We start from the raw sequence: 54,542 nt of genomic DNA on the forward strand, positions 1-54,542 counted from the left end.
CGCCTGCTGGAGGCGCTGTCCGGCTGACACGACCGGGCCGGGGCCTCCCGTCCCACACGAGGAGGCCCCGGCCCGTGCTCGGGGGGTTACTTCACCGGGGTGAAGTCGCGCGCGCCGATGAACTCCGGCCGGCGCACCGGTGCCGCGAACGGCTCCACCGCCTTGTTCTCCACGCTGTTGAACACGATGAAGACGTTGCTGCGCGGGAACGGCGTGATGTTGTCGCCGGAGCCGTGCATGCAGTTGCAGTCGAACCAGGTCGCCGAGCCGGCCCTGCCGGTGAACAGCTTGATGCCGTACTCGCTCGCCAGCTTGGTCAGCGCCTCGTCGGACGGGGTTCCCGCGTCCTGCATCTGCAGCGACCTCTTGTAGTTGTCCTCGGGCGTGGCACCGGCGCAGCCCAGGAACGTCCGGTGCGAGCCCGGCATGATCATCAGGCCGCCGTTGGTGTCGTGGTTCTCGGTCAGCGCGATCGAGACGGACACCGTACGCATGTTCGGCAGGCCGTCCTCGGCGTGCCAGGTCTCGAAGTCCGAGTGCCAGTAGAAGCCGCTCGCGCCGAAGCCCGGCTTGACGTTGATCCGCGACTGGTGCACGTACACGTCCGAGCCGAGGATCTGCCGGGCGCGGCCGACCACCCGCTCGTCGCGGACCAGCTTCGCGAACACCTCGCTGATCCGGTGCACCTCGAAGACCGAGCGGATCTCCTTCGACTTCGGCTCGACGATCGAGCGCTCGTCGGCCCGGATCGCCGGGTCGGCGACCAGCCGGTCCAGTTCCTGCCGGTAGACCTCGACCTCGTCGGGGGTGATCAGCTGGTCGACGGCGAGGAAGCCGTCACGCTCGAACGCGTGCAGGTCGGCCGTCGAGACCGGGCCGGGCGCGTCCGGGGAGCCCCAGACGACCGGGTCCTGACGCGGGACGGTCACCTCGCCGGCGCCGCGGCTGGGATACAGGTCGGTGACAGCGGTCATGGGTGTCACACCTCCTCGGGCTCGGTGAGCAGCGGGTAGACGCCGTTCTCGTCGTGGTCCTCCCGTCCGGTCACGGGCGGGTTGAACACGCAGATGCAGTGGAAGTCCTCCTTGACGCGCAGCGTGTGCCGCTCGTGCCCGTCGAGGAGGTACATGGTGCCGGGAGTGATGGTGTACGTCTTCCCGGCCTCGTGGTCGGTGAGCTCGGCCTCACCCTTGGTGCAGACGACGGCCTCGATGTGGTTGGCGTACCACATCGACGTCTCGGTCCCGGCGTACAGGATGGTCTCGTGCACGGAGAAGCCGACCCGCTCCTTGGCGAGGACGATCCGCTTGCTCTCCCAGGTGCCGGACTTGGCCTTGATGTGCCGGTCGGTGCCTTCGATGTCCTTGAACGATCGGACGATCACGGTGCTGTGCTTCCTCCTCGGTGGATGGTGTCAGGCGGTTTCGCGGACGGCCCGGGCCAGGACGCTGAGGCCCTCGTCCAGCTCGTCGGCCGTCACGGTGAGGGCGGGCAGCAGCTTGACCACCTCGCCCTCCGGGCCGGAGGTCTCGATGAGCAGTCCGAGTTCGAAGGCGCGCCGTGCGACCCGCGAGGCCCGCGCCTTCTCGTGGAACTCCAGGCCCCACACCAGGCCCCGGCCGCGGTACTCCTTCACGTCGGCGAGGTTCTCCTCGGTGATCGAGATCAGCGCCTGCTCGACCTGCTCGCCGCGGGTGCGGGTCTGCTTCTCCATGGCGGAGCCGTCGGTCCAGTACGTCTCCAGGGCCGCGGTGGCGGTGACGAACGCGGGGTTGTTGCCGCGGAAGGTGCCGTTGTGCTCGCCCGGCTCCCAGACGTCGTGTTCGGGCTTGAACAGGCACAGCGACATCGGCAGGCCGTACCCGCTGATCGACTTCGAGACGGTGACGATGTCGGGCGTGATGCCCGCCTCCTCGAAGGAGAAGAAGGCGCCCGTGCGGCCGCAGCCCATCTGGATGTCGTCGACGATCAGCAGCATGTCCTGCCGCTCGCACAGGTCGGCGAGCGCGCGCAGCCACTCCGGGCGTGCCACGTTGATGCCGCCCTCGCCCTGGACGGTCTCCACGATCACGGCGGCGGGCTTGTTGAGCCCGGAGCCCTGGTCCTCCAGCAGCCGCTCGAACCACAGGAAGTCCTCGACCGTGCCGTCGAAGTAGTTGTCGAACGGCATCGGGGTCCCGTGGACCAGCGGTATGCCGGCGCCTGCGCGTTTGAAGGCGTTGCCGGTGACGGCGAGGGAGCCCAGCGACATGCCGTGGAAGGCGTTGGTGAAGGAGACGATCGCCTCCCGCCCCTTCACCTTGCGGGCGAGCTTCAGCGCGGACTCCACCGCGTTGGTGCCGGTCGGGCCCGGGAACATGACCTTGTACGGCAGGTCGCGCGGGCGCAGCACCAGGTCCTGGAAGGTCTGCAGGAAGGACCGCTTGGCCGTGGTCGACATGTCCAGGCCGTGGGTGACGCCGTCCCGGGACAGATAGTCGATCAGCGCCCGTTTCAGGACCGGGTTGTTGTGACCGTAGTTGAGTGAGCCGGCCCCGGCGAAGAAGTCGAGGTACGCGTGGCCGTCCTCGTCGTACATCCGGCTGCCCTGCGCCCGGTCGAACACGGTGGGCCAGCCGCGGCAGTAGCTGCGCACCTCGGACTCGAGGGTCTCGAAGACGCTGAGGTCGGGCTGGGTGATCGTCACGGTGAATCGCTCCTCAGTGCGAGGTGGTGGGGGTCAACGGGCCGATGCGGTAGAGGACTTCGGGGTCGTGCGTGCCGTCCGGGAAGAACTCGACGGGGAACAGCACCTCGCGGGCGAGGTCCGCGCCGTGGCGGGCGGCGAACGAGGTGAACAGGCGCTCGGAGGCGGTGTTCCCGGGGGTGATGGTGGTCTCGACGGCGGTGATCCCGCGCTCGGCGGCGAGCCGGGCGACCAGTCCGTCGAGCAGTGCTGCGGCGATGCCGTGGCCCCGGTGGGCGGAGTCGACGGCGACCTGCCAGACGAGCAGGGTGGTGGGGTTGTCGGGCCGCACGTACCCGGTGACGAAACCGACGGGCTCGCCGTCCGCGCCGCGCGCCACCGCCGAGGTGCCGGCGAAGTCCCGGCACCACAGCAGATAGCTGTACGAGGAGTTCAGGTCGAGGGTTTTCGATTCCTTGGCGAGCCGCCAGAGCGTGGCTCCGTCGGTCACCGCCGGTCGGTCGATGAGCAGGTCTGCTGGTGCGGCAGTCATGCGGCACGAATTTAGCGAGGCAAATTCAAGAATGCACGGCTGATGTTGACGCGACCGGCGCCGACGTCGACAGGATGACCGATTTGACCCAGGTCAAAGTGGGGCAAATAGGTTCGGCTGTGGAGTGTGTCACAGAATGGAAATCGGTGGAAAACGCCCCGGAAAACTGCCCCGTTTAGCCTCGCAAAAAGCGGGCAGAAGAAGACGGGAAGCTATCGTCCGGTGAATTGGCGGGAATTGTGGAGCTTATTTGAATTCAAGCCCCTGTGGTTCCGTCGATATGTTCACGCAGGATGTCGGCATGCCCGTTGTGCCGGGCGTACTCCTCGATGAGGTGAATGAGCACCCACCGCACACTCACCTCGGCGCCGGCCATCGGCCCGTCGGTGATTCGCCCCGCGTCGTCCAGCGACCGCCCGGCGCCCAGCTCCCGTCCCCGCGCGATCTCCCCGCGCCACACCGAGAACGCCTCGTCGAGCCCCCGCTCCGGGGCGAGGGCGTACCCCGTCTCCTCCTCGAACACCGGTGGCACCTCGAGCCCCGCCACCACCCGCTGCCACCAGTTCCGCTCGACCTCCGCGAGATGCTGCACCAGTCCGAGCGGCGTCAGCGCCGACGGCTCGGCCGGGGCGAGCCGCGCCTGGGTGTCGTCCAGCCCCCGGAACTTCAGCTCCAGCGTGGCCCGGTGGAAGTCCAGCCAGCTCTCCAGCATGGGGCGTTCGGGGCCGGTCAGCAGGGGGACGGGGCGGCCGTCGGGCAGGGTCACGGGAGTCTCGTCGGTCATGAAGGCAGCCTGGCACGCGCCACGGACAACGGCCCGCACACGTCCGCGCGGGCCGTCCCGTTCATCCGGCTGTGGCTAGCGCCAGGCCTCGTCCGCCGCGCGGCGGGCTCCTTCCGGGTCCACCGGCAGGCCCTGCTCGGCGAGAGCCGTGCCGAGCGCCGACAGGCAGGCGTGCACCGCGCCCGGGTTCGCGTCGGGGCCGTAGTGGTTGACCCGGATCATCTCCTTGGCCAGGGCGCCGCCCCCGGCGGCCAGCGGCAGCGCGGGGTCGCTCGCCAGGGCCCGGGCCACCAGCTCCGAGGCCACGAGTGCGGAGGGGACCCGCAGGGTCGTGGCGACCGGCGCCGCGTCCCGCGCCTCGTACACGTACGGCTCCAGGCCCCCGCCCAGAGCCGCCGCGCCCGCCCGGGTCGCCGCGGCCGCGGCCGCGTGCCGGGCCATCACCGACTCCGCGCCCGCCGACTCGATCCGCTCCAGGCACGCCTCGAGAGCCAGCATCTCCAGCTGGGCGGGAGCGTGCAGCAGCGCCTTGCGGCCGCCGTCGATCCAGCGCTCCTTCCAGTCGAGGAGGGAGAGGTAGGAGCGGCGCGGGGCGTTCGGATTGGCCGCCATCCGGGCCCACGCCCGCTCGCTCACCGAGATCGCCGACACACCCGCCGGTCCGCCCATCGCCTTCTGGGCCCCGATCACGCACAGGTCCACACCCCACGCGTCCGGCAGCACCGGCTCGGCGCCGACGGAGGCGACCGCGTCCAGGTAGAACAGGGCACCCTGCGCCCGTACCGCCTCGCCGATCTCAGCGACCGGATTGGTGTTGCCGGTCGCCGCCTCCGCGTGCACCAGGGACACGAAGTCGATCTCCGGGTGCTCGGCGAACGCCTCCCGGATCCGCGCGGCCGTCACCGCCGTGTGGAAGGGCACCGTCAGGTCGTGCACGGTCGCGCCGGCGTCCCGGAGCCAGTTGCCGAAGGTCTGCCCGTACGGGCCCGTGATCACGTTGAGGGCCACCGTGCCGGGGCCGGCCGCCGCGCGGATCGCCCCCTCCAGCGGCAGCAGCGCCTCGCCCTGCGTGATCACGACGTCCTGCCGGGTGTCCAGCAGCCGGGCCACCCGGTCCTCGATGGCGGCGAACCGCCCGGCGCTCAGCTGGGGCAGATCGAGGAGGGGGTGGGTCATGACGGTGCTCTCTTCACTCTCGGGGGCAACTCCATCGATCTTAGGTCGAACGACCCCGTGACCATCGGTTTGGTTTGAGAGACTCAAACTCTTCCTTATAATCGGAACCCACAGTTCCCGCACAGAGAAGATCCCCCCATGAAAACGCTCCTCGGACGCCGGACCCGTCTCCTGGCCGCCACCACCGCGACCGCCGGGCTGGTCCTCGTCGTGGCCGGCTGCTCCTCGAACGGCAACGGGGGGAGCGGCGGTGCCACCGTCAAGGGGGTCCACCTCGTCAAGGCCGGTCAGCTGACCACCTGCACCCACCTGCCCTACCCGCCGTTCCAGTCGGAGATCAACGGCAAGGTGCAGGGCTTCGACGTCTCCCTCATCGACCTCGTCGCCAAGAACCTCGGCGTCAAGCAGCAGATCGTCGACACGCCGTTCGAGAACTTCAAGACCGGCGCCTTCCTGAACTCCGGCCAGTGCGACCTGGCCGCCGCCGGCATGACGATCACGCCCGAGCGCAAGAAGAACGTCGACTTCTCCGACCCCTACTTCGAGGCCACCCAGGCCGTCCTCGTCGACAAGAACAGCGGCATCAAGTCCCTTGCCGACGTCAAGGCCAAGGGCAAGAAGCTCGGAGCCCAGGCGCAGACCACCGGCGAGGACTACGTCAAGAGCAAGGGCTACGACCCGATCTCCTTCGAGTCCTCCGACGCGGTCCTCAACGGCCTGCGCACCGGTCAGGTCCAGGCGGTCGTCATCGACTACCCGGTCGTCCAGGGCTGGCTGAAGGACAAGGCCAACGCCGGCAAGTTCGAAGTCGTCGACAACCTCAAGACCGGCGAGCAGTACGGCTTCACGGTGAAGAAGGGCAACACGGCGCTGCGCGAGGCCATCGACAAGGCTCTCAAGGACGCCAAGGCCGACGGCACCTACAAGAAGATCTACGAGCAGTGGATCGGCCCGTACAACACCTCCGTGGCCTCTCCCGCCGCCTCATGACCGACACGGACGTACGACTCCAGCCGCGGAAGAAGGGGCTGACGCGACGTCAGAAGCGCCGGCTGTCGCGCGGCATCCAGTACGTCGTCTTCGTCGCCGCCGTGATCGCCATCGCGGTCTCGGCGGACTGGGGCCGACTGCAGAACCAGTTCGCGCAGGGCGGCATCGCCGGACAGATGTGGCCGGACGTCATCACGCTGGCGCTGAAGAACACCGTCCTGTTCACGGTGTCCGGCTTCGTCCTCGGCCTGGTGCTCGGCCTGGTCATCGCGCTGATGCGGCTGTCCTCCGTGGGGCCGTACCGCTGGGTGGCCGGCATCTACATCGAGATCTTCCGTGGCCTGCCCGCCCTGCTGATCTTCGTCTTCATCGCGGTGGCCGTCCCGCTGGCCTTCCCGGGCACGGAGATCCCCGGCGGCACCTACGGCAAGGGCGCTCTCGGCCTCGGGCTCATCGGTGCCGCCTACATGGCGGAGACGTTCCGTGCCGGCATCCAGGCGGTGCCCAAGGGGCAGACGGAGGCGGCGCGTTCGCTGGGCTTCTCGCCCGCCCGCGCGATGATCTCCATCATCATCCCGCAGGCGTTCCGGATCATTCTCCCGCCGCTCACCAACGAGCTGATCATGCTCTTCAAGGACTCCTCCCTGGTGCTGCTGCTCGGCGTGACGCTGGAGGAGCGCGAACTGTCCAAGTTCGGCCGGGACCTGGCCAGTACGACCGCCAACTCCACGCCGATCCTGGTCGCGGGCCTGTGCTATCTGCTGGTCACCGTTCCGCTCGGCTTCGTCGCCCGCCGTCTGGAGGCCAGGGCCCAGGAGGAGATCAAGTGACCCGCCCCGAGATCCACGTCCGGGACCTGCACAAGTCCTTCGGCGACAACCACGTCCTGCGCGGCATCGACCTGGAGATCGGCCAGGGCGAGGTCGTCTGTGTCATCGGCCCCTCCGGCTCCGGCAAGTCGACCCTGCTGCGCTGCGTCAACCTGCTGGAGGAGCCCACCGAGGGCCAGGTCTTCGTCGGCGGCACCGAGATCACCGACCCGGACGTCGACATCGACGCCGTACGCCGCCGTATCGGCATGGTCTTCCAGCAGTTCAACCTCTTCCCGCACCTGAACGTCACCGAGAACCTCACGCTCCCGCAGCGCCGGGTCCTGCGGCGTGACAAGGCCACCGCCGCGAGGATCGCCGCCGAGAACCTGGACCGGGTCGGCCTGTCCGAGAAGGCGGACGCCTACCCGGCCTCCCTCTCCGGCGGCCAGCAGCAGCGCGTGGCCATCGCCCGCGCGCTCGCCATGGGCCCCGAGGTGATGCTCTTCGACGAGCCGACCTCCGCGCTCGACCCGGAGCTCGTCGGGGACGTCCTCGCCGTGATGCGCAGGCTCGCCGAGGAGGGCATGACCATGATGGTCGTCACACACGAGATGACCTTCGCCCGCGAGGTCGCCGACCGGGTCGTCTTCATGGACGGCGGCGTGATCGTCGAGGACGGCAGCCCCGACCAGGTCATCGGCAGTCCGCGCCACGACCGCACCCGCCACTTCCTCTCCCGTCTGCTCGACCCGGCGATGGCCGAGGTGGAGGAGGAGACCTCGGACCAGGTGGGGAAGTCCGGGCAGTAGCTCACTAAGGTGCGGTGCATGAGCGATCAGGCGGTGCTGCACGTGAAGGGCCGGGTCCTGACCGGGCCCGAGGACGTCCGCGACGAGCTGTGGGTGGTCGGGGGCCGTGTCTGCTACGACCGCCCCGCCGGCGCCCGGGACGTCCGGACCGTCGAGGGCTGGGCGCTGCCCGGCCTGGTCGACGCGCACTGCCACGTCGGCCTCGGCGCGGAGGGCCCGGTCGACGCGGAGACCGCCGAGAAGCAGGCGCTCACCGACCGGGAGACCGGCACCCTGCTGATCCGTGACGCCGGTTCGCCCTCCGACACCCGCTGGATCGACGACCGCGACGACCTCCCGAAGATCATCCGGGCCGGCCGGCACATCGCCCGCACCCGCCGCTACATCCGCAACTACGCACACGAGGCCGAGCCGGACGAACTCGTCGCGTACGTCGCCCGGGAGGCCCGGCGCGGCGACGGCTGGGTCAAGCTGGTCGGCGACTGGATCGACCGCGACCTCGGGGACCTGTCCGCCTGCTGGCCCCGCGAGGCGGTCGAGTCGGCCATCGCCGAGGCCCACCGGCTGGGCGCCCGCGTCACCGCGCACTGTTTCGCCGAGAGCTCGCTGCGCGACCTGGTCGAGGCGGGCATCGACTGCATCGAACACGCCACGGGCCTGACGGAGGACCTGATCCCGCTGTTCGCCGAGCGCGGCGTCGCGATCGTCCCGACCCTCGTCAACATCGCCACCTTCCCGCGGCTCGCGTCCGGCGGCGAGAGCAAGTACCCGCGCTGGTCGGCCCACATGCGCCGGCTGCACGAGCGCCGCTACGACACCGTGCGCGGCGCGTACGACGCCGGCATCCCGGTGTACGTCGGCACGGACGCGGGCGGCTCGCTGGCCCACGGCCTGGTGGCGGACGAGGTCGCGGAGCTGGTCATCGCGGGCATCCCGCCGGTCGAGGCGCTGTCGGCTACGAGCTGGGGCGCCCGCGCCTGGCTGGGCCGTCCCGGCCTGGAGGAGGGGGCACCGGCCGACCTCGTGGTGTACGAGGCCGACCCACGGGCCGACGTACGGGTGCTGGCGGCCCCGCGCCGGGTGGTGCTGAACGGGGCCGTCGTCGAGTAAGGGAACGCGTGTGCCCGGTGATTCGAAGAGGTGTGCGGAATATCCACGTTTGAGTGAAGTAACGCAGGATCGCTGACCGTTCACCCACAGTGCGTAAAGGTTGACGGGTCCCAAGCAAGTTCCGTCTGGGGGTCCCACCGCCTTGAACAGCAAAAACTTCCGCATGCCCGCACGCCGTCTCACCACGGTGGCGACGGTCACCGCCCTGGCCGCGGCTCCCGCGGCCCTGAGCGCGAGCGCCGCGCACGCGACCGCGGACCACGGTCGCGCCTCCGCCGTCGTGCTCCGCACCGGGCTCGACGTGTCCCTGCTCGACAAGACCGTGAACGTCCCGCTCGCGGTCACCCTCAACGAGGTCCAGGCACCGCGGAGCGCCGACCGGACCGCGCTCACGGCCCGGCTCGACGGCGTCGACGGCGGCAGACCGTTCACGGTCCTCGGCGCCGAGGTCGCGGCGGCCAAGGCCACGGTGAACGGGAAGCTCGCCGAGGGCTCGGTCCGCGTCGTCCACGCCAAACTGCACGTCCCGGGCCTGCCCCTGCTCTCCCTCGTCGAGGTGGGCACGGTCACCGCCAAGGCGACCTGCGAGGCCGGGAAGACACCCGTCGCCTCCGCGAACGTCCTCGGCGCCGTCACGGTCCTGGGCAAGCGGGTCACGCTCACCGCCGGCGGCCCGACCCAGGTGAAGGTGCCGGGGGTCGGCGAGGTCCGCCTCGACGTCTCCCAGCGCCGGACCACGTCCCGCACCGCGGCCGCGACGGCCCTCGAACTCAAGGTCTCCGTCAACCCGTTGAAGCTCAACGTGGCCGAGGTGGAAGGAACGGTCACCCTCGCCAGGGCGACCTGCGAGACCCCCGCACCCGCCGAGCACCCGGTGCCGAGCCACGACCCGGCCGCCGAGGTGAAGCCCCAGGGGGCACGGGCCGACCTGGCGGAGACGGGCGGCAGCTCGGCGACCCCGTACATCGCGGGCGGCGCACTGGCGTTGCTGCTGGTGGGCGGGGGAGCGGTGACGGTGGCACGCAGGCGCAGGGGCTGAGACCACCGACGGACCAAAGGCGCCGCCACCGGACGGATCCCGACCGAGACGGCGCCTTACCGCCCGTTCGGAACGGCTGTGGGGATCGGCTGCGGTACGCCTTTCCGACCGCCCGAGAGACTGTGGGGATCGGCTGCGGGGTGCCCTTCCAGCCGACCGGGACGGGTGGGTGGGAAAGGCTCTTACGGCAGGAAAGCAGACAGCGCCCGCAAGAACCCGCTCATCGTCCCCCGGTCCCGCACAGCGACCCGCACCCACTCCTCGTCCAGCCCCGGAAACGTGTCCCCACGCCGCACCGCGTAGCCCAGCTCGCGCAGCCGCCGCCGTACAGCGGCAGCACCCGGCATACGGACCAGCACGAACGGCCCCTCCGCAGGCTCCACCACCCGCACACCGCGGGACGCCAACCGGGACAACCCCGCCACCAGATGCGCCCGGTCCGCCGCGATCCGATGCGCCGCGTGCGCCGCCTCCGCCAGCGCCCGGGGCGCCACACACGCCTCGGCCGCGGCCAGCGCCGGCGTGGACACCGGCCACAGCGGCTGGACCCGCTCCAACTCGCCGATGATCTCCGCGGGAGCCAGCACGTACCCGATCCGCAGCCCGGCCAGCCCCCACGTCTTGGTCAGGCTGCGCAGCACCACGAGTCCGGGCACGTCGGTCCGCCCCGCCAGCGCCTCCCGTTCGCCCGGCACCGCGTCCATGAAGGCCTCGTCGACCACCAACGTCCGCCCCGGCCGGGCCAGTCGGACGATCGTGTCCGCGGGATGCAGCACCGACGTGGGATTCGTCGGGTTCCCGATCACCACCAGGTCGGCGTCCTCGGGAACCGCCGCCGGATCCAGCCGGAAGCCGTCCGCCTCCCGCAGCAGCACCCGGTCCACGGTGTGCCCCGCATCCCGCAACGCCGCCTCCGGCTCCGTGAACTGCGGGTGCACCACGACCGGCCGGCGCACCTTCAGCGCCCGCGCCAGCAGCACGAACGCCTCCGCAGCGCCCGCCGTCAGCAGCACCCGCTCCACCGGCAGCCCGTGCCGCGCCGCCACCGCCGCTCGCGCGGCCCGCCCGTCCGGGTAGGCCGCCAGCGACGACAGCGATCCGGCGATCTCCTCCCGCAGCCAGACCGGAGGCGTGTCCGCGCGGACGTTGACGGCGAGATCGACCAGTGCGGCCCCGTCGTCCCGTACCTCGGCGTCCCCGTGATGCCGCAGATCGTGCCCGGTGTACCCGGTGTCCCCGGTGCCCTCAGTGCGCATGGCTGTGCGAGTGCCCCCCGTGATGGTGATGCCCGTGACCGTCCCCGTGGTGGTGCCCGTCGTCGTCCGGGTGGAAGTGCGGCTGCTGCGGAAGCCCCACCTTGTCCTCGAAGCCCGGCAGCGCGATCCGGTACACGCACGAGTCGCAGTTCATGCGCAGATCGCCCTTGACGGCCTCCGCGTACCGCTCCATCACCAGGTCCAGGAGCTCCGGCTCGGGCCCGATGACGTCCGCCGAGCGCACCTCCACCTCCGGATGCGCGGCCGCCCACCCCTCGGTCTGCTGCCGCACCCGGTCCGGCAGGATGCCGGTGAACAGGAAGTAGGGCAGGACGACGATCCGCCTCGCCCCCAGCTTCGCGCAGCGGTCGAACCCGCTCGGCACGTCCGGCGCCGCCAGCGACACGAACGCCGTCTCCACACCGGCGTACCCGCGCCCCTCCCACAGCAGCCGGGCCGCCTTGTGCACCTCGGCGTTGGCGTCCGGGTCGGTGGACCCGCGGCCCACCAGCAGCACGGTCACGTCGGCCCGGTCCTCGGGCGTACGGGCCGTACCCCCGAGGGCCTCGTCCAGCCGCCGCTCCAGCACGTTCAGCAGCGCCGGGTGCGGACCGAGCGGACGGCCGTAGGTGTACGAGATCCCCGGGTGCCGTTCCTTCTCCCGGGCCAGCGCGGCCGGGATGTCACCCTTGGCGTGTCCCGCGGACACCAGCATCAGCGGCACGGCCGCGAACCGCCGCACCCCCCGCTCGACCAGTTCGGCGACGGCCTCGCCCAGCGGCGGCGGGGACAGCTCGATGAAACCGCCCGCGACGGGCAGGTCGGGGTGGCGGCGGCCCAGTTCCCGTACGAAGTCGCGGAACGCCTCGGCTCCGGCCTCGTCCCGGGTGCCGTGGCCGGCGATGAGCAGAGCGGGCGGCGGGGTGGTCACGGGTTCTCCTCGGTGGAAATCGGGTGGTACAGCAGGGCGTTGAGCGCGGCGGCGGCGACCGCCGAGCCGCCCTTCTCGGACACGTTGCTCACGGCGGGCAGACCGCTCGCGCGCAACGCCTCCTTGGACTCGGCCGCGCCGACGAAACCGACGGGCAGGCCGATGACGAGCGCGGGGGAGGCGTCCAGGGTCAGCAGCTCCTCCAGGGCGGTCGGCGCGCAGCCGATCACCCACAGGGCGCCGGGACCCACCTCCTCGTACGCGAGCCGGATCGCGTGGGCCGAACGGGTCAGCCCCGGACCGGCCTTGGCGTCCTTCAGCCGGCAGACGGTCTCCCGCCGGGTGATGCCGGCCGCGACCATCTCCACGTCCACGACGACCGGCGCCCCGGCGTGCAGCGCCGCATGCGCCTTCACCAGGTCGTCCTCGGCCGTGACGAGGTCGCTCGCGTACTCCAGGTCGGCGGCGGAGTGGATGACCCGCTCCACCACCGCCCGGGTCAGCGGTGGGAAGTGCGAGGTGTCCAGGCGGGCGCGCAGCCGCCGGAAGGACTCCTGCTCGATGGGATGGACCACACGGTTCACCGGGCACCCTCCTGCCAGCGGTAGCCGCGCGGGGTCACCATGCGCCCGGCGATGTTCCGGGTCGCGGTGTTGCCCACGGTGACCACCGTCATCATGTCGACCGTCGCCGGGTCCAGCGCGGCGAGCGTGGTCAGCCGGCTGGACTCGTCCGGCCGCGAGGCGTTGCGCACGACACCGACGGGCGTCGCGGGCTCCCGGTGCCCGGCGAGGATCGCGAGCGCCTTGGGCAGCTGCCAGTCGCGGCCCCGGGAACGTGGGTTGTAGAAGGTGACCACGAGGTCCGCCTCGGCCGCCGCCCGCACCCGCCGCTCGATGACCTCCCACGGCGTGTGCAGGTCCGACAGGCTGATCGACACATGGTCGTGGCCCAGCGGCGCGCCCAGGATCGCCCCGGCGGCCAGCGCGGCCGTCACGCCCGGCACACCGACCACGTCGATGTCGTCGGAGGCCTCGGCGAGCGCCGGGGAGGCCATGGCGTACACGCCCGCGTCCCCGCTGCCGATCAGCGCCACCGCATGCCCCTTGCGGGCCTCGGCGACCGCCGTGCGGGCCCGCTCCTCCTCCGCGCCGAGACCCGACTCCAGCACCCGGGTGCCGGGGCGCAGCAGGTCGCGGATCTGGTCGACGTACTGGTCGAGCCCGACCAGCACGGAGGCCCGCCGCAGCTCCGCCGCCGCGCGCGGGGTGAGCAGGTCCCGGGCGCCCGGCCCGAGCCCGACCACCGCGAGCCGGCCGCGCCCCGGGCGCCGTACGACGGCACAGGTCGCCATGGCCGGCTGCCCGTCGGCACGCTCCGACTTCCGCTTGGGCACGAGGAGTTCACCGCCGCGCACCAGCGCGGACGCCTCCGCCACGGACGGGGTGCCGACGGCCGCCAGCGGCGCGTCCGACGGGTTGGGCACCGCCACGGCCGCCAGGTCGTCCGCCGAGTACGTCACCAGGGGCACCCCCAGCCGCTCGGCGGCGGCCACGATCCCGGGCTCCTCCGCCTTGGCGTCCACGGTGGCGAGTTCGGCCACGGACCTCGGGGAGAGCCCCGCCTCCCGCAGCGCGTCCTCGACCAGCCCCAGCACCTCCTGAACCGGCGCACCCTTGGAGGCGCCGACGCCGACCACCAGGGACGGCGGCCTGAGCAGCACCTCCCGCTCGCCCGGTTCGACGGCCCGGTCGGTGAGCCGGACGGTGTACGGTCCCTGCGGCGCGGTCGGCAGCGGGGGCAGCGGCCACGCCAACTCGGTCTCCAGAGCGACCGGTTCGCCGTCCAGCAGAGCCCGCGAGACGGCCGCGACCGCCCCCTCGAACGGGAACCCGAGGGTGTCCAGACCCGGCAGCCCCACGGCGTCCGTGGCGGTCGTCACCACCGGCTCGGCCCCTAGCAACGCACCCACCTCACGGGCGAGTTCGTTGGCGCCGCCGCCGTGGCCGCCGACCAGCGACACGGCGAACCGTGCGCCCTCGTCCACGCACACCACACCCGGGTCCGCCGCCTTGTCGCCGAGCAGCGGCGCGAGCAGTCGCACCACCGCGCCCGTCGCCAGGAAGCACACCAGCTGGTCGCACTGCGCGAACGCGGCCCGTACGGCCTCCCCGACCGGACCGTCGTACACCCGCGTACGGTCCGGCCAGGCCGCGGCCAGCCGGTCCCGCGCCGCCGCTCCCGCCGCGGTGGCGGAAATGAGGCCGATCACTGGGCAACTCCTTCACTCGTAGCCGGGGTTCTGACGCCCCACAGCAGGAAAACCGGATTCGTCGCCGCCAGCCGGGTCACGTCACCCGGCAGCGGTGCCAGCCGGGACGACTGCAACAGCACCCCGTTACAGGCGAACCCCGCACGCGTCAGCGCCTCGCGCGCCGCCGGCACCCGGTCCAGGGCGGCCATGGCTACGACGACGGTCCGCCGCGCCCGCCGCGCGCACGCCTCGACGACCGCGGGCAGCTCGCGCCCCCCGCCGCCGACGAACACCGCGTCGGGATCGTCGTCCAGACCGGACAGCGCATCCGGTGCCACGCCGTGCACCACCCGCACGTCGACACCGTGGGCGGCCGCGTTGGCGCGGATCCGCCCGACCCCGTCCGGGGCCTTCTCGACGGCGACGACGGCCGCGCCGAACCGCGCGCACTCCACGGCCACCGAGCCGGACCCCGCGCCGACGTCCCACACCAGGTCGCCCAGGCGCGGTCCGAGCCGGGCAAGCGCCAGCGCCCGCACCTCGAACTTGGTGATCATCGAGTCCCGGTGCGCGTACTCGCTCTCGTCCAGCGCCCACCGGTCCGGCCGCGCGGGCACCCCGGCGACCGTGCGCACGGCGCCGAGCGCCCGCGCCTCGTCCAGGCACAGCACCACGCTCACCGCCGCACCCCAGTCCCGGGCCGCGGCCTCGGCCGGCGTCACCCGCTCCACGCGCTCGCGCCGCGGGTCGCCGAGCGCGCTCGCCACCACCAGGACACGGTCGTCGCCGAGCGCGGCTCCCAGCTCGGCGGGCCCGGCCCCGGGGCCGGTCAGCACCGCCACCTTGGGACGCGCCCGGCACACGTTGACCGCCGTGCGCAGGTCACGCCCGTGCGCACTCACCACCACCGCGTCGTCCCACGGCAGCCCGACCCGCGCGAACGCGGTCGCCACCGACGACACCCCGGGCCGCACGTCCAGCCGCCCGGCCCCGAACCGCTCGGCGAGCGCCCGCACGATCCCGAAGAAGCCGGGATCCCCGGAGGCCACCACGACCACCGGCAGCTCCTTGCCGACGTACTCCCCGATCGTCTCGAGGGCGGGCGCCAGCGGCCCGAGCACGACACGCTCGGCGCCCTCGGGCAGCCGTGCGGCGTCCAGGTGACGCCGCCCGCCGACCACCAGCGAGGCCCCGGCGAGAACGTCCTCGGGGACCGGCGTGCCCGTCCCCGCACCGACGACCGTGATCAACTCTTCGCCCTCTGTTCGCGCAGTGCCCGCCGGGCCTCGGGGTCGGCCTTGCGGTACCCGTGGAAGTGACCGGGGTGGTACAGGTGCGACCGGGTTCCGTGGGCGTCCAGCGCCGGGCCGACCAGGAAGAGGGTGTGCTTCCAGAGCCTGTGCTCCTTGACCGTCTCCTCCAGCGTGCCGATCGTGCACCTCACGACCAGTTCCTCCGGCCAGGTCGCCTGGTACGCGACGACGACCGGTGTGTCGGTCGGGTAGCCGCCCTCCAGCAGCTCCCGCACCAGCTGGCCGCTGCGCGCCGCCGACAGGAAGACCGCCATGGTGGTCCCGTGCCGGGCGAACTCGCGTACCTCCTCGCCCGGCGGCATCGGCGTCTTGCCGCCGCCGAGCCGGGTCAGCACCACGGACTGGGCGACCTCGGGGATGGTCAGCTCGCGCTGCGCGAGCGCGGCGACTGCGGAGAAGGACGAGACGCCCGGCACGATCTCCGTCGCGATCCCGAGCTCGGCGCACCGGTCCAGCTGCTCCTGCGTACCGCCCCACAGCGCCGGATCGCCGGAGTGGATCCGCGCGACCCGCAGCCCCTCGGCGAGGGCCCGCCGGTAGACGGCCACGACGTCCTCCAGGGACATGGTGGCCGAGTCCAGGATCTCCGCGTCCTCGCGCGCGTGCTCGAGAACCTCGGCCTGGACCAGGCTCGCCGCCCAGATCACCACGTCGGCCTCGGCGATCGCGCGGGCCGCGCGGAACGTCAGCAGGTCGGCGGCGCCGGGGCCGGCACCGACGAACGTCACCTTGCCGGTGGGGGCATCGGCCATGGGAAGGGGTCCTCTCGTACGGAAAAACGCAAGTCGGAATCGGTGAAATGTCAGGGTCTGGGGGAGTGCGGGCGACGCCGGATGTGCGCGAAGGCGCCTCCATCGGATAGCAAGGGCCCATGGCGGTCTTCGTCGCGCTCGGCGCGTTCCTGATGACGCTGGCCGGCGGCTGGACGGCACAGCGTGTGACCGACCGTCGGCACCTGGTCCTGGGACTGGCCGGCGGCCTGATGCTGGGCGTGGTCGGCCTGGACCTGCTCCCGGAGGCGCTGCACGCGGCCGACCGCGAGATCTTCGGCGTGCCCGCGGCTCTGCTGCTGTTCGTGGCCGGATTCCTGCTGGCTCATCTGGTGGAACGCACGCTGGCCGCCCGCCAGGCCGCCCACGGCGGCGACGAGCACCAGCACCGGGCGCCCGAGGTGGGCCTGACGGCGGCCGCCGCGATGGTCGGCCACAGCGCCATGGACGGTGTGGCGATCGGCGCGGCCTTCCAGGTGGGCGGCGGCATGGGCACCTCCGTCGCGCTCGCCGTGATCGCGCACGACTTCGCCGACGGCTTCAACACCTTCACCATCACGAGCCTGTACGGCAACGCGCGGCGACGGGCGATAGGCATGCTCCTCGCCGACGCCTGCGCACCCCTGGCGGGCGCGCTGTCGACCGTGTTCTTCCGCATCCCCGAACCGGTGCTCGGCGGCTATCTCGGCCTTTTCGGCGGCGTGCTGCTGTATCTCGCCGCCGCCGAGATCCTCCCCGAGGCCCACCACGAGCACCCCGCCCGCTCCACCCTGCTGTGCACGGTGGCGGGCGCCGCCTTCATCTGGCTCGTGGTCGGCTTCTCCGGCGGCTGACCGTACCGGCCGACTCACAGCTTCCCGCCCCGCCCGCCGTCGCGCCGCGGCGGCGCGATCAGCGTGGAGAGGTACGGCAGCGGCGCCCCGTCCAGTTCGGCGGCCGGCCGCACCGACTCCTCCGGCAGCCCGAGCGCCGAGCCCCACACGGCGTCCCCGATCCGCCCGGTCTCCCGCAGCGCCTCGGCGACCTCGGCGGCCTGCCGCCCGAACTTGTACGCCACGACGGTCCCCGGCCCGGCCAGTGCCTCCTTGAGCACGGCGGAGCCCGCCGTCACCGGCACCAGCGTCAGCGGCTCGGTCCCCTCCGTCAGCACGGCGCCCGACCGCGCGGCCAGGTCCTGCATGGCGGTGATCCCCGGCACGGTCTCCACGGCGACGCCCGGCACCAGCTCGGCGATCGTCTGCGCGAGATAGGTGAACGTCGAGTACACGTTCGGATCCCCGATGGTGGCGAAGGCGACGGACCCGTGCCTGCGCAGCAGCCCGGCGACCCGCTCACCGGCCGCGTCCCAGGCCGCCTCGCGCCGCGCCCGGTCGATCCGCTCGTTCAGCGCGAACACCACTCGGACGACCTTGTCCTCGGGCACGTAGTGCAACACGGTGGCCTCGGCCCGACCCCGCTCGAGGGTGTCCATCACGGGTACGACGACGACGTCGGCCGCGCGCAGCGCGTTGACCCCCTTGACCGTCACCAGCTCCGGGTCACCGGGACCGACCCCGACACCGATCAGCCTGCTGCTCATGACGTCCGGCACCTCTCCACGAACCGACGGGCCACACCGGGCTCGGACGCCCAGTGCGTGTGCAGATAACTCGCGTGCACGCCCTGCTGTACAAAACCTTCGACCCGCCGCACGGGCGCCGGCACGCCCCAGGCGGGAGCGGCCCCCGCCCCCGGCTCGACGACGGTGCGGTGGAACTCGTGCCCGCGCATCCGCGTGCCGGCGGCGGCCAGCACACTGTCGCCGACGGCCACGGCGTCCCGATAGCCCAGCGTCAGCCGATCGCTCATGCGCGCGGTCGCGTCCAGGACCCCGCACATCGGCTGCCCGTCCAGCTCCCGGCACAGATAGAGCAGCCCGGCACATTCGGCGGCCACGGGAGCACCGCTCAGCGCCAGGCCAGCGACGGCCCTGCGCAGCGGTTCGTTGGCGGACAGCTCGCCGGCGTAGACCTCGGGGAAACCGCCGCCGATGACCAGCCCGGCCGTGCCCTCGGGCAGTTGCTCGTCCCGCAGGGGATCGAAGGTGACGACTTCGGCACCGGCGGCGGTGAGCAGTTCGGTGTGCTCGGCGTAGGAGAAGGTGAACGCGGGACCACCGGCGACGGCGACCACCGGCGCCCGCCTCTCCGCCGGCCGAGTCGGGTGGTGGGTGGGCGAGGCGGGGGTCCAAGGGGCGGAGCCCCCTGGCAGGGGACCCGCGGCACGGGCCAGTGCTTCCAGCGCGTCCAGGTCGCACCCACCCGACACCTGCTCAGCCATCGCGGCAACGGCCTCCACCGCCGCCGATTGCCGTTCGGCAACCGGCACCAACCCCAGATGCCGCGACGGCGTCTCCACGGGCGCCGCCCGCCGCAGCACGCCGAGCACCGGCACCCCCGCCGAGTCCAACGCCTCCCGCAGAAGCGACTCGTGCCGGTCGGAGCCCACCTTGTTGAGGATCACGCCCCCGACCCGCACCTCCGGATCCCAGGAGGCGAACCCGTGCACCAGCGCCGCCACCGACCGCGACTGCGACGACGCGTCCACGACCAGCACCACCGGCGCCCGCAGCAGCTTGGCGACATGGGCGGTGGACGCGAGTTCCCCCTCGCCGGCCGCCCCGTCGTACAACCCCATCACACCCTCGACGACCGCCAGATCACAGCCCCGCGCCCCGTGCAGGAACAGCGGAGCGACCAGCTCGGGCCCGCACAGATACGCGTCGAGGTTGCGCCCCACGCGCCCGGTGGCGAGCGCGTGGTACCCGGGGTCGATGTAGTCGGGCCCGACCTTGTGCGGGGACACGGCGAGCCCCCGCGCGGCGAACGCGGCCATCAACCCCGTGGCGACGGTGGTCTTGCCGCTGCCGGACGAGGGCGCGGCAATGACCAGCCGGGGCACGGAAATCACCACTCGATGCCCCTCTGACCCTTCTGACCCACGTCCATCGGGTGCTTGACCTTGGACATGTCGGTGACGAGGTCGGCGAGGTCGACGAGCTTCTCCGGCGCGTTGCGGCCGGTGATCACCACGTGCTGGGTCCCCGGCCGGTTCCGCAGGACGTCCACGACCTCGTCCGTGTCCACCCACCCCCAGTGCATCGGGTACGCGAACTCGTCGAGCACGTACAGCCGGTAGGTCTCGGCCGCCAGGTCGCGCTTGACCTGCTCCCAGCCCTCCCGGGCCTTCTCCTCGTTGTCCATCTGCGCGTCCCGCTGGACCCAGGACCAGCCCTCGCCCATCTTGTGCCAGTCGACGGTCCCGCCCTGCCCGGACGCGCCGAGCACCCGCAGCGCGTTCTCCTCGCCGACCTTCCACTTCGCGGACTTGACGAACTGGAACACCCCGATCGGCCAGCCCTGGTTCCAGGCGCGCAGCGCCAGCCCGAACGCGGCGGTCGACTTGCCCTTGCCGATGCCCGTGTGGACGACGAGCAGCGGCCGGTTGCGCCGCTGCCGGGTCGTCAGCCCGTCCTCCGGGATCACACTCGGCTGCCCCTGAGGCATTACGCGGCCCTCCTCGAAGTCCCCTGCACGTCCCTGACCAGCCCGGCGATCGAGTCGGCCCGCAGCTCGTCCAGCGTGACGGCGGTACCGCCCAGTTCACCCGCGAGCTGCCCGGCGAGCCCGAGCCGCACCGGCCCCGACTCGCAGTCCACGACCACCGATGCGACACCCTCGGCCGCGAACAGCCGCGCCGCCCGCCCCGCCGACACGACCGGCTCCGGGCCGCCGGTGGCCCGCCCGTCGGTCACCACCACGACCAGCGCCCGTCGCGCTGGATCGCGCAGCCGCTCCACGCGCAGCACCTCGTGCGCCCTGAGCAGCCCGGCCGCGAGCGGGGTACGCCCGCCGGTCGGCAGCGACTCCAGCCGGGCCGCCGCCGCGTCCACGGAGGAGGTCGGCGGCAGGGCCACATCGGCGGAGGCGCCCCGGAAGGTCACCAGGCCCACCTTGTCCCGCCGCTGGTAGGCGTCCAGCAGCAGGGACAGCACGGCACCCTTCACGGCGCCCATCCGCTGCCGCGCCGCCATCGACCCGGAGGCGTCGACCACGAACAGCACGAGGTTGCCCTCGCGCCCCTCCCGGGTCGCCTGCCGCAGATCGTCCCGGCGGATCACCAGTCCCGGCCCGGACCGGCCGCGCGCCCGCTGGTGCGGGGCGGCCGCCTGCACGGTGGCCGCCAGGTGCAGCTTGGTCAGCGTGCCCCGCGGCCGCCTGGCCCCGGTGGTCCGCCCGTGCTCGGTACGCGCCCGGGAGCGCCGGCCGGCGGCGCCCTCGCCGAGGCCGGGCACGCTCAGCACCCTCGTGCGGAACGGCTCGGCGGCGCGTACCGCCGACTGCTCCTGCGCGCCGGAGGCCTGCGGCTGTCCGCCCTCACCGGTCTCGGGCCGTGCGGCGCCGCCGCCGTCGTCCTGGGGGCCGCTGTCGGGTGCCGGCTGCCCACCGCCGCCACCGGGTCCATCGGGGCCGGGGTCGGGGTCGGGATCGTCGTCCTCGGAACCCCCGAACTGCTCCAGGGTCTCGTCCAGCTTGTCCTCGTCCAGGCCTGGCGCGTCGAACGGATTGCGGCGCCGCCGGTGCGGCAGCGCGAGCAGCGCGGCCTGCCGGACGTCCTCGGCGAGCACGTCCGTCCGGCCGGCCCACGCGGCCAGCGCGGTCGCCGTGCGCGCCATGACGATGTCGGCGCGCATGCCGTCCACCTCGAAGGCCGCGCAGGTCGCCGCGATCTGCCTGAGCGCCGCGTCACCCAGCCGCACCTGCGGCAGCAACTGCCGTGCGGCCACGACCCGGTGCCGTACGGCGGCCTCCTCATCGGCCCAACGCGCCGCGAAACCAGCCGGATCGTCGTCGTAGGCGAGCCGCCGCCGTACGACCTCCACCCGCTGGTCCGGCTCCCGCGAGGCCGCGACCTCCACGGTCAGCCCGAACCGGTCGAGCAACTGCGGCCGCAGCTCGCCCTCTTCGGGGTTCATGGTGCCGACGAGCAGGAACCGGGCCGCGTGCCGCACCGAGACGCCCTCGCGCTCGACGTACGAGGCACCCATCGCCGCCGCGTCCAGCAGCAGGTCGACGAGGTGGTCGTGGAGCAGGTTCACCTCGTCCACGTACAGGATCCCGCGGTGCCCGTCGGCCAGCAGGCCCGGCTCGAACGCCTTCACGCCCTCGGCGAGCGCCCGCTCGATGTCGAGCGCGCCGACCAGCCGGTCCTCGGAGGCGCCGACGGGGAGCTCCACCATCCGCGCCGGACGCGCCGTACCGGCTCCCGGCTCGTGCGGGCCGTCCGGGCAGGACGGGTCCGGTGCCGCCGGGTCGCAGGAGAACCGGCAGCCGGGCACCACGGCCACCTCGGGCAGCAGCGCCGAAAGGGCGCGCACCGCCGTGGACTTGGCGGTGCCCTTCTCGCCCCGCACCAGCACACCGCCGACCGCCGGCGAGACGGCGTTCAGCAGCAGCGCCAGCCGCAGGTCGTCCTGGCCGACGACGGCCGTAAAGGGGAAGGGGGTGGTCACTGGTCGCCCTCCAAGTCGCCTTCCAGCTCCAGGTACGTGGCGCGCAGCCGCTCCAGCGTGTCCGCGTCCGGCTCGGCCCACAGCCCGCGGTCCGCCGCCTCCAGCAGCCGCTCGGTGATCCCGCGCAGCGCCCACGGGTTGGACTGCTTCATGAAGTCCCGGTTCTCCGGGTCGAAGACGTACTCCGCGCTGAGCTTCTCGTACATCCAGTCGTCGACCACGCCCGCCGTGGCGTCGTAGCCGAACAGGTAGTCCACGGTCGCCGCCATCTCGAAGGCGCCCTTGTAGCCGTGCCGGCGCATGGCGGCCATCCAGCGCGGGTTGACCACCCGGGCCCGGAACACGCGGTGCGTCTCCTCGCCGAGCGTGCGGGTCCGCACCTGGTCCGGTACGGCGGAATCGCCCACGTACGCCTCGGGGTTGGCGCCGGTCAGGTGCCGGACCATGGCGACCATGCCGCCGTGGTACTGGAAGTAGTCGTCGGCGTCGACCAGGTCGTGCTCACGGGTGTCGACGTTCTTCGCCGCGACCGCGATCCGCTTGAAAGCGGTCTCCATGTCCCCGCGCGCCGCCCGCCCGTCGAGCCCGCGCCCGTAGGCGTAGCCGCCCCACACCGCGTACACCTCGGCGAGGTCGGCGTCGGAGCGCCAGTTGCGGGCGTCGATGAGCGGCAGCAGACCGGCGCCGTACGCGCCCGGCTTCGAGCCGAAGATGCGGGCCGTCGCGCGCCGCCGGTCACCGTGCCCGGCGGCGTCCTCCTCGACGTGCGCCCGCACATAGTTGGACTCGGCCGGCTCGTCCAGCTCGGCCACCGCCCGCACCGCGTCGTCGATCAGCCCGACCACGTGGGGGAACGCGTCCCGGAAGAAGCCGGAGATGCGGACCGTGACGTCGACGCGCGGCCGTCCCAGCTCCGCCGGGGCAATCACCTCGAAGCCCGTCACCCGGCGCGAGGCGTCGTCCCACACCGGACGGCAGCCCAGCAGCGCCAGGATCTCGGCGATGTCGTCGCCCTGGGTGCGCATCGCCGACGTGCCCCACACCGTCAGGCCCACCGACTTCGGGTACTCCCCGGTGTCCTGCAGATACCGCTGGACCAGCGAGTCGGCGAGCGACTGCCCGACCTCCCAGCTCAGCCGGGACGGGATGGCCTTGGGGTCGACGGAGTAGAAGTTCCGGCCGGTCGGCAGCACGTTTACCAGACCCCGGGTCGGGGAACCCGAGGGGCCGGCCGGGACGTAACCTCCGTCCAGGGCCCGCAGGATGTGCCCGATCTCGTCGGTGGTCCTCGCCAGCCGCGGCACCACCTCGGCGCAGGCGAACTCCAGCACCGCCACCGCCTCCCGGACGTCGGTGCCGAGCACCTCGCGCACCAGGGCGCCGCTGTCCGCGACCGCCCAGCCGCGCGCCTCCATGCCCTCCGCGATCCGCCGGCACAGCTGCTCCAGCAGGTCGATCGCGTCGGCGGCGGTACGCGACGGGCCCTCCACGAGGTCCGTCAGCTCCACCGGCACCTTCACCGGGGCTCCCGGCTCGGTCAGCAGTTCCTTCTCCTCCAGCCCGAAGTGGGCCGCCAGCGAGGCCCGCAGCCCCGGCAGCGCGTTCGCCTGCCCGCCCCACACCTGGGAGGCGCGCAGCACGGCAAGCACGAGGTTCACCCGCGGCTCGCCCACCGGGCCGCCGCCGAGGATGTGCAGACCGTCCCGGATCTGCACGTCCTTGATCTCGCACAGATAGCCGTCGATGTGCATGACGAACTCGTCGAACTCGTCGTCGTCCGGCTGCTCGGCCACGTGCAGGTCGTGGTGCAGCTCGGCCGCCTTGACCAGCGTCCAGATCTGCGCCCGCACGGCCGGTGCCTTCGCCGGGTCCAGATCGGAGACGAGCGCGTACTCGTCCAGCAGCTGCTCCAGCTTGGCCAGGTCGCCGTAGGTGTCGGCGCGCGCCATCGGCGGCACCAGGTGGTCGACCACCGTGGCGTGACCGCGCCGCTTGGCCTGCGTTCCCTCGCCGGGGTCGTTGACGATGAACGGGTAGATCAGCGGCAGCTCGCCGAGGACCGCGTCCGGTGCGCAGCCGGCGCTCAGCCCGAGGCCCTTGCCCGGCAGCCACTCCATCGTGCCGTGCTTGCCCATGTGCACGATCGCGTCCGCGCCGAAGCTGTCGTCCAGCCAGCGGTAGGCCGCCAGGTAGTGGTGCGACGGCGGCATGTCGGGGTCGTGGTAGATCGCGATCGGGTTCTCGCCGAAGCCGCGCGGCGGCTGGATCATCACGACCACGTTCCCGAACCGGAGCGAGGCCAGCACGATGTCGTCGCCGTCGACGTACAGGCTGCCCGGCGGCTCGCCCCACGCCTCGGTCATCCCGTCCCGCAGCTCCGGGTCCAGCTTCTCGAACCACGCCCGGTAGTCGGCCAGCGGGACCCGCGCGGGCGCCGCCGCCAGCTGCTCCTCCGTCAGCCACTCCACGTCGTGGCCGCCGGCCTCGATCAGCCGGTGGATCAACTCGTCGCCGCCGGAGGGGTATTCGGTGAGCGAGTAGCCGGCGTCCCGGAGCGCGTCCAGCACCCGCACCGCCGAGGCGGGCGTGTCCAGGCCGACCGCGTTGCCGACCCGGGAGTGCTTGGTCGGGTAGGCGGTGAACACCAGCGCGATCTTCTTCTCGGCGTTCGGCTTGTGCCTCAACCGTGCGTGCCGTACGGCGATTCCGGCGACCCGCCCGGCCCGCTCGGGGTCGGCGACGTACACGGGGACCTCGTCCGGACCCTGCTCCTTGAAGGAGAACGGGACGGTGACGAGCCGGCCGTCGAACTCGGGGATCGCGACCTGCATCGCCGCGTCCATGGGGGAGAGAGCGGCGTCCGACTCGTCCCAGGCCGCCCGCGAGGAGGTGAGGCAGAGCCCCTGCAGCACGGGGATGTTCAGCTCGGCGAGCGCCCCGATGTCCCAGGACTCCTCGTCGCCGCCCGCCGATGCCTGCGAGGCGTGCGTGCCGCCGGCCGCGAGGACGGTGGCGACCAGGGCGTCGGTCTGCCCCAGCAGCTCGTACAGCCCGGCGTCCGCGCCGCGCAGCGAACCGCAGTAGACGGGGAGGGCGTTGGCGCCACGCGCCTCGATCGCCTCGCACAGCGTGTCCACGAAGGCGGTGTTGCCGCTCAGCTCGTGCGCCCGGTAGAAGAGCACGCCCACGGTCGGCCGGCCGTCCCGCCTCTCGTACGTGCCGTGCACCCCGTACTCCGGCATCTTCCGGGGCTCCTCGAACCCCTCGCCGGTCAGCAGCACGGTGTCGGAGAGGAACCGGGCCAGCTCGGTCAGGTTCGCGGGGCCGCCCTCGACCAGGTACTTCAGCGCCTCCGCCACGACACCCGCAGACACCGAGGACTCGGCCATCAGCTCGGCGTCCGGCACGCTCTCGCCGCCCAGCAGCACGCTCGGCACACCCGACGCCCTCAGCGCGGCGAGCCCGTCCTCCCAGGCGCGCCTGCCACCCAGCAGCCGCACGACGGCGATGTCCGCGCCCTCGACCAGGCCCGGCAGTTCCTGCGTGACGTCCACCCGGGTCGGGTTGCCGATCCGGTAGCCGGCGCCGGAGGCCCGGGCCGCCAGCAGATCGGTGTCGGCGGTCGACAACAACAACACTGTGCTCATGCGGGCGCTCCCGGTGGAATGAAAGGCAGTCCTTGTGGCGCGCCCGACTCGATGAGCCGCCAGAGCGCGTCCGTGTCCGCGTGCTGTTCGATCAGGTCGCCGAGCCGGTCGAGCTGCTCCTCGCGCAGCGCGGCGAACGAGGTGTCGGGGGCCGGTACGAAGCGGCGCCCCGCGGCGGCCGCCACCTCGCGCAGGAAGGCCCGCCGGAAGCCGTCCGACTCCAGGGAGCCGTGCCAGTGGGTGCCCCAGGTCTGTCCGACCCGGCAGCCGTCCAGGAAGGGCTCTCCGCCGGTGACTTCGGCGATCCCGTGGTGGATCTCGTACCCCTCGACCCGCTCGCCGAGGGCCTCCCCGGCCGGCCGGGTCAGGGTCTTCTCGCGGGCGAACCGCACCCGGACGGGCAGCAGTCCGAGCCCGGCCACCTCCCCGGCGCGCGACTCGACCTCGTCGTCGATGAGCTCGCCGAGGACCTGGAAACCACCGCAGACGCCCAGGATCGGGCGCTCCTGCGCGGCCCTCCCGACGAGGGCGTCCGCAAGGCCCCGCTCCCGCAGCCACTGCAGCGCCCGCACGGTCCCGCGTGTGCCCGGGACCACCACCAGGTCGGCGTCGGCCAGTTCCTCCGGCCGGTCCACGAACCGCACCACGACACCCGGTTCGGCGGCCAGCGCGTCGACGTCCGTGAAGTTGGACATGAGCGGGATCGCGCAGACGGCGACCCGCAGCACGTCCTCGCCGGCCGGGGGAGCGACGGTGGACTCCCGTACGGTGCCGCGCAGCGAGACCCGCAGTCCGTCCTCCTCGTCGATGCCGAGCCCGTGCCGGAACGGCAGCACGCCGTAGGTGTGCCGCCCGGTGAGCCCGTGCAGCATGTCCAGGCCCGGCTCCAGCAGCGTGACGTCCCCCCGGAACTTGTTCACCAGGAACCCGGCGACCAGCTCCTGGTCCTCGGGCGAGAGCAGCGCGACGGTCCCGAAGAAGGAGGCGAAGACGCCCCCGCGGTCGATGTCCCCCACCACCAGCACGGGCAGCCGCGCGTTCCGCGCGATCCCCATGTTCACGATGTCCGTCCGCCGCAGATTGATCTCGGCCGGGCTCCCCGCCCCCTCACAGATCACCGCGTCATACGTGCCCCGCAACTCGGCCAGGCACTCCAGCACGGTGCCGAGCAGCCGCTGCTGGCGCCCGCCGTGGTAGCCGCGCGCGCTCAACTCGCCCACCGGCCGCCCCAGCAGCACCACCTGGCTGCTCTGCTCGCCGCCCGGCTTGAGCAGCACGGGGTTCATCAGCGCGGTCGGCTCGACCCGGCAGGCCTGGGCCTGCATCGCCTGCGCCCGCCCGATCTCCGCGCCCTCCCGCGTGACGAACGAGTTGAGGGACATGTTCTGCGCCTTGAAGGGCGCCACCTTGACGCCCTGGCGCACCAGCCACCGGCAGATCCCGGCCGTCACGACGCTCTTGCCGGCGTCGGAGGTGGTGCCGGCGACGAGGAGACCACCGTTCACTTCGCACGTCCCTTCACGAGTCGGCGCGCGGCGACCGTGACGCCGAGCGCGAGCAGGCCGACGCGGCGGGAGAGCCGTACGGCCCGGTCGATGTCGGTGACCTGGACGGCCCGCCCGGTGTCCCCGTTGAGGACGGGCCGGTGTTCGACGCGGCCGCCGTAGGAGAGCGTCCCGCCCAGCCGCACCCCGAGGGCACCCGCGAACGAGGCTTCCACGGGCCCGGCGTTGGGGCTCGGATGCCGGTGCGCGTCGGTCTTCCAGGCGCGCAGGGCGCCACGGGGATCGGGTCCGGCCGCCGCGGCGAGCACGGCGGTCAACCGCGCCCCCGGCCACCCGGCGACGTCGTCGAGGCGCGCGGAGGCCCAGCCGTAGCGGCGGAAGCGGGGCGACTTGTGCCCCACCATCGCGTCCAGGGTGTTGACGGCCCGGAACCCGAGCAGCCCGGGGACCCCGCCCACGCCGCCCCACACCAGAGCGCCCACGACGGCGTCGGAGGTGTTCTCGGCGACCGACTCGACCACGGCCCGGGCGATACCGTCGGCGTCCAGCGCCTGCGGGTCGCGGCCGCACAGATGCGGCAGCCGCGCGCGGGCGGTCTGCACGTCGCCGGCCTGCAGGGCGCGTCCGACGGTCCGGGCCTCCCGGGCGAGCGAAGTGCCCCCGACCACGGCCCAGGTGGCGGCGGCGGTCAACGCGACGGTGGCGGTGGGAGAGCGGCGTACGGCCCGCTCGGCGAGAGCCCCGAGCGCGACGGCGCCTCCGGCGCACACGCCGGTGTGCAGCGCCCCCCACCCGCGGTGGTCGCGCCACAGCACGCGTTCCACGGCCCCGGCGGCCCGCCCGAACGCGGCGACCGGATGCCCACGGCGTGGATCGCCGAGGAGCAGGTCGCCGAGAAGGCCGGCGGCGGCGCCGTACGCGTAAGTGCGATCGGCACCCATCGGGTCAGCCGGCCGTGGGGGCAGGCAGGGCCCGGTTACTGAACCTCGATCGGCAGCCGCGCATGGCGATATGTCCTCACTCAGGGTGTCCGCGCCCTGGTTCGACGAGACCGGCGGTGAGAGTTCCTGGCTCCCGGGATTCCTTCCCCGGTGACAGTGGCGGGACCGCGCCGGATTCGCACCGGCTTCCTCTCCTGCCGCCGTACTTGGCCCGGGCAGTCCACCACGCGCCCGGAAGGGCCGTCAACTTGCCTTTGACCTGCGCGGGGAGAGTGTGCTGAGACCCACACCGGTGAAGTCCGGGCATGCGAAAGGCTCCCCACCGGATCACACCGGTGGGGAGCCTTTCGGACGGTGGGTCAGGGCTTGGCCACGATCAGGTAGATGCCGTAGGCCACCGCGGCCGCGCACGCCGCGAAGCACAGGTACGCACCGGTGACCGCGAGCGCCGCCGAGTTGCCCTGCGCGGCGGCCTTCTCGCGCCGCGACAGACCGTTGACGCCGAGGGTGAACAGGGCCACCAGGCCCACCGTGAACGCGAGGCTGACGCCGAAGACGGAGCCGAGAGCCGCCCAGTCGATCTTCATGGGGATGCTTCCTTCAGTTACCGGGTGCTCGGGGTCAGACCGTCGCCGCCGGCGGAACCGCCGGGGTCGCGGGGTCGGTCGCGGCCGGAGCCGGGATCGTGGCCGTCAGGCCCTCGGTGACCGTGCCCGTGGGCGGCGGGGTCACCGCGGCGATGGCGGTGGTCACCACACCGGCCGGCTCCTCGGTCCCGTCGCCGGTGTTGACGTTGGTGTGGTCGACGACCTCGCGGCGGGACAGCTTCCAGATCGCGGCGCTGGCGCCGACCAGGAAGACGGCGACGACCGCGGTGCCCCAGTCGCCCAGGTCCGTGACGGACTCGGCGAGCGCGCCGACCAGCGCGGCGGCCGGGAGGGTGAGCGCCCAGGCGACGAACATGCGGGTCGCGGTGGACCAGCGGACCACACCGCCCTTGCGGCCCAGGCCCGCACCCATCACCGAGCCGGAGACCACGTGGGTGGTGGAGAGGGAGAAGCCGAGGTGGGAGGAGGCCAGGATGGCCGTGGCGGCGCTGGTCTGGGCGGCGAAGCCCTGACGCGGCTCCAGGTCGGTCAGGCCCTTGCCCATGGTGCGGATGATGCGCCAGCCGCCGATGTAGGTGCCGAGCGCGATGGCCAGGCCCGCGGAGAGGATCACCCAGGTGGGAGGGTTGGAGCCCGGGGCGATGGCGCCGCCCGCGATCAGCGCGAGGGTGATGATGCCCATCGTCTTCTGCGCGTCGTTGGTGCCGTGCGCGAGGGAGACCAGACCGGCAGAGGCGATCTGGCCGGCCCGGTAGCCCTTGCGGGTGGCCTCGCCGTCGGCCTTGCCGCCGATGCCGTAGGAGAAGCGGGTGGCGAACACGGTCGCCATGCCGGCCACGACCGGGGCCGCGACCGCCGGGAGCAGGACCTTGGTGACCAGGACGTCACCGTGGACGGCGCCGAAGCCGGCGGAGGCGACGGTGGCGCCGATCAGGCCGCCCATCAGGGCGTGCGAGGAGCTGGAGGGCAGTCCCGCCAGCCAGGTCATCAGGTTCCAGAGGATCGCGCCCACCAGGGCGGCGAAGATGACCTCGGGACGGATGCCGTTCTCATCGACGAGACCCTTGGAGATCGTGTTGGCGACCTCCACGGAGAGGAAAGCGCCTACAAGGTTGAGGGCGGCGGACATGACCACCGCGACCTTGGGCTTGAGCGCACCGGTCGAGATGGTCGTGGCCATCGCGTTGGCGGTGTCGTGAAAACCGTTCGTGAAATCGAACGCGAGTGCGGTTACCACCACAATCGCGAGGATCAGCGAGAAGTTTTCCATTTACCCAGGCAATCTTTCGAGGTCGTTGGCTGTTGGACCGTAGGCAACCTGGGTGAACGGAAGGTGAACTGGGGCAGGCGTGAGGGTGTCGGGAATCAGGGTTCGGGGTTTCGTTCGTCCCCGACGCCCCGGGCACCCCTTGGCTACCAGCCGCGCGCGAAGGCCCGCAGTCGGCCCGGCGGCCCGTGGAAGAGATTCTGGTCACCCGGCAGACCGCCCCGGACGCCGTACTGCCAGAAGGTCCAGCGCGACCATCCGCCCGGCAGCGACCCCGGGGCCCGGGACCCGTGATGGGCGATCCACAGGGCGTGGTCCCGGGCGAAGGCGTGGCTGTCGCCGGTGCAGGCCGCCCACCAGTTGGCGGTGGTGTAGATCACCGGGCGGCGGCCGGTCTCCTGCCGGACCTCGTCGCTGAAGGAGCGGATCCAGCGGACCATCCGCTTCCGGTCCAGTCCGTAGCACCGGTGCCGCGCGTCGTACGGGTTGTACTCGATGTCGAGCGCGGGTGGCAGCGTCCAGCCGTCCGCCAGCCAGTCACCGCCGTGCCGCACGAAGTACGAGGCCTGCTCGGCGCCCGAGGACCGGTCCGGCCGCGCGAAGTGGTAGGCGCCGCGGATCAGGCCCGCCCGGCGCGCGCCGTCGTACTGCCGGCGGAAGTACGGGTTGCGGTAGGCCGTGGCCTCGGTCGCCTTGATGTAGGTGAACCGGGCGCCCTCCGACCGCGCGGCCGGCCAGTCGACGTGCTTCTGGTGGGACGACACGTCGTGCCCCCTGGGCAGGCCCGGCGCGGACATCGACGAGCCGGCGGGCGCGGCGGCCGCGGCCTGGGTGCCCGTGAGGGCCAGTGCCGCGGTGACGGCGGCGAGAACGCCGGCGTGGTGACGGGAACGGAAGGGTGTGCGATCACGAGCCATGCGTCCCCCTGGAGTGGCGGCGGAACGTCGTCCAGCGAGCAGGAAAAATCATTAAATGACTGACGATCGCGGGGGCAGGGTGCTTCACGGTGTTTCGCGGGTACTGCCACCCGTTCGGCCGTGCGACTTCCGGCCCGAAGTGTGCCGACGGATTTCCGCGTGACGGGGCGGCTGGCAGGATCGCGGCATGGCTGAACAGCGGCGGGACGCGGAACGGCGAGCGGAAGCGGCGCGGATCTGGGAGGCACTGGTCACGACGGCCCGCCGGACCGTCACCGACGGGCTGGTCGTCGGCACCTCCGGCAACGTCTCGGCGCGCGTCGGCGACCTCGTGCTGGTCACACCGTCGGGCGTGCCGTACGACCGGCTGACCCCGGACGACATCACCGGCGTCGACCTCGACGGGCGGCAGGTGCTCGGCACGCTGGTGCCGACCAGCGAACTGCCCATGCACCTCGCCGTCTACCGCACCACCGACGCCCTCGCCGTCGTGCACACCCACGCCGTGCACGCCACGGCCGTCTCCACCCTCGTGGCCGAACTGCCCCCGATCCACTACATGGCCGCCGCCCTCGGCGGCCCGGTCCGAGTCGCCCCGTACGCGACCTACGGCACCGACGAACTGGCCGAGAACATGCTCCGGGCCCTGGCCGGCCGCTCCGGCTGCCTCCTGCGCAACCACGGCACGATCACCCACGGCGCCACCCTCGACCAGGCCTACGACCGCACCGCCCAGCTGGAGTGGATGTGCCGCCTGTGGCTGACCGCGTCCTCGGTGCCGGGTCTGACACCTTCTCTGCTGTCGGAGGCACATATGGCCGAGGCCGGGGCACGTTTGAAGGGGTACGGCCAACGGAGGTGACCCCTTGCCGCCCAGTCCCCTGCTCCAGCCCCTGCTCGGTCGGTTCTCCCGCCACCGGCCCGCGCCCGGCCTTCGGCTGGCCGTCGGCGCGGACCGCCACGACACTGGACCCGTGCGCACCGCCAAGGCGACAGCCGCCGCACTCACCGCAGTCCTGGCCGCCGGCGCGGCTTCCGTGGCCGCCGGACGCCTCGCCAGCGACGCCGCGCTGAAGGCGCCCGCGGGCCGTCCGCTGCCCACCGAACCCCGGCTCACCGTGCATGGCACGGCCGCGGGCCGGATCGCCCTCACCCGCGACCTGGCCACCCTGCGCCCGGGCACCTACGGCCTGGCCGGCGACGGCTCCCACGCGGTCGTCGGCCCCGTCCTGGACGCGGCCGAGCACACCGCGGACACCGTCGTGCGCCGCCTGGTACGCGTCACGCACGGCAATCTCGCCCCCGGTGACGCCGTGTGGCTCACCCCGAACGTGTACGTCGGCAATCCGAGCGCCGCCCTGGGCCTCGACCACGCCGACGTCGACGTGCCCGGCGAACTCGGGGCCCTGCCCGCCTGGTTCGTGCCCGGCCACCGGGACGTCTGGGTGATCGCCGTGCACGGCCTCGGCACCACCCGCGAACAGGCCCTGAACGTCATGGAGTTCCTGCACGGCCGCCGGCTGCCGGTCCTCGCGCTCGCCTACCGCGGCGACCTCGGCGCCCCGCGCCCGCCCGACGGCCTCAACCACCTCGGCGAGACCGAGTGGCGGGACCTGGACGCGGCGATCCGGTACGCCGTCCGCTACGGCGCCCGCCGGGTCGTCCTGCTCGGCTGGTCCACCGGCGCCACCATGGCCCTGCGCGCCGCCGAGCACTCCGCCGTGCGCGACCGCATAGCCGGACTGGTCCTCGACTCGCCGGTGCTCAGCTGGCAGGCCACCCTGCGCGCCCTCGCCCAGGCCCGCCACACCCCGGAACCCCTGCTGCCGCTCGCGGTGCGTGCCGCACAGGGCAGGGCCGGGCTGCACGCCGACCGGGTCGCCGAGACCGCCGACGCCGACCGGCTCGACGTGCCCACCCTGATCGTCCACGGCCCGGACGACACGGTCGCCCCCTGGGAGCACTCCCGCCGCCTCGCCGCCCGCCGCCCCGACCGCGTCGCCCTGCACACCGTGGCGCGGGCCCCGCACGGGGCGATGTGGAACGCGGACCCCGAGGAGTACCAGGAACGCCTGCGCCGGTTCCTGACCCCGCTGATGTGAGGGCGCGCCCGGGCCCGCCGGTACGAGTCGGAAGCCCGGGTTCCAGCCGTTCCGTTTAAGGCCGTACGACTGGCCTGATCGTGACTGCTCACCCGCTACCGGGCCCGGTGCGTTGGCCAGCCCCGTCGCCCCCCGTGACATTCCGTTTGGGTTTTCGGACCGTCAACCGGAAGACTGCACCCGTGACGTCCCGTATCCCGCGCGACTCCAGGCTCCGACTCGTCCGACCGCGACCCCTGGCCGCCGCCCCCAGAGCTGTGAACCAGCGGCGTCCGCGCCGCCCCGCTCCCCGGCCGCCGGAGGGCACCCCGGCCCCCGGCGAACTGGCCAGAATGGCGCGTACCGGTCTGGCCGGCGCGGTCCGCGTCGCCCGCTGGGCCGACGCCGCCCTCGGCCCCGGGAGCGACGCCGCCACGGCCGACGGCAAGGCCACCCTCTCCGACATCACGGCCGCGCGTGCCGCCGCCGACCTCGACCTGAGCACCGGCCAGGTCCGCGCCGACTGGGACACCGCCCGCCTCGCCGGACTGGTCGAGGTGCACGGGGACGACGCGCGCCCCGGCTGGCGCCTGCGCGCCTGGGACCGCGACGACAGTGCCGTGCTGCGCGGCTGGGTCGCCCTCTTCGACGCCTGGTCGCTCGCCTGCCCGGAACCCGCCGAGCACGAGCCGGCCGCCGTCGCCGAGGTCGTCTCGGCCATGCCCCAGGTGCTCTCCTTCCTGCAGCTGTCCGCCGGCCCCGTCCCGGTCGAGCAGCTGCTCGACCTGCTCCAGCAGCGGGTCACCGAACTGCGCACCGAGCGCTGCGAGATCTCCTACGAGCCCGGCTCCGCCGAGTCCGCGGGCCCCGCCGGCACCCCGAGCCCGGCGGAAACCGCACCCATCGGCGACACCCCGCTCGGCCCCCTCCTCGACTGGGCCCTGCGGGCCCTCGCCGCCGTCGGCGCCCTCACCCGCGGCGACGGCCAGGCCACGCTCACCCCGCTGGGGAGCTGGGCGGTGTGGGTCAAGCTGGAGCAGATCTGCGTCGCCGCGCAGAGCCCCGCCGGGAACATCGAGCAGGCCGCTGAGGACATGCTCCGCGGCTGCGCCCAGCTGCGCCCCAACGCGGCCCGCGCCGAGTACCGGGCCTGGCTCGCCGCCCGCCCCGTCGGCAGTGCCGTCACCGAACTGCTCGCCGCCGCCCGCGGCGAGGACGCCCTGCTGCGCGGCCTCGCCTTCGAGGCGCTGCGCGTCGTCGGCGCCCCCGCCGAACCCGACGTGCGCTCCGTCCTGGACGACCCGGCCCTGAGGCCCTACGCCCTGCTGTGGCTCGCCGAGCACGACGGCATCGACCCGGAGGACGCCCACGAGGTCCTCACCCGCGAGGAGGCCACCTGGCTGTGGGTCGACACCGCCGCCGCCGTCGCCGACCACGGCGAGACGGCGATGCTGGTCCGCCACTTGGAGGCGGCGGTGCAGCCCACCGTCCCCATGCTGCTGGACGAGGTGCGCGCCGTCGGTCACCCGCGCACCGTGCAGGTCCTGGTCGCGCTCGCCGCCGCCCACCCGGACCCGGCCCTGGCCAAGGCCGTGCGCCGGGCCGCCTTCCAGGTGCACACAGGGGGATAGCCGGGCGGGGGACAGCAGCGGGACCGGGCCGGGCCGCCTAGACGCCGATGTCGGGGGCGTACGTGCCGAAGCTCCAGATGTTGCCCTCGGCGTCCCGGGCCATGTAGTCCCGCGAGCCGTAGTCCTGGTCCGTCGGGGGCATCAGGATCTCCGCGCCGTGCTCCACGGCCCGCTGGTGATGGGCGTCGACGTCGTCCACGACCACGTACACCCCCGCGGGCCCCGCGCTCTTCATCGCCGTGTCGAACAGTCCGCCGCGCCCCTTCGAACCGAGCATCACCGCGCCCTTGCCCTGAACCAGCTCGGCGTGCATCACCGTGCCGTCCTCGGTCTCGTACACCGACAGCTCGGTGAACCCGAAGGCCTCCGTGAGCTGCTTGATCGCCGCCTTCGCGTCCGCGTACAGCAGCGTCGGGTAGATGCTCGGCCGTCCGCCCGTGCCCGCCATGCCGATCACTCCTTCGTGCGTCGGTTCCGCCGTGCCTTCCGAGTCTCGCAGCCACCACTGACAACGCCTCCCGCTCCGGGAGGCGGCCCGAACACACGGACGTAGAAAAACCGCTTGCACGGCCCCGTTAGAATTACCCCATGGCCATTCTCCTCGCGCATTAGACGGCGGGAACGTCCTCAGCCGCCCACCCGCCAACCACGTACGTCCTGGAGTCTGTCCGTGATCTCCGCCTCCGGTATCGAGCTGCGCGCCGGTGCGCGCGTCCTCATCGAGAACGCCACCTTCCGTGTCGCCAAGGGCGACCGCATCGGCCTCGTCGGCCGTAACGGCGCAGGCAAGACCACCCTGACCAAGGTCCTCGCCGGCGACGGCATCCCGGCCGCCGGCACCGTCACCCGCTCCGGCGAGGTCGGCTACCTCCCGCAGGACCCCCGCACCGGCGACCTCGACGTCCTTGCCCGGGACCGCGTCCTGTCCGCGCGCGGACTCGACCTGCTGATCCGCAAGATGCGCGAGAACGAGGAGCGCATCGCCACCGGCAAGGGCGCCACCCGCGAGAAGGCCCTGAAGCAGTACGAGCGCCAGGAGACCGAGTTCCTCACCAAGGGCGGGTACGCCGCCGAGGCCGAGGCCGCCACCATCGCCGCCGCGCTCAACCTGCCCGACCGCGTGCTCGGCCAGCCCCTGCACACCCTCTCCGGCGGTCAGCGCCGCCGTATCGAGCTGGCCCGCATCCTCTTCTCGGACGCCGACACCCTGCTGCTGGACGAGCCGACCAACCACCTCGACGCGGACTCGATCACCTGGCTGCGCGACTACCTGAAGACCTACCGCGGCGGATTCATCGTGATCTCCCACGACGTCGACCTGGTCGAGACGGTCGTCAACAAGGTCTTCTACCTGGACGCCAACCGCTCCCAGATCGACGTCTACAACATGGGCTGGAAGCTCTACCAGCAGCAGCGCGAGGCCGACGAGAAGCGCCGCAAGCGCGAGCGCGCCAACGCCGAGAAGAAGGCCGCCGCCCTGCACTCGCAGGCCGACAAGATGCGCGCCAAGGCCACCAAGACGGTCGCCGCGCAGAACATGGCCCGCCGCGCGGACAAGCTGCTCTCCGGCCTGGAGGCGGTACGCCAGTCCGACAAGGTCGCCAAGCTCCGCTTCCCGGAGCCCGCGCCCTGCGGCAAGACCCCGCTGATGGCCGAGGGCCTGTCGAAGTCGTACGGCTCACTGGAGATCTTCACCGACGTCGACCTCGCCATCGACAAGGGTTCGAGGGTCGTCATCCTCGGCCTCAACGGCGCCGGCAAGACCACCCTGCTGCGTCTGCTCGGCGGGGTGGAGCAGCCCGACACCGGCGAGGTCGTCCCGGGCCACGGCCTCAAGCTCGGCTACTACGCGCAGGAGCACGAGACCCTGGACCCCGACCGCACGGTCCTGGAGAACATGCGCTCGGCCGCCCCCGACATGGACCTCGTGGAGGTCCGCAAGGTGCTCGGCTCGTTCCTGTTCTCCGGCGACGACGTCGACAAGCCGGCCCGCGTCCTCTCCGGCGGCGAGAAGACCCGTCTCGCCCTCGCGACCTTGGTCGTCTCCTCGGCGAACGTCCTGCTCCTGGACGAGCCGACCAACAACCTCGACCCCGCCAGCCGCGAGGAGATCCTCGGGGCCCTGCGCACCTACAAGGGCGCGGTCGTCCTCGTCACCCACGACGAGGGCGCGGTGGAGGCGCTCCAGCCCGAGCGGATCATCCTGCTGCCGGACGGCGTCGAGGACCTGTGGGGCGCCGACTACGCGGATCTCGTCGCCCTGGCGTGATCGGAAGACTGATCCACTGCGTATGGATCATTCGGCCGATCCGTGATCCATCATCTGTGTGAGATCTCCTCGTATCGAGGTGTGTCGTACATCGATTTCGCGGCCGATCCCTTCTCTCCCAAGGGATCGGCCGTCGCGCTTCCCTGACCTGGCACTTCGCGAATCCGCCCGTTCGGCCCTACGGACACTCCATGGTGGAATCCCATATTCCGCATGTGGGGATGTGCTCCTGTCGTCACAACGATGTCTCACGGACCTTGCCGAATGGGTGGCCATCCCGCCCCGGAGGGGTGATCATGAGGAGACCAGAGCGCACTTCCCATGAGGAGGCACGGGTGGCCGAGACTCTGAAGAAGGGCAGCCGGGTGACCGGCGCCGCGCGCGACAAGCTCGCGGCAGACCTGAAGAAGAAGTACGACTCCGGTGCGAGCATCCGGGCGCTGGCCGAGGAGACCGGCCGCTCGTATGGCTTCGTACACCGGATGCTCAGCGAGTCGGGCGTCACGCTCCGTGGGCGTGGCGGAGCGACCCGGGGCAAGAAGGCCGCAACGTCCTGACTCCGGGCGGCCCATCGGCTTCGACGGTGGCCATCCGGTCGGTCCTCCCCCAGCGCCCCTGAGGGGCCTGGGGGTACCCCCGATCGGCCGGGCGGTTACTGTGCAGTCACTTAGCATGCCGACGGCATGCGTGATGACCGCACTCATCGGAGGCGCCCCATGGCTTCGCCCGACCAGGACCTCGCTCCCGTACTCGACAAGGACGGCGTACGGCTCACCGTCGACGACGCGCTCGCCACGGTGACGCTGACCAATCCGGCCAAGCGCAATGCGCAGAGCCCCGCCCTGTGGCGGGCGCTCACCGATGCCGGCCGGTCGCTGCCGGGCTCCGTCCGTGTCGTGGTGCTGCGTGGCGAGGGCCAGTCCTTCTCCGCCGGGCTGGACCGGCAGATGTTCACTCCGGAGGGGATCCCGGGCGAGCCGACCTTCACCGATCTCGCGCGCCGTGACGACGCCGGGCTCGACGCGACCATCGCCGAATTCCAGGAGGCGTTCACCTGGTGGCGGCGGAACGACATCGTGTCCATCGCCGCTGTCCAGGGGCACGCCATCGGTGCCGGGTTCCAGCTCGCGCTCGCCTGCGACCTGCGGGTCGTGGCGGACGACGTGCAGTTCGCCATGCGCGAGACCGCCCTCGGCATCGTCCCCGACCTGACCGGCACGCATCCGCTGGTCGGGCTGGTCGGGTACGCCCGCGCGCTCGAGATCTGCGTGACCGGGCGGTTCGTCGGGGCCGAGGAGGCGGTGACGTCCGGGCTGGCCAACCTCGCGGTGGCCACGGGCGAACTCGACGGTGCCGTGCGGGACCTGGCCGCAGCGTTGCTGGCCGCGCCGCGCGACGCGGTCGTGGAGACCAAGGCGCTGCTGCGCGGTGCCGCCGGCCGGACCTACGACGAGCAGCGTGCGGCCGAGCGGGCTGCCCAGGGCCGGCGACTTCGGGACCTGGCCGGCGTCGGCGAATGAACCCGGTGCCGGGCAGACGCACGGGCTGAGCCGGGCCTGCCCACGGCCGGGCGGCGGACCCGCTAGCCGACCGCCGTGACCAGCACCGCCACCGTCGGGTGGTCCTCCAGCGCCTCCCGCACCGCCGCACGGACCTGCCGGGCCACCTCGACGGTCCGGTGGTCCGCGCCCGTCGCCACCTCCACGCGCACGTGCCGGTGCGGCAGGGCGGTCCCCTCCGCGCGCTCCTCGATGTGCACCGCCCGGCCCAGGCCCCCGAGCGAACCCGTCAGACGAGTCACCCCGGGGACGGCGAGCGCGGCCGCGACCGCCCGGGACTCCTGCGGATCCGTGGTCTCCCGTGCGGGCGGGGGCTGCGGCGCGGATGCCGCGGATGCCTCGGAGGGCTGCCCGTCCGCCGCCTCCAGCAGGTCCGTCACCCGCAGGTCGATCTCCGTGACCGTGAGACCCAGCTGCTCCGTCGCGGCCGTCATCAGGGCGAGGCGCAGTCGCGAGGCCGTCGCGGGCAACGGCTCGGCGGCCGCGGCCGCGAAGTCCGCCGTCACCCGCAGCGCTCCCGGGGGCAGGGCGCTCGGCGGCGGCGGTACGACGGGTTCGTGGACGTCAGGCGGATCGGCGAGCGTGATCCGCAGCACGCCCAGCCGCACCCCCTCCACCTGGGAGGCGACCGCGCGCGCCAGGACCGCCCCGGCCGCCCCTTCGGCGATCCACGCCCCGTCGCGCGGGTCGCCGAGCGGCAGCAGCCTGCCCAGTCCCAGCTGATGCCTGACCGCCTGTGTCCACCCGTCCGCCGTCATTCCTCCAGCCTGCCGTATCCCCGGCGCGCAACCGAGCATCCATGCTTACGGTGGTCCCAGAAGGACGACCGAAAGGGACGTACGGCGATGACCGAGATGACGACGACCCAAGACGGTGACGACGAGCCGCAGGTGTCGACCCGTAAACCCACCAGACGCGGCGGCGGAGACCCGGCGACCCGGGGACGGACGACCATCGCCGACGGTGTCGTGGAGAAGATCGCCGGACTCGCCGCCCGGGACGTGGTCGGCGTCCACGCCATGGGCAGCGGGCTGGCCCGGACCTTCGGGGCCGTGCGCGACCGCGTGCCGGGCGGCACGAAGTCCGTGACCCGGGGCGTGAAGGCCGAGGTCGGCGAGGTACAGACGGCACTCGACCTGGAGATCGTCGTGGACTACGGCGTGTCGATCGGCGATGTCGCCCACGCGGTGCGGGAGAACGTGATCGCCGCCGTGGAACGCATGACCGGACTCGAGGTGGTCGAGGTCAACATCGCGGTGAGCGACGTCAAGCTCCCCGAGGAGGAGGAAGAGGAGCTCGAGCCGCCCCGGATCCAGTGACGAGCCGTCGTCCGGCACTCGCACACCCGACGAGCTGAGGAGCGCTGCATGAGCATGGCCGTGGTCGGCATGATCGCCGGAATGGCGCTGGGCTTCGCCGGGTACTTCGGCGGGTTCGGAGCCTTCCTGCTGGTGGCGGCGCTGGGCGCCGTCGGGTTCGTCGCCGGCCGGATCCTGGAGGGCGACCTGGACCTGGGTGACCTCTTCCGTACCCGCGACGACCGGCGCGACCGGCGGCGGTGACCGCCGTGAGCGCGCAGACCGGCACGGCACGCCGGCCCCCGGCCCTGGTGCCGCCCGGCGAGCGCGGCGCCCTCCGGATCGCCGACCGGGTCGTCGCGAAGATCGCCGCGCAGGCCGCACGCGAGGCGCTCGCGCCGCTGCCCGAGGGCGCCGCGGCCCCGCACGCCACCGTGGTCGTCCACCATGAGACGGCCCGCGTCCGCGTCCATCTCCGACTCGGGTACCCCTGCGACATCGGCGCCCGCTGCGCCGCCGTGCGTCGCCACGTCGTGGAGCGGGTAGGCGAGTTGGTGAACATGGCGGTGCCGGAGGTCGTCGTCCAGGTCGAACGGCTGCACCTGACACCGGCGTCCGGCGCGCCCCACGGGAGGACGCCATGAGCGAGGCCCGGCCACCGGAGAGCACGACCCAGCGACTGCCCGTCGTCGACACCGACGCGGGCCCCGCGGCCCCGCCGCCCCTGCTCGCCGAGGGCAGCGGCCGCTTCTGGTCGGCGCGCCGCGTCCCGGCGGGCATCGTCGCCCTGCTCCTCCTCGTGGGTGCGGGCGTCCTCCTGTACGACATCGCGGCCGTACGCGCCGGCCGCCCCGCGATGCACTGGCGCCGCGCCCTGGCCCGGCAGCTCGCCGAGCGGCCCCTGGACGACATCTGGGTGCTGGTCGGCGCGGGTGTCGCCGCCGCCCTCGGTCTGTGGCTGTTCGTCCTCGCCGTCACGCCCGGCCTGCGGGACCTGCTGCCCATGCGGCGCCCGCACCACGACGTCCGCGCCGGACTCCGGCGGGAGGCGGCCGCCCTGGTGCTGCGCGACCGGGCGATGGAGGTCTCCGGCGTGCGGGAGGCGAGGGTGCGGCTGCGCCGCGGGAGGGCCGGCGTCCGCGCGGTCTCGCACTTCCGCGACCTCGACGACGTGCGCGCGGACCTGGACGCCGTGCTCTCCGACGCGGTCCAGGGGCTCGGACTGAGCCGCGCGCCCGCGCTGTCGGTCCACGTCCGACGGCCCGGACGGAAGGGGTGAGGCGGGTGCACCGGGGCCGTGTGAACCGCGTACTGACCGGTCTCGTGGGGCTGTTGCTGCTCGCGCTGGGCGGCTCGGTGCTGGCCGTGGGCCTGGGGGCACCGCCGCCCCACTGGTGGCTCCACTCCGGGCCGCACGACGTCCTGCTCAGCAAGGCCGAGCGCACCCACTGGCGGGACGCGGGCTGGTGGTGGCCGACGGTCATCGCCGTGCTGGCCCTGCTGGTGCTGCTCGCCCTGTGGTGGCTGACCGCGATCCTGCGCCGGCGCCGCCTGGCCGAGGTCCTCGTCGACACGGGCGACGGCGAGGGCGCCCTGCTGCGCGGCAGGGCCCTGGAGTCGGTCCTCGGCGCGGACGCGGCCCGCCAACAGGGGGTGGCCCACACCGACATCCTGCTGACGGGCCGCCGTACGGCACCGGCGGCGCGGGCCCGGCTCCTGCTCGAGCCGGACGTGGACCCCGCGACCGCGCTGACCGACTTCACGGCGCAGGCCCTGACCCACGCGCGCGAGTCGGCGGGGTTGGCGTCACTTCCGGCCGAGGTACGGCTGGGAGCGGTCAAACACCGTGCGGGAAGGGTCGTTTGACGGCTCGGGCGGGCCGGGAGAGCGGGGGCACGGCCTCAGAACCCGTGCCGCATGCCGCCGTCCACCGGCACCATGATTCCGGTCAGATAGGAAGCGGCCGGAGACAGCAGGAACGCCGCGACCCGTCCGAACTCCTCGGGAGTCCCGTACCGGCGCAACGGAATCCGGGACTCGTTGGCCGCGCGCGTGGCCTCGGGATCCGCGGAGAGACCGTCCAGCTCGCGCACGCGATCCGTGTCGATGCGAGCCGGCAGCAGACCCACGACCCGGATCCCGCGCGGTCCCAGCTCGTCGGAGATCGACTTGGCGAGACCGGCGAGTCCGGGCCGCAGCCCGTTGGAGATCGTCAGCGCCGGGATCGGCTCGTGCACGGACCCCGACAGCACGAACCCGATGACGCCCCCGGCCTCCAACTCGGCCGCGGCCGCCCGCGCGAGCCGTACCGCGCCGAGGAACACCGACTCGAAGGCGTTCCGCCACTGCTCGTCCGTGTTGTCGGCGACGAACCCCGGCGGCGGCCCGCCGACGCTCACGAGGATGCCGTGGAAGCCGCCGAAGTGCTCCCGGGCGGTCGCGATCAGGCGCTCCGGCGCATTCGCCTCGGAGTTGTCGACGGCCACGCCCACCGCGTTCGGGCCCAGTTCGGCGGCCGCCTCGGCGACCCGCTTCTCGTCACGGCCGGTGATGACCACCTTCGCCCCGTCGGCCACCAGCTCCCGCGCGGCGGCGTTGCCCAGCCCGCGAGTGGCGCCGGTGACGATGTACACCCGGTCCTTCAGTCCAAGATCCATGGCTCCTATCCTGCCTCCTGGTCCCCGAACAGCGTGAGGGCGGTGTTCACCAGCGCGATGTGGCTGAAGGCCTGCGGGAAGTTGCCCACCTGGCCGCCGCTCACCGGGTCGTACTCCTCGGCCAGCAGTCCCACGTCGTTGGCCAGCCCCAGCAGCTGCTCGAACAGGTCCCGGGCCTCGTCCGCGCGGCCGGTCATGTGCAGGGCGTCCGCAAGCCAGAACGAGCAGGCGAGGAAGGCGCCCTCGCCGCCCGGCACGCCGTCGACGCCGATGGCATCGGTGTCGTACCGGCGGACGAGACCGCGGTTGCCCAGGTCCTCGCGGATCGCGTCGACGGTGCCGACCACGCGCGGATCGTCGGGCGGCAGGAAGCCGACGCGGGGGATCAGCAGCAGGGCGGCGTCCAGCTCGCGCGAGCCGTAGTACTGGGTGAAGGTGTTGCGCCGGGGGTCGAAGCCCCGCTCGCACACCTCCCGGTGCACCTCGTCGCGCAGCGCCCGCCAGCCCTCGATGTCGCCCTTCAGCTCATGGTGCGTCTCCAGCGTCCGCACGGCGCGGTCGGCGGCCACCCACACCATCACCTTGGAGTGCACGAACTGGCGGCGGCCGCCGCGCACCTCCCACAGGCCCTCGTCCGGCTGCCGCCACGCCGACTCCAGGAACCTCATCAGCGAGCACTGGATCGCCCACATGTGCGGCCTGGTGGGCAGACCCGCGCGGCGGGCCACCGACAGCGAGTCCATGACCTCGCCGTACACGTCCAGCTGGAGCTGGTCGACGGCGCCGTTGCCGACGCGCACGGGCGAGGAGTCGGCGAAGCCGGACAGCCAGGGCAGCTCACACTCCGGCAGCCGACGCTCGCCGGCCAGGCCGTACATGATCTGCAGGTCCGAGGGGTCGCCCGCGACCGCGCGCAGCAGCCAGTCGCGCCACGCCTCGGCCTCCTTGTGGTATCCGGCGGCCAGCAGGGCGCCGAGGGTGAGGGTGGAGTCGCGCAGCCAGCAGTAGCGGTAGTCCCAGTTGCGCACGCCGCCCAGCTCCTCGGGCAGCGAGGTGGTGGCCGCGGCGACGATCCCACCCGTCGGGGCGTAGGTGAGGGCCTTGAGAGTGATCAGGGACCGTACGACGGCGTCGCGGTGCGGTCCGTCGTAGCGGCAGCGGGCCGTCCAGCGCCGCCAGCCCCGGACGCTGGAGCTCAGCGCCTCGTAGGGGTCGATGAGCCGGGGCCGCCGCTCGTGCGCGGGGTGCCAGGTCAGCACGAACGCGACCCGCTCGCCCTCGGCGACGGTGAACTCCGCGTGGGTGGCCATGTCCTCGCCCCACAGGTGCACGGCGGGCTCGGTGCGCAGCCACACCGAGTCCGGTCCGGCGACGGCCACCCGATGCCCGTCGGAGCGGCGCATCCACGGGACGACGGAACCGTAGTCGAAGCGCAGACGGAGCGTGCTGCGGACGGTGACGCGTCCGCTGACGCCCTCCACGATGCGCACGACGTCGGGGGCGCGCTCCCGCTGGGGCATCAGGTCGGTGACGCGCACCGTGCCCTCGGCGGTCTCCCACTCGGTGTCGAGGACGAGGGTGTCGGGCCGGTAGCCGCGGCGGGTACAGGTGCCCGCGTCCTTCGGCGCGATTCTCCAGTGGCCGTTGTCCTCGTCGCCCAGGAGTCTCGTGAAGCAGGCGCCGGAGTCGAAGCGCGGCAGACACAGCCAGTCGATCGAGCCGTCCCTGCCGACCAGCGCCGCGGTCTGTTCGTCACCGATGAGGGCGTAGTCCTCGATGCGCGCGTTCACGGGATCCGGTTTCCCGGCGAACCAGGGGGCCAATCAGGTGGTGCGCCGGGGGAGTGACGTGTCGCGGGACACGCCGGTTCGTCACACCGCGGCCGGTGCCGTCTCCTCGGCCTTCTCCGCGGTGGCGGCCTCCTCGCGTTCGCGGATCTCGCGCCGGACCAGGAACCACCAGCCCACCGGGACGCACGCGGCGAAGAGCCACCACTGAATCATGTACGCGTAGTTGAGCGGGGCGTCCTCGCTGCCCGGGTCGGAGATCTGCTCCGGGGAGCCGCCCTTGGGCTGGGGCGCCGTCTGCTCGACGTAGCCGCCGAGCACCTTCGCGCCGAGCCGCCGCGCCTCCTCGGCGCTGTTGATCAGCATGATCTGCCGGTCCGGCAGGCCCTTGACGTTCTTGATCCCGCTCGCCGCGGTGGTCTCGTCGGCCATCAGCCGACCGGTGACGGTGGTGCGGCCCGCGGGCGGCGCGGGGATCTTCGGGAAGGCGGTCTGCACGCCGTTCGCGGGGATCCAGCCCCGGTTGACCAGCAGCACCCTGCCGTCCGTGAGGACGAACGGGGTCAGGACGTGGAAGCCGACCTGGTCGTCGGAGTTGGTGCGACGCCGGACCACGACCTCCCGGGAGGTGTCGAAGGTGCCGGTCGCGGTGACCGTGCGGTACTTCTCGGTGCGGGTCACGGCGTGCCCGGGGGAGGTGAGCCGCTCCACGGGGACCGGCTCGGCGTGCAGCGCGGAGGAGACCAGGTCGTTGCGCGCGGTGCGCTCCTCGTACCGGTGCTGCTGCCAGAAGCCCAGCCTGATCATCGTCGGGATCAGCGCGATCGCGACGAGGGTGAGAATCACCCACTGGCGGGACAACAGGAAGCGGTAGCGGTGCACCCCACGACGGTACCTCCGAGCCGTGGGGTGCATTGAGGCGGGTACCGCGTCACACCCGGTCCACCACCCCCGTCTTCCCCTCCGCCCGGGCGCAGTGGGCGCCGCAGTACCAGTGGCCCTCCACCTCCACGCCCTGCCCGATGATCTGCACCCGGCAGTGCTCGCAGATGGGGGCCATGCGGTGGATGGCACAGGAGAAGCAGTCGAACACATGCACTGAGCCCTGTGCGTGGACCTCGAAGGTCATTCCGTAGTCATTGCCGCAAACTTCGCATCTCGCCATGCGCCACAGGGTGAGCCGTCGCCGACCCCCGGGCGAGCGGGCGGCGGGCGAGTCGCGGGGAATCACCCATCCGCACGGTCACCCGTCGGCGGGCTCGACATCCCGCAGCAGCTGCCCGAACGCGGCCTCGTCGACGATCGGCGTGCCGAACTGCCGCGCCTTGACCACCTTCGAGGTGCCCGACTCGGGGTCGTTGGTGACCAGCAGGCTGGTCACCCGCGACAGGCTCGTCGCCACGTGCAGCCCGGCCTCGGTCGCCCGGTCCTCCAGCAGCTCCCGTTCGGTGGAGGTGTCTCCGGAGAACGCCACCCGCATGCCCTGTTTGAGGCTTTTGCCGTCTTCGTAGCGACCCGGATTGGGGTAGGGGCAGGCGGGCCGCTTCCGGGACGGGCGCCAGCTGTTCGGCCGGTAGCCGCCGTAGCCCCCGCTCGCCTGCCGGCCGATCCGGGGCGTGTCCGACCACTCCGTCAGCGCCCGGCACTCCAGCAGCGGCAGCCGTACGCCGCCCGCCGCCGCGGCCCGCAGGCTGGGTCGGAACGCCTCGGCCAGCACGCGCGCGTCGTCCAGTGCGTGGTGCGCCCGCTGCTGGACGACCCCGAAGTGCGCCGCCAGGGACTCCAGCTTGAAGTTGGGCAGCGGCAGCCCCAGCTCCTTGGACAGCGCGATGGTGCACAGCCGCTGACGCACCGGCGCCTCGCTGCGCACGCGCGCGTACTCCCGCGCGATCATCTGCCAGTCGAAGACCGCGTTGTGCGCGACCAGCACCCGGCCGTCCAGCCGGGAGGCGAACTCCTCGGCGACGTCCGCGAAGAGCGGCGCCCCCTCGAGCACCTCGCTCGTGAGGCCGTGTATCCACACCGGGCCCGGATCGCGCTCCGGATTGACCAGGGTGTACCAGTGGTCCTCGACCTCTCCGCGCGCGTCGAGCCGGTAGACGGCCGCGGAGATGATCCGGTCGTCCCGGGCCAGGCCGGTGGTCTCCACGTCAACGACCGCGTATCCCTTCGGATACGCGGCCGGCCACTGGGTGGGGGAGGACACTGCGGTCGCACGGTCTTCGAGCATGGTCACTGAGGATACGGGCCACGACTGACAGCCCCGTGCCGCAGGGGCGGACCCGCCGCCGCGTGCCCGCCCTCCCGATCGGCCGTCGCACACGCGTGCGTGCACGGAAGGGGCGGAACGAGCGGAAGGAGCGGAAGGAACGCAAGGGGGCACTGTGTCCGTCATGTCCCGTATTCCGGGCGGTCGGAGACGTTTCCCGCGAGCAGGGCCCGTACCAACGCCCGTACGGAGATGACGAACAGCCGCTCCGGATCCACGGGCCGGGCCAGCGCGCGCGCCAGGGCGGGGTCGTCCCCGGCCGTCTCGGCGCTCCACAGCTCCTCCTCGCCGGGCCGTTGGGCCGGGGCGCGCTCGCGGTTGCGCTCGACCAGCACATGGCCGACGACCTGGAACTGCACCGCCCGCACGAACTCGGCCGCCCGGGTGCCGCGCAGACCCGCCGCGTGCGCCTCGACCACCAGGGCCTGCTGGGCGGGCAGGAACATCCGCTCGGTCAGCCCGCGCTCGTGCACCAGGGCCACCAGGTGGGGATGGTCGCGCAGTTGCCGGCGCAGGGCGCGCGCGACGGAGACGACCCGATGTTCGGGCGTGCGCCCGGACGGACGGATCTCGCCGAGCCCGGCCACGGTCCGCTCCACCAGGGCGTCCAGCAGGGCCTCGCGGCCTCCGACGTGCCAGTAGATGGAGGTGACGGCGGTGCCCAGCTCGGCGGCGAGCCCCCGCATGGTCAGCGCGTCCGGACCGTACCGCCGTACCAGCTCGGCGGCGGCCCCCAGGACCTCCTCCCGGCTGAGCGCCACTCTCGGCATCCCTGGCATCCCCGCCTTCCGTTTCCCTGCCTGCACGCGTATTTACCCCGTCCGCGGGCTGCTGTAACTGTGTTACAGGTGACGGTCCGTCAGAAGAAGGGCGGTACGGCGAATGGCACGGGTACGGTACGGCGCACGGACCGAGCGGGAGATCGCCGCCACGCGCACCGCGGGCGCGCGGATACCCGACATCTGGTCCACCGGTGTGGTGGCCGTCTGGGAGACCGACCCGGACGCGGTCGCGGCGGTGCTGCCGCCACCCCTGAAGCCCACGGGCCGCCCGCTCGTGCGGGTGAACATCAGCAGGGTCGACCTTCCCGGGTACCCGCTCGGCGCGGGCTCCTTCGCGGTCGCCGCCGCCCACGGCGCGGTCGACGGCTGGTACCCGCTGGTGATGCCGATGACCCACGAGCGCGCCCTCACCGGCGGCCGCGAGGTCTTCGGGGAGCCCAAGAAGCTCGGCGCGGTGACCGTCGAGCGCGACGGTCTCGTCGTGCGCGCGTCGATGGAACGGCACGGCATCGCCTTCGTGGAGGTGCGCGGCGCGGTGAGCGGCGAACTGCCCCTCCCGGAGCCGGCCCGCAAGACCGACTTCTACTTCAAGTTCCTTCCCGCTGTGGACGGTTCCGGCTTAGACGGCGACCCCGTGCTGGTGCACTGCGTACGGCACGAGAAGGTGCGCCGACTGGAGCGGCTCACCGGGGACGTCGTGCTGCGCGAGTCCGGGTACGACCCCGTCGCCGACCTCCCGGTGCTGCGCCTGCTGGACCTCACCGTCGGCGAGAAGACCAGCGACCAGAGCGGCCGGGTCGTCGAACGGGTGGACGCCCGGGCCCTGTTGCCCTACGTCCACCAGCGCTACGACGACCCGCTCCAGGCTCTCGACGCGCCTTACGAGGGGAGCCTGTGATGGACCTGCGGGCGGGACACGTCGCCGTCGTCACCGGCGCGGCGGGCGGCATCGGGCTGGCGATGGCCCGGCGGTTCGCCGCCGAGGGCCTGAAGGTCGTCCTCGCCGACGTCGAGGAGGCCGCGCTGGACGAGGCCGCCGCGGACCTGCGCGCGGAGGGCGCCGACGTGCACGCGCGCGTGGTCGACGTCGGTATACGCGAACAGGTCCTGGAACTGGCCGAGTCGGCGTACGAGACCTACGGCGCCGTGCACGTCCTGTGCAACAACGCGGGGGTCGGCTCGGGCGCCGAGGGGCGCATGTGGGAGCACGAGCCGAACGACTGGCAGTGGGCCTTCGCCGTCAACGTGTGGGGCGTCTTCCACGGCATCCAGGCGTTCCTGCCCCGCATGCTCGCGTCCGGTCAGGACGGTCATGTCGTCAACACGTCCTCCGCCGACGGCGGCATCGCGCCCCTGCCGACGGCCTCCGTGTACGCGGTCACCAAGGCGGCCGTCGTCACCATGACCGAGTCCCTGTACGCCCATCTGAAGGCGGAACACGCGCGCGTGGGCGCCTCCGTGCTCTTCCCCGGGCCGCACATGCTGCGCACCGGCCTGTGGGAGTCGCACCGCAACCGGCCCGCCCGCTACGCCAAGCGGCGCCCCCGCAGAACGCCGTACCGCAGCCTCGGCCAGTGGGAGGCCGCGATGCGCGCGGCCGGCCGCGAGGTCCGCTTCACGCCCGTGGCGGAGGTCGCCGAACTGGTCGTGGACGGCATCCGTGCCGACCGCTTCTGGCTGCTGCCGGCGAGCGAGCACAGCGACACCCAGATCCGGGCGCGGGCCCGCTCGATGCTGGAGCGCACCAACCCGTCGTACCTCGAAAGCTTCGTACTCGATTGACCGGGAGGCTGTCGTGACCGGCCAGGACCCGTACCTGATCATCTCCTCCGACTGCCACGCCGGACTGCCCACCGAGCAGTACCGGCCCTATCTGGAGTCCCGTTTCCACCGGGACTTCGACGAGTTCCTCGCGGGCCGCGACCGGCGCCGCGAGGACATGACCCGGCTCGGCGTCCGCAACGAGGCGTTCGCCGAAAAGTGGTTCCACGACAACGAGGAGGGCCTGCGCGGCGGCTGGGACAGCGCGCGGCGCCTGAAGGAACTGGACGGGGACGGCGTGGCCGCCGAGGTCGTCTTCCCCGACGCCGACGCGGTGGACAGCCGGACCGCCGCGCCCTTCGGCGTGGGCCTCGGCCTGTCCGGCGACCAGGACCCGGAACTCGGCATGGCGGGCACGCAGGCGCACAACCGGTGGCTCGCCGACTTCGTCTCCGAGCACCCCGAACGGCACTGCGGGGTCGCCCTGCTGCCCGTCACGGCGCCCGTGGAGCGGGTCGTCGCCGAGATCCACCGGGCCATGGAGTCCGGCCTGCGCGCCCTGATGATCCCCGCCATGTGGGCCGGCCGGGAGCCGTACCACGACCGCCGCTACGACCCGGTGTGGGCGGCCGCCGCGGAGTGCGGCATGCCGGTGCTCACCCACTCGGGGGCGGCCCCGCGCGAGGAGTACGGCGACCACCTCGGCATCTATGTGAGCGAGGTGACCTGGTGGCCGGCCCGGCCGCTGTGGTTCCTGCTCTGGTCCGGTGTCTTCGAACGCCATCCCGGACTGCGGTTCGGCATCGCGGAGTCGGGCTGCTGGTGGCTGCCGAACCTGCTGTGGTTCATGGACCGCCTCTACCTCGGCGCACACGGCGGCAAGAAGCTCTCCCCGTTCCACGAGCTGAAGTGCCCGCCGCACGAGTACCTCGACCGGCAGATCTTCGTCTGCGCCACCAACACCAAGCGGCGCGAGCTGGCCCAGCGGTACGAGATCGGCGTCGACAACATCCTCTGGGGCAGCGACTTCCCGCACCCCGAGGGCACCTGGCCCGACACGCGCGCGTGGCTGCGGCGAACCTTCCACGACATCCCGGTGGCCGAGACCCGCCGCATGCTGGGCATGGCGGCGGCGGAGGCCTTCGGCTTCGACGTGCCCGCGCTGACGCCCCTGGCCGCGCGCATCGGCCCCACCCCCGCCGACCTCGGTCAGCCGGCCGACCAGACGGCCGTGGCGGCGTGCTGGGCGCCCTCGCGCGAGGCGGGGCGGCACTGGCTGACCGGCCACGACTTCCCGGTGCTGGGGGTGACGCGATGAACGACCGGTACACGGTGATCTCCGCCGACTGCCACGCGGGGGCCGACCTCCTGGACTACCGGCCGTACCTGGAGAAGCGGTACCGCGACGACTTCGACGTCTGGTCGGCCACCTACGTCAACCCCTACGAGGACCTGCTCGCCGACTCCGCCGACCGGAACTGGAACTCCGAGCGGCGCCTGGCGGAACTGGAGGCGGACGGGATCGTCGCGGAGGTGATCTTCCCGAACACGATCCCGCCGTTCTTCCCGTCCGGCTCCCTGATGGCCCCCGCCCCGACCACCGAGGACTTCGAGCGGCGCTGGGCCGGCCTGCGCGCCCACAACCGCTGGCTGGCGGACTTCTGCGCGGCCGCGCCCGGCCGCCGGGCCGGGGTCTTCCAGATCCTCCTCGGCGACGTCGAGGAGGCGGTGAAGGAGATCAGGTGGGCAGCCTCGGCGGGACTCGGGGGCGGCCTGATGCTGCCCGGCACCCCGCCGGGCAGCGGCCTGCCCGAGCTGTACTCACGCGTGTACGACCCCGTCTGGGCCGTCTGCGCGGAGCTGGGCGTCCCCGTCAACCACCACGCGGGCTCCGCCTCACCGCCGCTCGGCGACGAACCGGCCGCCCGCGCGGTCTTCATGGTCGAGACGACCTGGTTCTCCCACCGCGCGCTGTGGCACCTGGTCTTCGGCGGCGCCTTCCGCCGCCACCCGGGACTGCGGCTGGTGCTCACCGAACAGGGCTCCGGCTGGATCCCCGGGGTCCTCGACATGCTGGACTACTACCACGGCCGCCTGGTGGCGGCGGCGTCCAAGGCCGACACCGCCGAGGCCAAGTTCGGCGCCGGTCTCGCCGAACACATGGGCCGGCCGCCTTCCGAGGTCTGGCGCGACAACTGCTACGTCGGCGCCAGCTTCATGCGCCCGCACGAGGTCCCGCTGCGGGACCGCATCGGCATCGACAAGATCATGTGGGGCAGCGACTACCCGCATGACGAGGGCACCTACCCGTACACCCGCGAGGGCCTGCGGTTCGCCTTCGCGGGCGTCCCGCGCGCGGAACTGGCGGCCGTGCTCGGCGGCAACGCGGCCCGCGTCTACGGCTTCGACCTCGACCTCCTGGACTCCGTGGCGGCGAAGGTGGGCCCGACGGTGGCGGAGCTGGCCGAGCCTCTGAGGGACCCGCCGCCGGACGCGACGAGCCCGGTGTTCGCGAAGGGGGCGTCGGTGCGGGTGTGGTGATCCCCGGGGCGCAGATGTGGGCACGTCGGCGCCCCGGGTGCGATCCTCCGTCGTGTGACGGAACCAACCCACGACGAGGCACACGGCGGGGCGCTCGGCTCCCGGCTGAACTGGCTGCGCGCGGCCGTGCTGGGCGCGAACGACGGCATCGTCTCCACGGCGGGACTCGTCGTCGGTGTGGCCGGCGCGACCGAGGCCCGGGCCGCCCTGGTCACCGCCGGCCTGGCCGGGCTGCTCGCCGGGTCGATGTCCATGGCGGCGGGTGAGTACGTCTCCGTGTCCACCCAGCGCGACTCCGAGATGGCCGCGCTGGCCATGGAGAAACGGGAGCTGAGGGAGCAGCCGGAGGCCGAGCTGGAGGAGCTGACCGAACTGCTGCGGCAACGCGGCCTGTCCCGGGAGGTGGCCCGGGAGGCCGCCGAGCAGCTCACCGCGCGGGACGCCCTGAGGGCGCACGCGCGCGTGGAGCTCGGCATCGACCCGGACGAGCTGACCAACCCCTGGCACGCGGCCTGGGCGAGCTTCCTGGCCTTCACCGTGGGCGCCCTGCTGCCCCTGCTGGCCATCGTGCTGCCCCCGGTCGGCTGGCGGCTCCCGGTCACCGTGGGGTCCGTGCTGGCCGCGCTGGTCCTCACCGGCTGGAGCAGCGCCCGGCTGGGCGCGGCCGACCCGAGGCGCGCGGTGCTGCGGAACGTGCTGGGCGGTGCGCTCGCCATGGGGGTGACGTACGCGGCGGGCAGCCTGCTGGGGGCGGCGGGAGTCTGATCGCGCGGCGGGCGGTCGCCGCTGGTCCCGGGCACCCTCGGTGACCGGCCCCCGTCCGGGACGGCGTACCGTGAAGTGCGCTCGACCACCCCCTGAGCGCATCGCACGACGCCCCGCACGAGAAGGATCCTCGCCATGCGCGCCACCACCATCCACGCCCCGTACGACATGCGCGTGGAGGACGTGCCCGAACCCGTGGTGCAGTTGCCCACCGACGCCGTGGTCCGGGTGCTGCGCGCCTGCATCTGCGGCAGCGACCTCTGGGCGTACCGCGGTGAGGCCGCCCGGCAGCCGGGACAGCGCATCGGGCACGAGTTCCTCGGCATCGTCGAGGAGACCGGCTCCGAGGTGAGCACGGTCCGGCGCGGTGACCTGGTGGTCGCGCCCTTCATGTGGTCCGACGGCGTCTGCGACTACTGCCGCGAGGGCCTGACGACCTCCTGCGAGCACGGCGGCTTCTGGGGCTCAGTCGGCTACGACGGCGGCCAGGGCGAGGCCGTGCGCGTGCCCTTCGCCGACGGCACCCTCGTCCGGCTGCCCAGGGAGGCGGCCTCCGACGACCACCTGCTGTCGGCCCTGCTGACCCTCTCCGACGTGCTCGGCACCGGCCACCACGCCGCACTCGGCGCGGGCGCCCGCCCCGGCGCCACGGTCGCCGTGGTCGGCGACGGCGCGGTCGGCCTGTGCGCCGTGCTGGCCGCCAAGCGGCTGGGCGCCGAGCGGATCATCGCGCTGGGCCGCCACGAGGTCCGCACCGACATCGCGCGCCGCTTCGGCGCGACCGACGTCGTCGCCGAGCGCGGGGACGCGGCCGTCGAGGCGGTGCGTGAGCTGACGCGCGGCCAGGGCGCGCACGCCGTCGTCGAGGCGGTCGGCACCGAGCAGTCCATGCGCACGGCCGTGCACATCACCCGCGACGGCGGCGCGATCGGCTTCGTGGGCGTGCCCCACGGCAGCGGCACCGGCCTGGACCTCGGCGTCATGTTCGACCGGAACGTCGCCCTGCGCGGCGGTGTGGCGCCGGTCCGCGCCTACATCCCGGACCTGCTCCCGGACGTCCTCGACGGCACGATCGACCCCTCGCCGGTCTTCGACATGACCGTCGGCATCGAGCACGTGCCGGACGGCTACAAGGCGATGGACGAGCGCACCGCGCTCAAGGTGCTCGTCACCAACGACCGGTGACCGCCCAGTGCCCCTGTCAGGGCACTAGGACCAGCGAATCGGCAGCGGCAGCGCCGTGAGCAGGCCCGAGACCGCGACCACCGCGCCCAGAGCGGCCACCTCGGCCCGCGCGGGCGCGCAGGCGGTCAGCGGGTCGGCCGCCCGGCCCAGCCGGATCCGTGCCCACAGGGCGAGCACGGCGACGACGGCGACCAGGAGCACCTTGGCCAGCAGGGTGCGCCCGTACGCCGTCGTCGTCAGCTGGTCCCAGATCGTGGCGGCCGGCATGCGCCGCAGCGAACTGCACACGCCCGTGGCGGTGATCGCGGCGAGCAGGACGGCCGCCACGCGCGCGTAGAGGCCCAGCAGGGCCGCTCCCGCGGCACGGTCGGGCCAGAGCCGCAGCGTCCGCAGCGCGTGCAGCAGACCGCCCACCCACAGTGCGGCGCACGTCAGATGGACGAGCGTCAGCCCGGAGCCCACCAGTGGGCCGTTCTCGGTCGTGGGGTGGGCGCGCAGCGCCTCCGCGACCACCGCGGCGGCCAGCGGCCAGATCTGGGCCCCCGGGCGGCGCGAGAGGGCGCACAGCGCCGCCAGCAGGAAGGCGTTGACCTCCAGCAGCGCCAGCTTGCCGTCGCGTGAGTCGTACAGGCCGCCGACGTCGATCTGACCGACGCTGTGCGGGACCAGGTTGCCGGTCGAGACCACCGAGGCGAGGGCCAGCGCGGCGACGAAGCCGGCGGTGGCCGCCAAGGGCGCCCAGCTGCGCGGCCGTTGGGGCGGGGCGCCGGGCAGCCGCCGGGCGATCCGGGCCACGAACAGTTCGCCCAGTGGGACGCACAGGCCGGCGAAGAGCACCCCGCGCAGCAGCGCGATACCGCCCACGCCCGGGGCGGCGGCCTCCCCGGTGCCGTGCAGCGCGGCGGGCGGCCCGCACAGGGGTATCAGGGCGGCCAGGATCACCAGCGCCAGGACGGCGGGGGGGGGGGGGGGGGGGGGGGGGGGGGGGGGGGGGGGGGGGGGGGGGGGGGGGGGGGGGGGGGGGGGGGAGGGGGGAGCACGGTTCCCCCCAACCATCAA

At 73.0% G+C, this 54,542-nt stretch carries 55 protein-coding genes and 1 riboswitch (1 of these 56 cut by a window edge); of the genes, 24 read left to right on the forward strand and 31 right to left on the reverse strand.

Annotation, left to right across the window (positions count from 1 at the left end):
- A protein-coding gene (locus AC07CM_RS21275) for an aminotransferase class V-fold PLP-dependent enzyme (RefSeq protein ID WP_478877972.1) crosses the window boundary here: on the forward strand, window positions 1-27 show its final stretch. Its footprint begins 1,035 nt before the window's first position; only the last 27 of its 1,062 coding nucleotides appear in the window; the start codon falls outside the window, past its left edge; its stop codon occupies window positions 25-27.
- 59 nt (window positions 28-86) lie between these two features.
- Here AC07CM_RS21275 and thpD read toward each other — a convergent pair whose 3' ends face one another.
- The 6 genes from thpD to AC07CM_RS21305 all read right to left on the reverse strand — a co-directional run bounded on the left by thpD (window position 87) and on the right by AC07CM_RS21305 (window position 5,178).
- Window positions 87-974, reverse strand: a complete 888-nt coding sequence (gene thpD, locus AC07CM_RS21280) for an ectoine hydroxylase (protein ID WP_478877973.1) — start codon at window positions 972-974, stop codon at window positions 87-89.
- Window positions 975-979: 5 nt separating this feature from the next.
- A complete protein-coding gene (locus AC07CM_RS21285) occupies window positions 980-1,384 on the reverse strand; it encodes an ectoine synthase (protein ID WP_478877974.1) in 405 nt (134 codons plus the stop codon).
- 30 nt (window positions 1,385-1,414) lie between these two features.
- Window positions 1,415-2,686 (reverse strand): diaminobutyrate--2-oxoglutarate transaminase, encoded by a 1,272-nt coding sequence (ectB, locus tag AC07CM_RS21290; RefSeq protein WP_478877975.1) that lies wholly within the window; start codon window positions 2,684-2,686, stop codon window positions 1,415-1,417.
- A gap of 13 nt (window positions 2,687-2,699) precedes the next feature.
- Entirely contained in the window at window positions 2,700-3,218 is a 519-nt protein-coding gene (ectA, locus tag AC07CM_RS21295) for a diaminobutyrate acetyltransferase (RefSeq protein WP_478877976.1), read from the reverse strand.
- Between the two features lie 256 nt (window positions 3,219-3,474).
- A complete protein-coding gene (locus AC07CM_RS21300) occupies window positions 3,475-4,002 on the reverse strand; it encodes a DinB family protein (protein WP_478877977.1) in 528 nt (175 codons plus the stop codon).
- A 75-nt stretch (window positions 4,003-4,077) separates the two neighbouring features.
- Window positions 4,078-5,178: a pyridoxal-phosphate-dependent aminotransferase family protein gene (locus AC07CM_RS21305; RefSeq protein WP_478877978.1), complete on the reverse strand. Its 1,101-nt coding sequence runs from the start codon at window positions 5,176-5,178 to the stop codon at window positions 4,078-4,080.
- Between the two features lie 138 nt (window positions 5,179-5,316).
- On the opposite strand from AC07CM_RS21305, the gene AC07CM_RS21310 reads away from it, so the two are divergent.
- The 5 genes from AC07CM_RS21310 to AC07CM_RS21330 all read left to right on the forward strand — a co-directional run bounded on the left by AC07CM_RS21310 (window position 5,317) and on the right by AC07CM_RS21330 (window position 9,938).
- On the forward strand, window positions 5,317-6,168 hold the full coding sequence (locus AC07CM_RS21310; protein ID WP_478877979.1) for a transporter substrate-binding domain-containing protein: 852 nt from the start codon (window positions 5,317-5,319) through the stop codon (window positions 6,166-6,168).
- Window positions 6,165-6,998, forward strand: a complete 834-nt coding sequence (locus tag AC07CM_RS21315) for an amino acid ABC transporter permease (RefSeq protein ID WP_478877980.1) — start codon at window positions 6,165-6,167, stop codon at window positions 6,996-6,998. Before AC07CM_RS21310 ends, AC07CM_RS21315 begins: the two co-directional genes overlap by 4 nt.
- Window positions 6,995-7,789, forward strand: a complete 795-nt coding sequence (locus tag AC07CM_RS21320) for an amino acid ABC transporter ATP-binding protein (protein ID WP_478877981.1) — start codon at window positions 6,995-6,997, stop codon at window positions 7,787-7,789. Before AC07CM_RS21315 ends, AC07CM_RS21320 begins: the two co-directional genes overlap by 4 nt.
- Before the next feature lie 18 nt (window positions 7,790-7,807).
- Window positions 7,808-8,899, forward strand: coding sequence for an amidohydrolase family protein (locus AC07CM_RS21325; RefSeq protein ID WP_478877982.1), 1,092 nt, complete (start codon window positions 7,808-7,810; stop codon window positions 8,897-8,899).
- 142 nt (window positions 8,900-9,041) lie between these two features.
- A complete protein-coding gene (locus tag AC07CM_RS21330; protein WP_478877983.1) occupies window positions 9,042-9,938 on the forward strand; it encodes an SCO1860 family LAETG-anchored protein in 897 nt (298 codons plus the stop codon).
- A gap of 182 nt (window positions 9,939-10,120) precedes the next feature.
- Here AC07CM_RS21330 and cobC read toward each other — a convergent pair whose 3' ends face one another.
- From cobC to cobM, 6 genes are read right to left on the reverse strand one after another with little or no spacing between them, the layout of a single operon-like run.
- Complete coding sequence (cobC, locus tag AC07CM_RS21335; protein ID WP_478877984.1) at window positions 10,121-11,194, reverse strand: Rv2231c family pyridoxal phosphate-dependent protein CobC; 1,074 nt, start codon at window positions 11,192-11,194, stop codon at window positions 10,121-10,123.
- A complete protein-coding gene (locus tag AC07CM_RS21340) occupies window positions 11,184-12,125 on the reverse strand; it encodes a sirohydrochlorin chelatase (RefSeq protein WP_478877985.1) in 942 nt (313 codons plus the stop codon). The genes cobC and AC07CM_RS21340 overlap by 11 nt, the downstream gene beginning before the upstream one ends.
- Window positions 12,122-12,709, reverse strand: coding sequence for a precorrin-8X methylmutase (locus tag AC07CM_RS21345; RefSeq protein ID WP_478877986.1), 588 nt, complete (start codon window positions 12,707-12,709; stop codon window positions 12,122-12,124). Before AC07CM_RS21345 ends, AC07CM_RS21340 begins: the two co-directional genes overlap by 4 nt.
- The gene (gene cobJ / locus AC07CM_RS21350; RefSeq protein ID WP_478877987.1) at window positions 12,706-14,397 is read right to left on the reverse strand and encodes a precorrin-3B C(17)-methyltransferase; all 1,692 of its coding nucleotides are present in this window, start codon (window positions 14,395-14,397) and stop codon (window positions 12,706-12,708) included. The genes AC07CM_RS21345 and cobJ overlap by 4 nt, the downstream gene beginning before the upstream one ends.
- The gene (gene cbiE, locus AC07CM_RS21355) at window positions 14,394-15,629 is read right to left on the reverse strand and encodes a precorrin-6y C5,15-methyltransferase (decarboxylating) subunit CbiE (RefSeq protein ID WP_478877988.1); all 1,236 of its coding nucleotides are present in this window, start codon (window positions 15,627-15,629) and stop codon (window positions 14,394-14,396) included. Before cbiE ends, cobJ begins: the two co-directional genes overlap by 4 nt.
- Complete coding sequence (gene cobM, locus AC07CM_RS21360) at window positions 15,626-16,444, reverse strand: precorrin-4 C(11)-methyltransferase (RefSeq protein WP_478877989.1); 819 nt, start codon at window positions 16,442-16,444, stop codon at window positions 15,626-15,628. The genes cbiE and cobM overlap by 4 nt, the downstream gene beginning before the upstream one ends.
- 119 nt (window positions 16,445-16,563) lie before the next feature.
- On the opposite strand from cobM, the gene AC07CM_RS21365 reads away from it, so the two are divergent.
- On the forward strand, window positions 16,564-17,295 hold the full coding sequence (locus AC07CM_RS21365; RefSeq protein ID WP_478877990.1) for a ZIP family metal transporter: 732 nt from the start codon (window positions 16,564-16,566) through the stop codon (window positions 17,293-17,295).
- 14 nt (window positions 17,296-17,309) lie between these two features.
- On the opposite strand, the gene cobI is transcribed toward AC07CM_RS21365, so the two are convergent.
- From cobI to AC07CM_RS21415, 10 genes are all read right to left on the reverse strand, one after another.
- Window positions 17,310-18,041, reverse strand: coding sequence for a precorrin-2 C(20)-methyltransferase (gene cobI, locus AC07CM_RS21370; protein ID WP_478877991.1), 732 nt, complete (start codon window positions 18,039-18,041; stop codon window positions 17,310-17,312).
- Window positions 18,038-19,414 (reverse strand): cobyrinate a,c-diamide synthase, encoded by a 1,377-nt coding sequence (locus AC07CM_RS21375; protein WP_478877992.1) that lies wholly within the window; start codon window positions 19,412-19,414, stop codon window positions 18,038-18,040. Before AC07CM_RS21375 ends, cobI begins: the two co-directional genes overlap by 4 nt.
- Entirely contained in the window at window positions 19,408-20,007 is a 600-nt protein-coding gene (gene cobO, locus AC07CM_RS21380; RefSeq protein WP_478877993.1) for a cob(I)yrinic acid a,c-diamide adenosyltransferase, read from the reverse strand. Before cobO ends, AC07CM_RS21375 begins: the two co-directional genes overlap by 7 nt.
- Complete coding sequence (locus AC07CM_RS21385) at window positions 20,007-22,013, reverse strand: putative cobaltochelatase (RefSeq protein ID WP_478877994.1); 2,007 nt, start codon at window positions 22,011-22,013, stop codon at window positions 20,007-20,009. The genes cobO and AC07CM_RS21385 overlap by 1 nt, the downstream gene beginning before the upstream one ends.
- A complete protein-coding gene (gene cobN / locus AC07CM_RS21390) occupies window positions 22,010-25,660 on the reverse strand; it encodes a cobaltochelatase subunit CobN (protein WP_478877995.1) in 3,651 nt (1,216 codons plus the stop codon). The genes AC07CM_RS21385 and cobN overlap by 4 nt, the downstream gene beginning before the upstream one ends.
- Entirely contained in the window at window positions 25,657-27,165 is a 1,509-nt protein-coding gene (locus tag AC07CM_RS21395; protein WP_478877996.1) for a cobyric acid synthase, read from the reverse strand. The genes cobN and AC07CM_RS21395 overlap by 4 nt, the downstream gene beginning before the upstream one ends.
- The gene (locus tag AC07CM_RS21400; protein WP_478877997.1) at window positions 27,162-28,106 is read right to left on the reverse strand and encodes a cobalamin biosynthesis protein; all 945 of its coding nucleotides are present in this window, start codon (window positions 28,104-28,106) and stop codon (window positions 27,162-27,164) included. The genes AC07CM_RS21395 and AC07CM_RS21400 overlap by 4 nt, the downstream gene beginning before the upstream one ends.
- A 100-nt stretch (window positions 28,107-28,206) precedes the next feature.
- Window positions 28,207-28,347, reverse strand: a riboswitch (cobalamin riboswitch).
- Window positions 28,348-28,465: 118 nt separating this feature from the next.
- On the reverse strand, window positions 28,466-28,693 hold the full coding sequence (locus AC07CM_RS21405; RefSeq protein WP_478877998.1) for a hypothetical protein: 228 nt from the start codon (window positions 28,691-28,693) through the stop codon (window positions 28,466-28,468).
- Between the two features lie 34 nt (window positions 28,694-28,727).
- Window positions 28,728-29,984 (reverse strand): inorganic phosphate transporter, encoded by a 1,257-nt coding sequence (locus AC07CM_RS21410; protein ID WP_478877999.1) that lies wholly within the window; start codon window positions 29,982-29,984, stop codon window positions 28,728-28,730.
- A gap of 143 nt (window positions 29,985-30,127) precedes the next feature.
- Window positions 30,128-30,898 (reverse strand): lysozyme, encoded by a 771-nt coding sequence (locus tag AC07CM_RS21415; protein ID WP_478878000.1) that lies wholly within the window; start codon window positions 30,896-30,898, stop codon window positions 30,128-30,130.
- 187 nt (window positions 30,899-31,085) lie between these two features.
- Between AC07CM_RS21415 and AC07CM_RS21420 the strand changes: the two genes are divergently transcribed.
- The 3 genes from AC07CM_RS21420 to AC07CM_RS21430 all read left to right on the forward strand — a co-directional run bounded on the left by AC07CM_RS21420 (window position 31,086) and on the right by AC07CM_RS21430 (window position 34,610).
- Window positions 31,086-31,760 carry a class II aldolase/adducin family protein gene (locus AC07CM_RS21420; protein ID WP_478878001.1) on the forward strand — a complete coding sequence of 225 codons (675 nt, stop codon included), beginning with the start codon at window positions 31,086-31,088 and terminating at the stop codon, window positions 31,758-31,760.
- 112 nt (window positions 31,761-31,872) lie between these two features.
- Window positions 31,873-33,000, forward strand: coding sequence for an alpha/beta hydrolase (locus tag AC07CM_RS21425; RefSeq protein WP_478878068.1), 1,128 nt, complete (start codon window positions 31,873-31,875; stop codon window positions 32,998-33,000).
- A 332-nt stretch (window positions 33,001-33,332) separates the two neighbouring features.
- The gene (locus AC07CM_RS21430) at window positions 33,333-34,610 is read left to right on the forward strand and encodes a hypothetical protein (protein ID WP_478878002.1); all 1,278 of its coding nucleotides are present in this window, start codon (window positions 33,333-33,335) and stop codon (window positions 34,608-34,610) included.
- A gap of 37 nt (window positions 34,611-34,647) precedes the next feature.
- Here the strand turns inward: AC07CM_RS21430 and AC07CM_RS21435 are convergent, their stop codons facing one another.
- Window positions 34,648-35,058, reverse strand: a complete 411-nt coding sequence (locus tag AC07CM_RS21435; RefSeq protein WP_478878003.1) for a VOC family protein — start codon at window positions 35,056-35,058, stop codon at window positions 34,648-34,650.
- Window positions 35,059-35,280: 222 nt separating this feature from the next.
- On the opposite strand from AC07CM_RS21435, the gene AC07CM_RS21440 reads away from it, so the two are divergent.
- The 3 genes from AC07CM_RS21440 to AC07CM_RS21450 all read left to right on the forward strand — a co-directional run bounded on the left by AC07CM_RS21440 (window position 35,281) and on the right by AC07CM_RS21450 (window position 38,399).
- Window positions 35,281-36,879 (forward strand): ABC-F family ATP-binding cassette domain-containing protein, encoded by a 1,599-nt coding sequence (locus AC07CM_RS21440; RefSeq protein ID WP_478878004.1) that lies wholly within the window; start codon window positions 35,281-35,283, stop codon window positions 36,877-36,879.
- 335 nt (window positions 36,880-37,214) lie between these two features.
- The gene (locus tag AC07CM_RS21445) at window positions 37,215-37,436 is read left to right on the forward strand and encodes a helix-turn-helix domain-containing protein (RefSeq protein WP_010355597.1); all 222 of its coding nucleotides are present in this window, start codon (window positions 37,215-37,217) and stop codon (window positions 37,434-37,436) included.
- Window positions 37,437-37,595: 159 nt separating this feature from the next.
- Window positions 37,596-38,399 (forward strand): enoyl-CoA hydratase/isomerase family protein, encoded by an 804-nt coding sequence (locus tag AC07CM_RS21450; RefSeq protein WP_478878005.1) that lies wholly within the window; start codon window positions 37,596-37,598, stop codon window positions 38,397-38,399.
- 62 nt (window positions 38,400-38,461) lie between these two features.
- On the opposite strand, the gene AC07CM_RS21455 is transcribed toward AC07CM_RS21450, so the two are convergent.
- A complete protein-coding gene (locus tag AC07CM_RS21455) occupies window positions 38,462-39,196 on the reverse strand; it encodes a nucleopolyhedrovirus P10 family protein (RefSeq protein WP_478878006.1) in 735 nt (244 codons plus the stop codon).
- An 87-nt stretch (window positions 39,197-39,283) separates the two neighbouring features.
- On the opposite strand from AC07CM_RS21455, the gene AC07CM_RS21460 reads away from it, so the two are divergent.
- Genes AC07CM_RS21460 through amaP form a run of 5 tightly spaced genes read left to right on the forward strand, consistent with a single transcriptional unit; the run spans window position 39,284 to window position 41,602 of the window.
- Window positions 39,284-39,757 carry an Asp23/Gls24 family envelope stress response protein gene (locus tag AC07CM_RS21460; protein ID WP_478878007.1) on the forward strand — a complete coding sequence of 158 codons (474 nt, stop codon included), beginning with the start codon at window positions 39,284-39,286 and terminating at the stop codon, window positions 39,755-39,757.
- A 48-nt stretch (window positions 39,758-39,805) separates the two neighbouring features.
- Window positions 39,806-40,000, forward strand: coding sequence for a hypothetical protein (locus AC07CM_RS21465; protein WP_478878008.1), 195 nt, complete (start codon window positions 39,806-39,808; stop codon window positions 39,998-40,000).
- A complete protein-coding gene (locus AC07CM_RS21470) occupies window positions 39,997-40,380 on the forward strand; it encodes a hypothetical protein (RefSeq protein WP_478878009.1) in 384 nt (127 codons plus the stop codon). Before AC07CM_RS21465 ends, AC07CM_RS21470 begins: the two co-directional genes overlap by 4 nt.
- Window positions 40,377-41,015, forward strand: a complete 639-nt coding sequence (locus tag AC07CM_RS21475; RefSeq protein ID WP_478878010.1) for a DUF6286 domain-containing protein — start codon at window positions 40,377-40,379, stop codon at window positions 41,013-41,015. The genes AC07CM_RS21470 and AC07CM_RS21475 overlap by 4 nt, the downstream gene beginning before the upstream one ends.
- Before the next feature lie 20 nt (window positions 41,016-41,035).
- Complete coding sequence (gene amaP, locus AC07CM_RS21480) at window positions 41,036-41,602, forward strand: alkaline shock response membrane anchor protein AmaP (RefSeq protein WP_478878011.1); 567 nt, start codon at window positions 41,036-41,038, stop codon at window positions 41,600-41,602.
- Between the two features lie 35 nt (window positions 41,603-41,637).
- Here amaP and AC07CM_RS21485 read toward each other — a convergent pair whose 3' ends face one another.
- From AC07CM_RS21485 to AC07CM_RS21510, 6 genes are all read right to left on the reverse strand, one after another.
- Window positions 41,638-42,393, reverse strand: coding sequence for an SDR family oxidoreductase (locus AC07CM_RS21485; RefSeq protein ID WP_478878012.1), 756 nt, complete (start codon window positions 42,391-42,393; stop codon window positions 41,638-41,640).
- Between the two features lie 5 nt (window positions 42,394-42,398).
- The gene (locus AC07CM_RS21490) at window positions 42,399-44,183 is read right to left on the reverse strand and encodes a glycoside hydrolase family 15 protein (RefSeq protein ID WP_478878013.1); all 1,785 of its coding nucleotides are present in this window, start codon (window positions 44,181-44,183) and stop codon (window positions 42,399-42,401) included.
- An 81-nt stretch (window positions 44,184-44,264) separates the two neighbouring features.
- Window positions 44,265-45,062, reverse strand: a complete 798-nt coding sequence (locus AC07CM_RS21495) for an SURF1 family cytochrome oxidase biogenesis protein (protein ID WP_478878014.1) — start codon at window positions 45,060-45,062, stop codon at window positions 44,265-44,267.
- A 49-nt stretch (window positions 45,063-45,111) separates the two neighbouring features.
- Window positions 45,112-45,345 (reverse strand): hypothetical protein, encoded by a 234-nt coding sequence (locus tag AC07CM_RS21500; protein ID WP_478878015.1) that lies wholly within the window; start codon window positions 45,343-45,345, stop codon window positions 45,112-45,114.
- 78 nt (window positions 45,346-45,423) lie between these two features.
- Window positions 45,424-46,410 carry a DEDDh family exonuclease gene (locus AC07CM_RS21505; protein WP_478878016.1) on the reverse strand — a complete coding sequence of 329 codons (987 nt, stop codon included), beginning with the start codon at window positions 46,408-46,410 and terminating at the stop codon, window positions 45,424-45,426.
- 161 nt (window positions 46,411-46,571) lie between these two features.
- Window positions 46,572-47,219: a TetR/AcrR family transcriptional regulator gene (locus AC07CM_RS21510; protein WP_478878017.1), complete on the reverse strand. Its 648-nt coding sequence runs from the start codon at window positions 47,217-47,219 to the stop codon at window positions 46,572-46,574.
- Between the two features lie 112 nt (window positions 47,220-47,331).
- On the opposite strand from AC07CM_RS21510, the gene AC07CM_RS21515 reads away from it, so the two are divergent.
- The 6 genes from AC07CM_RS21515 (at window position 47,332) to AC07CM_RS21540 (ending at window position 53,483) form a co-directional block, all read left to right on the forward strand.
- Window positions 47,332-48,129: an acetoacetate decarboxylase family protein gene (locus AC07CM_RS21515; protein ID WP_478878018.1), complete on the forward strand. Its 798-nt coding sequence runs from the start codon at window positions 47,332-47,334 to the stop codon at window positions 48,127-48,129.
- A complete protein-coding gene (locus AC07CM_RS21520) occupies window positions 48,129-49,013 on the forward strand; it encodes an SDR family NAD(P)-dependent oxidoreductase (RefSeq protein WP_478878019.1) in 885 nt (294 codons plus the stop codon). Before AC07CM_RS21515 ends, AC07CM_RS21520 begins: the two co-directional genes overlap by 1 nt.
- A 13-nt stretch (window positions 49,014-49,026) precedes the next feature.
- The gene (locus AC07CM_RS21525) at window positions 49,027-50,310 is read left to right on the forward strand and encodes an amidohydrolase family protein (protein ID WP_478878020.1); all 1,284 of its coding nucleotides are present in this window, start codon (window positions 49,027-49,029) and stop codon (window positions 50,308-50,310) included.
- A complete protein-coding gene (locus tag AC07CM_RS21530) occupies window positions 50,307-51,533 on the forward strand; it encodes an amidohydrolase family protein (protein ID WP_478878021.1) in 1,227 nt (408 codons plus the stop codon). The genes AC07CM_RS21525 and AC07CM_RS21530 overlap by 4 nt, the downstream gene beginning before the upstream one ends.
- 54 nt (window positions 51,534-51,587) lie before the next feature.
- Complete coding sequence (locus AC07CM_RS21535; protein WP_478878022.1) at window positions 51,588-52,298, forward strand: VIT1/CCC1 transporter family protein; 711 nt, start codon at window positions 51,588-51,590, stop codon at window positions 52,296-52,298.
- 135 nt (window positions 52,299-52,433) lie between these two features.
- Window positions 52,434-53,483 (forward strand): zinc-dependent alcohol dehydrogenase family protein, encoded by a 1,050-nt coding sequence (locus AC07CM_RS21540; protein ID WP_478878023.1) that lies wholly within the window; start codon window positions 52,434-52,436, stop codon window positions 53,481-53,483.
- Between the two features lie 24 nt (window positions 53,484-53,507).
- On the opposite strand, the gene AC07CM_RS21545 is transcribed toward AC07CM_RS21540, so the two are convergent.
- Window positions 53,508-54,539 (reverse strand): CopD family protein, encoded by a 1,032-nt coding sequence (locus tag AC07CM_RS21545; protein ID WP_478878069.1) that lies wholly within the window; start codon window positions 54,537-54,539, stop codon window positions 53,508-53,510.
- Between the last annotated feature and the right edge of the window lie 3 nt (window positions 54,540-54,542).

Source organism: Streptomyces sp. NPDC044061, from assembly GCF_056434305.1.

Bases quoted from the DNA above. Each gene is read 5' to 3' on its own strand.
- thpD (WP_478877973.1), bottom strand. From the start codon at position 974: ATGACCGCTGTCACCGACCTGTATCCCAGCCGCGGCGCCGGCGAGGTG.
- ectA (WP_478877976.1), bottom strand. From the start codon at position 3,218: ATGACTGCCGCACCAGCAGACCTGCTCATCGACCGACCGGCGGTGACC.
- AC07CM_RS21300 (WP_478877977.1), bottom strand. From the start codon at position 4,002: ATGACCGACGAGACTCCCGTGACCCTGCCCGACGGCCGCCCCGTCCCC.
- AC07CM_RS21305 (WP_478877978.1), bottom strand. From the start codon at position 5,178: ATGACCCACCCCCTCCTCGATCTGCCCCAGCTGAGCGCCGGGCGGTTC.
- AC07CM_RS21310 (WP_478877979.1), top strand. From the start codon at position 5,317: ATGAAAACGCTCCTCGGACGCCGGACCCGTCTCCTGGCCGCCACCACC.
- AC07CM_RS21315 (WP_478877980.1), top strand. From the start codon at position 6,165: ATGACCGACACGGACGTACGACTCCAGCCGCGGAAGAAGGGGCTGACG.
- AC07CM_RS21325 (WP_478877982.1), top strand. From the start codon at position 7,808: ATGAGCGATCAGGCGGTGCTGCACGTGAAGGGCCGGGTCCTGACCGGG.
- cobC (WP_478877984.1), bottom strand. From the start codon at position 11,194: ATGCGCACTGAGGGCACCGGGGACACCGGGTACACCGGGCACGATCTG.
- cobM (WP_478877989.1), bottom strand. From the start codon at position 16,444: ATGGCCGATGCCCCCACCGGCAAGGTGACGTTCGTCGGTGCCGGCCCC.
- AC07CM_RS21365 (WP_478877990.1), top strand. From the start codon at position 16,564: ATGGCGGTCTTCGTCGCGCTCGGCGCGTTCCTGATGACGCTGGCCGGC.
- cobI (WP_478877991.1), bottom strand. From the start codon at position 18,041: ATGAGCAGCAGGCTGATCGGTGTCGGGGTCGGTCCCGGTGACCCGGAG.
- cobO (WP_478877993.1), bottom strand. From the start codon at position 20,007: ATGCCTCAGGGGCAGCCGAGTGTGATCCCGGAGGACGGGCTGACGACC.
- cobN (WP_478877995.1), bottom strand. From the start codon at position 25,660: ATGAGCACAGTGTTGTTGTTGTCGACCGCCGACACCGATCTGCTGGCG.
- AC07CM_RS21400 (WP_478877997.1), bottom strand. From the start codon at position 28,106: ATGGGTGCCGATCGCACTTACGCGTACGGCGCCGCCGCCGGCCTTCTC.
- AC07CM_RS21405 (WP_478877998.1), bottom strand. From the start codon at position 28,693: ATGAAGATCGACTGGGCGGCTCTCGGCTCCGTCTTCGGCGTCAGCCTC.
- AC07CM_RS21410 (WP_478877999.1), bottom strand. From the start codon at position 29,984: ATGGAAAACTTCTCGCTGATCCTCGCGATTGTGGTGGTAACCGCACTC.
- AC07CM_RS21415 (WP_478878000.1), bottom strand. From the start codon at position 30,898: ATGGCTCGTGATCGCACACCCTTCCGTTCCCGTCACCACGCCGGCGTT.
- AC07CM_RS21420 (WP_478878001.1), top strand. From the start codon at position 31,086: ATGGCTGAACAGCGGCGGGACGCGGAACGGCGAGCGGAAGCGGCGCGG.
- AC07CM_RS21430 (WP_478878002.1), top strand. From the start codon at position 33,333: ATGGCGCGTACCGGTCTGGCCGGCGCGGTCCGCGTCGCCCGCTGGGCC.
- AC07CM_RS21435 (WP_478878003.1), bottom strand. From the start codon at position 35,058: ATGGCGGGCACGGGCGGACGGCCGAGCATCTACCCGACGCTGCTGTAC.
- AC07CM_RS21450 (WP_478878005.1), top strand. From the start codon at position 37,596: ATGGCTTCGCCCGACCAGGACCTCGCTCCCGTACTCGACAAGGACGGC.
- AC07CM_RS21455 (WP_478878006.1), bottom strand. From the start codon at position 39,196: ATGACGGCGGACGGGTGGACACAGGCGGTCAGGCATCAGCTGGGACTG.
- AC07CM_RS21460 (WP_478878007.1), top strand. From the start codon at position 39,284: ATGACCGAGATGACGACGACCCAAGACGGTGACGACGAGCCGCAGGTG.
- AC07CM_RS21465 (WP_478878008.1), top strand. From the start codon at position 39,806: ATGAGCATGGCCGTGGTCGGCATGATCGCCGGAATGGCGCTGGGCTTC.
- AC07CM_RS21475 (WP_478878010.1), top strand. From the start codon at position 40,377: ATGAGCGAGGCCCGGCCACCGGAGAGCACGACCCAGCGACTGCCCGTC.
- AC07CM_RS21485 (WP_478878012.1), bottom strand. From the start codon at position 42,393: ATGGATCTTGGACTGAAGGACCGGGTGTACATCGTCACCGGCGCCACT.
- AC07CM_RS21500 (WP_478878015.1), bottom strand. From the start codon at position 45,345: ATGGCGAGATGCGAAGTTTGCGGCAATGACTACGGAATGACCTTCGAG.
- AC07CM_RS21505 (WP_478878016.1), bottom strand. From the start codon at position 46,410: ATGCTCGAAGACCGTGCGACCGCAGTGTCCTCCCCCACCCAGTGGCCG.
- AC07CM_RS21510 (WP_478878017.1), bottom strand. From the start codon at position 47,219: ATGCCGAGAGTGGCGCTCAGCCGGGAGGAGGTCCTGGGGGCCGCCGCC.
- AC07CM_RS21515 (WP_478878018.1), top strand. From the start codon at position 47,332: ATGGCACGGGTACGGTACGGCGCACGGACCGAGCGGGAGATCGCCGCC.
- AC07CM_RS21520 (WP_478878019.1), top strand. From the start codon at position 48,129: ATGGACCTGCGGGCGGGACACGTCGCCGTCGTCACCGGCGCGGCGGGC.
- AC07CM_RS21530 (WP_478878021.1), top strand. From the start codon at position 50,307: ATGAACGACCGGTACACGGTGATCTCCGCCGACTGCCACGCGGGGGCC.
- AC07CM_RS21540 (WP_478878023.1), top strand. From the start codon at position 52,434: ATGCGCGCCACCACCATCCACGCCCCGTACGACATGCGCGTGGAGGAC.
- AC07CM_RS21545 (WP_478878069.1), bottom strand. From the start codon at position 54,539: ATGGTTGGGGGGAACCGTGCTCCCCCCTCCCCCCCCCCCCCCCCCCCC.